Below are 57,671 nucleotides of genomic sequence, written 5' to 3' on the forward strand. Positions count from 1 at the left end.
GGCCGATCTGGGGGCCACGGTGATCAAGGTGGAAAACGCCGCAACAGGCGGGGACGTCTCCCGCGCCACGGGGCCGCATTTCCTGGGCGATGGCGACAGCCAGTTCTTCCAGACCTTTTCCAAGGGCAAGCAATCGGCCAGCATCGACCTGAAAAGCCCGGATGGCCGGGCCGCCTTTAACGCGTTGTTGGCTGGTTCGGACGCCCTGATCAACAATCTGCGCGGTGACCAGCCGAGAAAGCTGGGCCTGACCTATGACGCGGTGAAGGCGATCAATCCGCGTCTGGTCTGCGCGCACCTGTCGGCCTATGGCCGGGGTAACAGCCGGGAAACCTGGCCCGGCTATGATTACCTGATGCAGGCCGAAGCCGGGTTCATGGGACTGTCGGGGGAACCGGATGCGCCACCGACACGGCTGGGCGTGTCGATGGTCGATTTCATGACGGGCACCATGATGGCGTTCGGCACCGTGTCGGCCATTCTGGGCGCCAGGGCCACGGGTATCGGTTGCGACGTGGATGTCGCCTTGTTCGATACGGCCCTGCACCAGCTCTCCTATCCCGCCACCTGGTATCTGAATGCCGGTGACCAGGTGACACGCCTGCCACGCGGCGCGCATCCGTCCATCGCCCCCAGCCAGTCTTTCAAGACACGTGATGGCTGGGCCATGCTGATGTGCCAGACCCCGAAATTCTGGGAGGAATTCTGCCGCCGCGCGGGCCGCGCCGACCTGCTGGACCGTCCGGAATTCAAGGATATCCCGGCCCGCCGGGACAACCGGCAATTGCTGTCCGACACGCTGGACGCGTTGCTGTCCACAAGAACCACGGCGGAATGGTTGTCGATCCTGGGCGGGCATGTGCCGTTCGCCCCCATCACCAATCTGGATCAGGCACTGGATAATCCGTTTGTGGGGGAGATTGGCATGGTGGAAACGGTTGACCATCCGGACGCGGCCGGCGGCAGCCTGCGCCTGCTCTCATCCCCCATCCGCATCAATGGCGAAAGGCCCAGGGGCGTGCGTGCCCCCAAATTGGGGGAAATGGCCGAATGAAACTGCAAGGGATCAAGGTTCTGGACCTGTCGGCCTTCCTGCCAGGTCCGCATATGACCATGATGATGGCCGACCACGGCGCCGACGTGATCATGGTCGAACCCGCCAACGGCACGGGCGAACCGACGCGGGAGATCGGCCAGAAAACGGGGGACGGGATTACCGTCTGGTTTCGCAATATCGCACGTGGCAAGCGTTCGGTGGCGTTGAACCTGAAGGACCCGGCCGACCATGCCATCTTCATGGATCTGGCCAAGGACGCCGATGTGGTGGTGGAGGCGTTCCGCCCCGGCGTGGTCAAACGCCTTGGTGTGGATTACGACGCCGTGCGCGCCATCAATCCCGGCGTGGTCTATTGCTCCATCTCCGCCTTCGGGCAGACGGGCCGATACGCGCACAAACCTGCCCATGATATGACGGTGCAGGCGCTGGCCGGTCTTGTGGACCTGAATCGGGGTCTGAACGACACGCAACCGGCCAGCCCGAACATGCCCGTGGCGGACATGGCTGCCAGCCTGATGGCCCTTTCCGGCGTGCTGATGGCGCTGCTGCGTCGTGCCACAACGGGCAAGGGGGATTATCTGGACCTGTCCATGTTCGATGCCGCCCTGGCCTGGACACCCAATGTCACCGGTCCGGTTTTTGCCGAGGACCGCCACCCGCCCGTCAAGGACATGCGCAGCTTCGGCGGCTCGGCCCTGTATCACATCTATGAAACAGCCGACGCGCGTTTCCTGGTGCTGGGCGGATCGGAGATCAAGTTTGCCGAAAACCTGCTGACCGCACTCGGCCGGCCCGACCTGATCGCCATCGCCAAGAAGCCGCCGGGGCCGGATCAGGAACCGCTGCGGGCGTTTCTCAAAGCCACCTTTGCCAGCCAAACCCTGGCCGATTGGCAGGAATTCCTGCGCGCGGTTGATTGCTGCTGGGCGCCGGTACGCAGCCTGAAGGATGCGTTTGACGATCCCTTTGTGGTCGAACGCGGCATGATGCTGACCGATGCGGGCGGCTACCGCCATATCGGTGTGCCCATCCGCTTTGTCGATGAACCAGCACACCCACATTTCGATCTGCCGGCCTTTGGCGATAAATCGGCCCATTGGCGGCGGGGCGGTTAATCCCCCGACGCCATGGCGCGCCAGGCCCGATCCAGGATCGGTGCCGCCTTCAGCCAATACCAGGTTTCGGCCTGCAACCGCGCGGGGTCTGGCAGCAGCCCGTCGCCGGGCGCAAACAGATGGGCGTCCCGTGCCTGCTGCCAAGCCGCCAGCAGATGACCACCGCCTTCTACCGGGCGCAGGTCCGGTGGGGCCGTGGTGTGGCCGGGGTGCAGTGTCAGCCCGCTGACCTGTCCTGGATGCCGTTTGGCCAGGACCTGGGCCACCCGCCCCCCATAGCCCCAGCCTTCAACCGCGCCACCGGACCAGCCGCGCGCGGTCAGCAACCCCGCGACCGCATCGGCAACCGCCGTGAGATCACCGGGTTCCGCCGCCAGATCGCTGTCGCCCATGCCGGGCAGGTCGGGGGCCAGCCAAGCTCCCTGCGCCGGTGCGGGCAGCAGGGCGCCAGCGCCACCCAGATCATGCAGGCGTAACAAAGGTTCTCCCTGCCCGCCGGCCCGCCAGGCCATCCCGTTGGTCACACCACAAGCGTCACAGGCAGGGGCTGGCGGTGCTGCCACATCAGGCATGTGCTGGCGCAGAAAATCCGTGATCACCCCATAGGCGGCACTGCGGTCCGACGCCGTTGCCACCGCCACCCCGTCGGGCAAGGGCGGCACTTTGGACAAATAGCGGACCAGCGGATCATCCTGGGCGATGAACAGCAGGGCTGGCACCGACAGGGACGCCATATCCTCGGTTGGGCAGTAAGACAGGGCGGCCGCGTAACCGACACGGTAAGGGTCGCCCGCCCGCATCAACTCCATGACCTGTGCATGCATCCGGGCCAGATCGGGTTTGGGCCGTGCCAGCCGGGCCGAGGGTTCGCGCCGATACCACGGGAAAAAGATGCCCTGGTCACGAATACGGTGCCACGCCCAGGCCAGGTGCCCCCCGTCCCATTGCGGCTGAAAGGGCGGCAGGTAATGGGCCAGGAAATCCTCCCGCTCCTCCTGCCCCATCACCATGAACCCGTCCACCACCACCCCTGTCACCCGGTCGGGATACAGGGCCGCCACGCGGTTGGCGATACAGGCACCGGTATGGAAGCCATAGAAAGCCGCCTTCTCCAACCCCAGTGCCTGCAACAGGTCGACCATCGCCTGGGCAAACCGGTCAATGCAGGCCGGGCCATCGGGCAAGGGGTCCGAAAGGCCGAAGCCCGGATGATCCGGAGCGATGACGGTGGCGTAGGGCGCCAGCGCCCGCATCAGCGGCACCAGTTCGGCGCTGTCACGCGGGGACTGGTGCAGGGCCACCACCGCCGGCCCGTTTCCGGTGCGGCGGTAATGGACCAACCGTCCCTCCACCGTGATGAAATGCCGTTCGATCATCGCCGCCGCCCCGCCCTGCTTTGCTCTGCTTACCGGTGATCTTTGACCGCCCGAAAACCGTTGGTCCAGCCAAGCAGTTGGGAAACCGCACAAACATCAGTTGTGTCACAGGTCCGCACGAATGGGGTGTCGGGGGAACCGGCGGATGAGCAGCCACAAATCCGCGTAGTGGCGATTGACAACTGGATGTGAGGCCATAGGCCAGCCTTGGCCTTAAACTACGTATCAACGGGCCGAATAAACGCCCGCAACAGATGGAGGACAGGTGAGATGGACGGTTCAGGCAAACCCGTTCAGGACCGGGATGCGGCCCTTGTCGCCGCCTATGACGGCCCACCCGATTACCGGGTCGTCGGCCGTCACGGCGTCTTTCCGGACATGACGCATGACGAGATCGAACGTTTCAACTTCCTGGCCCATATGAACCGCCATCTGGCCGGGCGCGTCATGCCGGCGGTCAAGAACGCGTTTGAAACGCGGGTCGCCCCCGGTCAAGTTTTCACCGATCGCCATCAGGTACGCCGCGCCCTGGTCAAGGACCCCTACTGGCAGCTTTGGTCCGCGCTGCGCCGCAACACGATGGAAATGCGACAGCAGGCCGGGCGCTGGGTCACCCTGCGCCAGCAGGAGGAACTGGCGGCCCGCGTGGCGGCCCTGACCGATGGCGATCCACGTCTGGTGCTGGACCCCAACCTGGTTCTGCCCCGTTATGTGTCCTCCATCGACCATCACTGCATGCCCGGCAGCTATCACACCGAATATGGTCCGGGCGACGTGGCCAACGCCGCCAATTATGACAGCGGCCTGTTTGCCACCACCGGTGGCATGCTGGGCCGTTATTCCGACGGCGGCGGCCAGGCTGTCGCCCGCTGGGTTGCCCGAAACCTGCCCGACTTCAAGCCCAGGCGCATCCTGGATATGGGCTGCGGCCTTGGTCACAATGTACTGCCCATCGCCCAGGCTTTCCCCGATGCCGAGATTGTGGCGGTGGACGTGGGCGCACCCATGCTGCGCTACGGTCTGGCGCGGGCCAAGTCGCTGGGCGTGGAAAACGTGACCTTCGTTCAGGCCAATGTCGAAAGCCTGCCGCACTTCGCCGATGGCCGTTTCGACTGGGTGCAGACGACCATGTTCCTGCACGAAACCAGCTACAGTTCCATGCAGCGCATCTTCAAGGAGACGCATCGCCTGCTGGCACCGGGTGGCATCGTTCTGCATGTAGAACAACCGCAATACAGCCCGGCCATGCCCCTGTTTGAACAGGCGATGCGGGACTGGGACGCGTTTTACAACGCCGAACCGTTCTGGACCAAGATGCATGAGGCCGATCTTGACGCCTGGATGGTGCAGGCGGGCTTCACCAAGGAAAGCCTGATCCATGGCGGCGTCACCGCCGTGGTGGATAAATCCGTCTTCCCCGATGCCGCTGAGGATAGTGGCGAGGATTATGGCCGTAAGGCAGCCTGGCATGTCGTGGGCGCCCGTAAGGAGGGTGTGTGATGTCGATCCAAATGGCCCTGGCCGGCGCATCGGCCAAACCCACGGGCAAGCGCCCGCATTTCCTGGAAAGCTGGGAAGCAGAGCGGAGCATGGCGATCGCCCTGTCGCTGGCCGGCGAACTGGTGGTCACGCGCCAGCGTCTGGACACGCTGGAACGGTTGCTGGCTGCCAAGGGCATTGTCAGCCGCGACGAGATCGAAGGCTTTACGCCGACCAAGGCGGAAGCGGCCGAACGCGGCCTGTGGAACCAGGAATTCCTGGCCCGCGTGCTGCGCGTGGTACAACAGGAAGCCGAGGCCCTGACCGCCACCGATGACAGCAGCGAGACGATCGCTGAGGAGCTGGCCCGATGAAGCTTCTGCGTGCCGCCACCCTGACCGTCACCGACCCCGAGGCGAGTGCCGCCCGCTATGTCGCATGGCTGGATTACAGCCTCGTCGAGCGGGGAACCCTATCCAGCGACCTGGCCGCCGCCTGGGGCGCGCCGGCCAGCGAAGGCCGAGCCTTTGTCGTCTTGAAGCCCTCCAGCGGAGCGCCGGTCTATCTGCGGTTCGTGGCCGGTGACGCGGTGCGCGAATATCGCCCCTTGCGCACCTATGGCTGGGCCGCCATCGAGATCTGCGTGCAGGATGTGCTGAAAGTGAATGAGCGGATGCTGAACAGCCCGTTCGAGATCATCGGTCCCCCGCGCGAGATCGACGGGCTGCCCGCCATCTACCCGATGCAGGTGAAGGGACCGGACGGAGAGATCGTTTATTTGACGCAGATCCGGTCCGACCTGCCGGCCTTTGACCTGCCACGTGCCGAAAGCCTGATCGACAAACTGTTCATCCTGGTCATGGCCTGTTCGGACATGGACGCCAGCATCGACTGGTTTGAAAAGGTGGTCGGCCTCAGCCTGGGGCGTAAAATGGACATCGTCTATACGATGCTGGCCAATGCCTTCGATCTGCCGATGGAACAACTGCACACGATCAGCACCGTTGTGCATGACCGCGACGTGTTCCTAGAGCTGGATCAATATCCCGACGCCGCCACCCCGCGCCCGGCCCATGCCGGACAATTGCCGCCTGGCATCGCCATCTGCACCCTGTCCCACCCTGACCTGTCCAAGGTCAAAGGCGACTGGATCACGCCGCCGACCCGCCGCGACGGCGCGGTCTATGGCGGGCACCTGACCGGCACGCTCCGCGCACCCGACGGTACCTTGGTGGAACTGGTGCAGTTGGGGTAGAAGACAGGGGGCAGACCGCCACGGGTCCGCCCCCTCCAGGTGCTGCCAGCCTGCGCTGAGCCAAAAGGCGCGTTGAAGATCAGAGCCCCCACGCCCCGCTGAACCCCTTCGGCAGCCCAGCATCCGGCGTGAAACCGTACAGTTCTGTGTCCGGCAGGGCGGCCTTGACCACGTCCCGCACCGCCAGCAGCTTTTCCAGATCCACGCCCGTCTCATAGCCCATGGCGGCCAGCATGAAGGCGAGGTCTTCGGTGACGATATTGCCCGAGGCACCGGGCGCGAAGGGGCAACCGCCGATGCCGCCCAAGGACGCGTCCAGCGTCGTGATCCCTTCATCCAGCGCCGCCAGCGCATTGGCCAGACCCAGGCCGCGCGTATTATGCAGATGCACACCGGCACAGGCATGGTCGCCCACCACGCTGCGCACCGCGCGGATCAGACGCTTGACCTGGGCCGGGTTGGCGTAACCGGTCGTGTCGGACAGGCCGACCTCGTCACAGCCGGCCTTCATCAACGCCTCGGCAATCTCCAGCACCTTGGCTTCTGGTACCACCCCTTCCAGGGTGCAACCGAAGGCCGTGGACAGGCCGCCCTCAAACTTCGGTCGGCGGCCCTCGGGCTGCGCCTGGATCAAGGCGGCGATGGCGGCTGTCTCCTCCAGCATTTGCGCATGCGTGCGCCTTACATTGCGCAGGCTGTGGGTCTCGCTGACCGACAGGGGGATGGTGATCTTGTGGGCGCCCGCCGCCACGGCGGCCTCTGCCCCTTTCAGGTTGGGGACCAGCACCGCCACGGTCAGGCCAGGGATGGTACGGGCAAAGGCGACCAGTTCGGCCGTGTCGGCGAGTTGCGGCAGGATTTTGGCCGGTACGAAGGACCCGACCTCAATCTCCCGCACGCCAGCCGCCGCCTCTGCCGCGATCCAGGCCTTCTTCGCCTCGGTCGGCATAATTGGGGAGATGGATTGCAGACCGTCGCGGGGACCAACCTCGGAGATTTCGATAAAGCTGCCGGACATGGGTCATCCCTCCGCCTGCACGACCAGACCGCGCGCCAAAAGGTCGGCGATGCGGGACCGGTCATAGCCCAACTCGCTCAGCACATCGGTCGTATGCTGACCAGGCTTGGCCAGGTCATGCTGAAGCGCGGGACGGTGACCATCAATTTCAACCGGCAGGGCGGGCAGGCGGATCAGACGCTGATCGTCGGGCAGATGCAGGTCCAGCAAACCGCCCGACGCCGCCAGATGTGCATCGTCGAACAGGTCCTCCGGTCGGTTGATGGGGGCAAACGGTAGCCCGATTTCTTCCAGACGCGCCAGCAGCTCGGCCTTGGTGAAGGTTCTGAACAGCTCCTGCACGCGCGGAATGATGCGGTCGCGGGCCTGGACCCGCCCGTTATTCCTGGCCAGCGTCTCATCCGCAGCGAAATCGTCCAAACCGAAGGCTTTGCAGAAGCCAGCCCATTGCCCGTCGGTGACCACCCCGGCAAAGACCGTCTGTTCATCCTTGGTCTGGAACTGGTCATAGACGGCCCAGGCGGAAATGCGCACCGGCATGGGCCGTGCGGCCGTACCGGTGACCACATATTGGGCCATATGCTGTCCCACCAGGAACACGCAATTCTCGAACAGAGCCGACTTCACCGTCTGTCCCCGGCCCAGGGTGCCGCGCTGGATCAGGGCAGCCAGCACGCCGATGACCCCGAACAGACCGCCGATTACGTCGATGACCGAGGCACCGGCGCGCAAGGGGCGGCCCGGCGGTCCGGTCATATAGGCAAGCCCGCCCATCATCTGTGCCACCTCATCCAGGGCCGCACGATGTTCATAAGGGCCGGACAGAAAACCTTTGGCCGAACAATAAATCAGGCCGGGATTGCGCGCCTTCACCGCCTCTTCCCCGAACCCCAGGGCATCCATGGCACCGGGGCGGAAATTCTCGATCAGGACATCGGCCTTGTCGATCAGGTCCAAGGCAACCTGTTTTCCTTCCGGGGATTTCAGATCGACCGACAGGCTGCGCTTGTTGCGACCATACATGGGGAAGTAACCGGCACCCGACCCCAGCAGGCGGCGTGTATTGTCGCCGCCGACCGGTTCCACCTTCACGACATCGGCGCCCAGGTCGCCGAGCACCATGCCCACCGTCGGCCCCATGACCATGTGGGTGAATTCCACCACCTTCAATCCGGCCAAGGGTAATGCGGCGGCTTTGTCGTCCTGCGACATGAAGAACCTCGAACGCTGAAGGTCAGAAGAAAAGCCAGGGATAGCGGGCGCGGTATCCGCCCTCGAAATCCTGGATGGCGGGCAAGCGTTTCAGGGTGATGCCGATAGCATCCAACCCTTCCAGCAACATTTCCTTGTCGGCGGGTGCGATGGTGAATGGCAGTTCGGTCCCGTCCGGTACGCGCACAGTTTGCGCCGCCAGATCAATGGTCAGGGTCTGTGGCCGGTCGGCCGTGGCCAGGGCCGCCACCGCCGGTTCCGGCAGGACCAGCGGCAGAATGCCATTGCGCACACAGTTGCTCTGAAAGATGGCCCCGAAACTGGGCGCAATAACGCAGCGAATGCCATAATCCTGCAGTGCCCAGACGGCATGTTCGCGTGACGAGCCACAACCGAAATTGGGACCAGCCAGCAGGATTGGCGCCTTGCGGTAGCCAAGGCGGTTCAGCACAAAATCAGGGTTTTCCACCCGCGCCGCCACATCGCTGTAGCGCCAGTCGGCGAACATGCCCTCCCCCAGCCCTTCCTTCGACACACGCTTCATCTCGCGCGACGGAATGATGGCGTCGGTATCGACATTGGCGCGGAACAGGGGGGCGGCCACACCGGTCAGTCGGGTGAACTTATCCATGGGATCAAGCCTCCCCCAGCAGCGGACGCGGATCGGCGATATGGCCGGCAATGGCCGATGCCGCCACCGTCACCGGGCTGGCAAGGTGCGAACGGGTGCCCGGACCCTGGCGATTTTCAAAATTGCGGTTGGTGGAGGTCACAACCCGCTGTCCTTTGCCAAAATGCTCGCCCCCGGCAAAGAAACACATGGAACAGCCACTCTCCCGCCATTCAAATCCAGCCGCCTGGAAGATCAGGTGCAAGCCCTCGGCCTCTGCCGCCGCCTTCACCGGCGTGGAACCGGGCACACAGATGGCGCGAACGCCGGCTGCCACCTTGCGTCCCTTCAGCACTGCGGCGGCAGCGCGCAGGTCGGACAGGCGACTGTTGGTGCAACTGCCGATAAAGGCTCCGTTGATGGGCAGGCCGATCAGGGCGTCGCCCGGCAGAAGGCCCATATATTCCAGCGCCCGGCGCTGCGCCTGGGCTGCGTTGGCGTCCGCCGCACGCTCAGGATCGGGCACATGACCGGTCAGCGGTATGGCATGCTGCGGGCTGGTGCCCCAGGTGACGGTGGGGGCGATGCTGGGCGCATCCAGAACGATCTCCTTGTCGAAGACCGCCTCCGCATCGCTCACCAGTTCCTGCCAGTCGGCGACAGCCCGATCCCATAAATCGCCTTTGGGCGCAAAGGGACGACCCTGGACCCAGTCGATGGTCTTGGCATCCGGCGCCACCAGACCCGTCCAGGCGGCGAATTCGACCGCCATGTTGCACAGGGTCATGCGCCCCTCCACCGACAGGGCCGTGACAGCGGATCCGGCAAACTCAATGGCATAGCCGGCACCACCGCCAGCCCCATAAGCGGCGATCAGGTGCAAGACCATATCCTTCGCCCCCACACCGGGGGAGAGCGCTCCCTCGAACCGCACCCGCATCGTTCGGGGCCGCTTGACCACCAGTGTCTGGGTGGCCAGCGCATGCGCAGCCTCCGTCGATCCGATCCCCCAGGCCAGCGCGCCCAAGCCCCCTTGCGTACAGGTATGGCTGTCGGGGCACACGATCGTGGCCCCCGGCAGGGCAATGCCCTGTTCGGGCGACACGACATGCACAATCCCCTGACCGCGGTCACCAATATCAAAGACCCGAATGCCGGCCTCGACCGCTGCCGCGCGGGTTTCCTGGATAAAGGCAGTGCCACCGGGCATGACCGTCGCATCACCGCGCCCTGGCAGCGTGTCAACAATATGGTCCATGCAGACAAAGGCCCGGTCGGGACGGCGCACCGTGCGCCCCTGTTCCTTCAACCCCTTCAGCGCCATGGACCCGGTCCGCTCATGCAGCAGCACACGGTCGATGTAAAGCAGGTCCGTCCCGTCGCCCAGATCGGCGACACAGTGCCGTTCCCAGAGTTTTTCGACAAGTGATCGGGCCATCTTCCCCTACCCATGGCGGCGTCGATGCCCGCCGCAAAATGATCTATTGTTATATCTTTATCAGATTTTCACCGATGCGGAAGCCGCTATCAGCGTCATGTCTGGGTTTCGTCGCCGGGCAGGCTGTTGGGATCGGGGTAGCGCCCCATGGTCAGCAGCAGGGCTGCCCCCGCCAGCAAGGCGATGGCACCAGCCAGCAAGGCGCTATCGTAGGTGCCCGTGGTCACAAACAGTCGGCCGAAGGTGAAAGGGCCAAAGCCCGCCCCCAAGGCAAAGAAGCCATACATCATGCCGTAGATGGCCCCATAGGCCCGCATGCCGTAATAGCGGCTGACCATGAAGGCCAGAATGTCGTACTCCACCCCCGCGGCAAATCCGATCAGCAGGACCGCAGCAACAGCGGATGGTGTGGTCACCCCATCACCGGTCAGCAGCAGACAAGCCGATGCCGGCAGGGCGAGCAGCACAAAGGCCACCGCCGGCGCCCAGAACCGGTCGATCAGCCAGCCGCCAATCAGACGGCCGGCAATCACCGATGGACCGATCAGACTGGCAATCTGTACCGCCTGCTGCGGGTCCATGCCTTTCGACCCCAGGATTTTCTCCAGGTTGGGGATCGGGCCGCCCACGGCAAAGGCGATGGGCACAAAGGCGATGGCCAATATCCAGAACCGGTAGGTGCCCAAAGCCTGACGTAAGGTGAGGCCACGATGGGCGACCTGGACCGGTGCATCGACGGCGCCCTTGTCCGTCACATCGCGGAACAGGAAATAGGCCACGGGCAGCGACAGCAGCAGCGGCAGCAACGCCAGTCCGACATAGGCCATGCGCCAGCCAACGACGCCGATCAGGTAGTTGGCATAGAGTTTGGCCATCGCCCCGAACAGGCCCGTGCCCAACAAGGACAGGCCCAGGGCAAGACCCCGATGGGTGTTGAACCAGTTATTGACCGCCCGTGTCCAGGTGATCGGCAAGGTCCCCGCGCCCAGGGCCGACATCAGCATCCAGTTCACATAAAACAGGGTCAAAGACCCGTTCGACAGGGCAAAGCCTGCCAGCGTCACCCCAAAAAGCAGCACCGAGACCAGCACGACCCGGCGCACTCCGAACCGGTCCGCCGCCATGCCAGCCAGCGGCCCGACCAACATGGCCCCAAAGGTCATGATGACCAGCGAGAACATGATTTGATCCACGCCCCAGCCGAATTCCGCCGACAATGGCGCCACAAAGACGCCGGTCGTATAGAAAGGGATCGGCGACAGCCCCGTACCAATGCCCAGGGCGGAAGCGGCCACCACCTTCCAGCCTTGCCTGAATTCTGACCGATCGACAGACATGCAAGCCCCCAGGTCAATCTAATTGGTATAATGATGTATCATTATGATCAAGGCAGGGCGGCCTAGGCAATCGCAAACCAGTCTGCCGGCTAAAAGTTTCACTGCCCTTGTCCAGTGGCTGGACAGTCGATCCGGGTCTGACAAATGATCAGCCATGACCGCCATCGCCGGGCCCCTGGCGTGCGCCTGTCGAACGGATCGCCCATGGCCTGTTCAACTGACGGACAGTTGCAGCGAACAGGCAGGTCACAGACGTTCCAGTCGCGTATCGGGAAAGGCCGTTTTCTTTGCCAAAGGGGTCGCCAATCATGGCCATTGATCTGAATGCCGATTATGCCCAGGCCGGTTTTGGCAACCGCCTGGGTTGGGGCCAGCGCCCGGCCCTGTTGATCATTGATTTCGTCAATGCCTATCTGGACCCGGCCTGCCCGCTTTATGCCGGGGTGGAGGGGGCGCAGGCCGGCGCTGTCACGCTGCTGACGGCGGCACGGGCCGCTAGCGTCCCGGTATTTCACACCAATGTTGCCTACACGCCCGGTGGCGTGGATGGCGGGGTATTCTTCCGCAAGGTCAAGGCGCTTTCCTGCTTTGAACGCGGTCTGCATCCGCATTGGGCCTCTTTCGCAACGGGGTTGGAGCCGGCAGCGGGGGAACCCGTGATCACCAAACAATATGCCAGCGCCTTTTTCGGCACATCGCTGGCTTCCACCTTGACCGCCAGCGGCATCGACACGCTGCTGATTGCCGGCCTGTCCACGTCCGGCTGCGTCCGCGCCTCGGCCCTGGATGCCTGCCAGCACGGTTTTGTGCCGCTGGTGGTGCGCGAGGCTGTGGGCGACCGAGACGCACGGGTGCATGAGGCGAACCTGTTCGATCTGAACGCCAAATATGCCGATGTCATCGGGATTGAAGAGGCGATCACGCACCTGTCGGCGCGGTGAGAAAGAAAGGGCCGGCCAGAGGTTGCCGGCCCTTTCCGTCCCTCAGGGTTTCATCACCCGCTTGCTGATTTTGGCCGTACCGGTCAATGCGGCCTTCTCTGCCGTCGGGCCCACAGTGACCTCGTACGTGCCACCCGCGATGCGCCACTGGCGTCCAGCTTCGTCAAAGCTGGCCAGCAGGCGCGGATCGGCCTTCAGCGTCACGGTGCGCGTCTCACCCGGCTTCAGGTCAACCTTGTCAAAGCCGATCAGGCGCTGCAGCTTCACCCCGCCGGCCCCGGTCAGATAGACCTGGGGCGCATCCTTGCCCGCGACAGCGCCCGTATTGGTGACCCGGAAACTGACGGTCAGCGTGTCACCACCCTTCACCGACAGCTTGTCATAGGCAAAGGTCGTGTAGGAAAGGCCGTGGCCGAAGGGAAAGAGCGGCTTCATGCCCAGGGTGGCAAAGCGGCGATAGCCGACATCGGCCCCTTCCTCATAGACCACGTCGAACTGCTGCTTCTTGGGCAGGCCCCAGCCCGGCAGATCACGGCGCGGATACTGGTCCAGGCTGGCCGGGAAGGTGACTGGCAGGCGGCCCGACGGATTGACCCGGCCGGTCAGCACATCGGCGATGGACTCACCCCCCTTCTGTCCGCTGTACCAGGCGGCGACCACCGCCCCCACCTTGTCCAGCCAGGGCATCAGGACCGGGCCGCCCGTTTGCAGGACCACGATGCTGTTGGGATTGGCGGCGGCCACCGCCTGGATCATTTCGTCCTGGCCCTGGGGCAGCGACAGGTCGTAGGCATCCAGTGCCTCGGCCATCCACTGGTTGGCGAAGACGATGGCGATATCGGCGGCCTTGGCGGCGGCGGCGGCTTCCGCCGGATAGCGACCATCCGCGAAGCTGATGGTGGCATCGGGCAGGACCGCGCGCAGCGCCTTCAACGGGGAAGAGGGATGGAATATCTGTCGGCCCCACATGGCCATGGGTCCGTCCCCACCCACCGGCACGACGCGGGCATTACCGCCCGTGGCCGTCACCTGTGACGAACCGGCACCCGACAGCACACCGGCATCTGCATGGCCGCCGATGACCACGATCCTTTTCCCGGCCCCGCCCTTCAATGGCAGAAGGCCCTTGTTGGCCAGTAGAACAATACCTTCATCGGCCACTTTCTTGGCCACCGCAGCGTGGGCGGCCGGATCAATCTGCGGCTTCACCGGCTTACCATCGAACAAGCCGGCAGCAAACATAGAGCGCAGGATACGCCGGGACATGTCGGACAGACGCGTCTCTGGCACAGTGCCGGCCAACGCCGCCTGCTTCAGCGGTTCACCGAACCAGACTTGGCTGTCCAACTGTTCACCCGACTGCTGGTCCAGCCCCTTCAAGGCATAGTCGGTGGCGTGGACTGCTCCCCAGTCTGACATGACCCAGCCCTTGTAACCCCAATCCCCCTTCAGCACGCCATTCAGCAAATGGTCGTTGCCGCAGGAATAATCGCCATTCACAAGGTTATAGGCGCACATGACAGAGCCGGGCTGGCCCTTCTCGATGGCGATCTGGAAGGCCAGCAGATCGCTTTCGCGGTGGGCGGCTTCCTGGATGATGGAATTGGCGTAGAAGCGCCCCGTTTCCTGCCCGTTCAGGCTGAAATGCTTGACGGTAGAAATAATGTTCTGGTCTTGGATCGCCTTGATGCTTTCACCCGCAAGCGTGCCAGCCAGCCACGGATCTTCCCCCAAATATTCAAAATTGCGGCCATTGCGTGGATCGCGGGCCAAGTTGACGCCGCCGGCCAGCAGCACGTTGAACCCGCGCGCCGCAGCCTCTTTGGCGATGATGGCCCCACCTTCGTAGGCGAGTTTGGGATTGAAGCTGGCGGCCAGCGCCACACTGGCTGGCAGGGCCGTCGCCGTATCGCCCGGCCGCACCTCGCCCGGATTGGTGATGCCCAGGCTGGCGTCTGTTTCCGTCAGCGCCGGAATGCCGAGACGCGGCACACCAGGGATAAAGCCAGCGCCACCCACTGATCTCGCCGGAAGGGGCGGGCCGCCGGGAAAACTCAGTGCCATCGGCCCATGCAGCAGACCGATCCGTTCATCCAGCGTCAGTTCAGCATCCAGCAACCGGGCCCGTTCATCGGGCGACAGTGACGGGTTGCGCCAACCCTCTCCCGCCGCCAGGGCAACGGCGGAACAGGACAGGCTTGCCCCACAGATGGCGGTGGCCAGGAATGGCATCAATACCCGGTTTTTCGACATGGACTCCCCTCTTGCGGCAAAGCTGTCGACGCTCATGGTTCGTTGGTTGAAGTTTCTTCAGCCTGCCACGGAAAGAAACCCGCGCCAAAATGGCGGCGGCAGTTATCCGCCAGGTGGCCATACGACTAACCGGCAGTTGATGCACAAATTTGTCGCAGTGTTCAGGCAGAACAGACCAAAATTACATTTATCGCCACACAGCGGATAAAGATGATATCGCCGCTGCCACACTCCGTTTCCTTCCCCACAATTGTTTCCCAGAACAACAACGCCGGCCAAAGGCAGCACTGACGAAACTGGGAGTACGGGATATGCAGATCGAGAACATTGTGCCGGTACAGGAAACTGTCCGCGAATGGCTGAGGAAGCCCCGACATCAACTGCTGATCGGCGGGCAGTGGGTTGACCCGGTTGCCGGCGGCACCTTGGCCACCATCAATCCCGCGACAGGCGAGGTATTGGCCCAGATCGCCGCTGCCGATGCTGCGGATGTCGACCGTGCCGTGGCCGCCGCCCGCACGGCCTTCGATGATGGTGCCTGGCGATCGATGACACCAGCCCTGCGTGCGCGCCTGTTATGGCGTATCGCCGACCTGATTGATGCCCATATTGAAGAATTGTCGGAGTTGGAGACGCTGGACCAGGGCAAGGCGCTTTATGTCGGGCGCTGGGCCGAAATCCCGATGGCTGCCGAACAATTTCGGTTCTTCGCCGGCCTGTGTACCAAGGTGACGGGCGACACGATTCCATCCAGCATCAATTATCAGCCGGTGGGCAAGCGGGTCGCGGCCTTCACCACCAAGGAGCCGGTGGGTGTGGTGGCCGCCATCACGCCCTGGAATTCGCCCTTGATCATGCATGCCATGAAACTGGCACCGGCGCTGGCCGCCGGCTGCACGGTGGTCCTGAAACCGGCGGAGGAAACGTCGCTGACGGCCCTGCGCCTTGCGGAACTGTTGGTAGAAGCGGGCGTGCCGGCCGGCGTGGTCAATGTCGTGACCGGGCTGGGCCCGGTCGTGGGGGCAGCGCTGGCCGCCCATAAGGATGTCGATAAGGTGGCCTTCACCGGCTCCACCCAGACGGGCCGCGCCATCCTGGACGGGGCCAGGGGCAATCTGAAGAAGGTGACCCTGGAACTGGGTGGTAAGTCGCCGGTCGTGATCATGCCGGATGCGGATCTGGATGCCGCCATCCCTGGGGCTGCCAATGCCATCTTCTTTAATGGCGGACAGGTCTGTGTGGCGGGGTCGCGGCTTTATGCTCACCGGTCCATCTTTGACAAGGTGGTGGCCGGTGTGGCGGCGATTGCCCGCAGCACCCGCCTGGGTCACGGCCTCTCACCAGACACACAGATGGGGCCGCTGGTCAGCAAGCGCCAGGCCGACCGGGTGAAGGCCTATATCGATCAGGCGGTGGCCGATGGCGCCACCCTGGTGACGGGCGGCGGGCAGAAAGGCCCCGCTGGCACCTTCATCGAGCCGACCGTGATCACCAATGCTGATCCTGCATCGCGTATCATGTGCGAAGAAGTGTTTGGCCCCGTGGTGGTCGCCACCCCGTTCGACGATGTGGCAGAAGTGGTCGCCGCCGCCAATGACACCGAATTTGGTCTGGCTGCGAGCGTCTGGACCCAGGACCTGTCGGCGGCACACCGCCTTTCATCCGATATCCGCGCCGGTACGGTGTGGGTGAACTGTCACTCGTTCTGGGATGTGGCGCTGCCCATCGGTGGGTTCAAACAGTCAGGCTGGGGCCGCGAAAGCGGGGCCGGAGCCATCGAAAAATACTTGGAAATCAAAACCGTGTGCATGGTCCTGTGACCTGCCGGTAATGTGACCACTCGATCAAGGATCAATATCTGATGTTCGCCAATCGCAAGACCGGCCGTTCGCTGCTCCTGGCCACGACCATCGTTGCCACCGCTCCCCCAGCGCTCTCGCAGACCAACAATCTGGTGCTGGATGAGATTATCGTGACGGCCCAGCGTCGCGAAACCTCGCTCCAGACGACGCCCGTCGCCGTCACGGCCCTGAACGCCGACGCCCTGGCCACCCAGAATGTCAGTAGTGCAGAGGATCTGTCCGCCCTGGTTCCCAGCCTGACCATGCTGCCCGTCACGGCCAGCCGGTCCACCCTGCAGGTGGGCCTGCGCGGTGGTACGGAACAGTCAGGCGGTCTGGTCACGTCTGAATCCGCTGTCGCCTTCTATGTCGATGACGTCTATCGCGGCCGTCTGGCCGGGTCGAATATGGAACTGGCCGATATTCAGCGGGTCGAGGTGCTGCGCGGGCCGCAGGGCACGCTCTATGGCCGCAACTCCTTCTCCGGTGCCATCAAGATCGTCACCCGCACGCCGGGGGAGGATGAATGGGCAGAGGTTCAGGGCGGTATCGGGTCACAGGATCTGGTTTATGGTGCCGCCTCCTGGGGTGGTGACGTCATTGACAATGCGCTGGGCGCATCGCTTTCCGTGCTGTACCGCGACCAGGACGGCTATGTGTATAATCAGGCCCTGAACAAGGATGTGTTCGGGCAAGAGAATCTGGCCCTGCGCGGCAAGCTGCATTTCTATGGGCGTGAGGGGCTGAAGGCCACCCTGGCGGTCACCCACACCAAAGACCGCAATGACGGCCCGGCCAACCTGATCCCCGTCCGCTTTGCCGGCACCTTCCCCACCCTGGCGGCCAACGCGGTTTCCACCACCGACGCCATCCCCCGTGCCGGTTCCCGCTATGTCAGCCTGTCGACCGCCGAACCCGATGGCTATACCGACCAGACGGCAGTATCGCTGGATATCAGTGCCGAATGGGGCGAAGTGACGGTGCGGTCCATTTCTGCCTTTGTCGGTACGCAGGACGGTTTCGCGTTCGACCTGTCGGGCGGCATCCGCAACCCCGACGGCAGCTACCGTCCCAACGGTCTGGTGCGGGATGGCCGTGGCAGCACCGACCAATATAGCCAGGAACTCCAGTTCCAGGGTGATGGGCTGGACGGCACGCTGAACTGGATCACGGGACTGTATTACTTCCGCGAAGAAAGCCATCAGGTACTGAAGGACCAGTTGGTACTGGGCCAGTTCTTCACCATGCCCGTCCTGCCGCAGACCATCGACACCACCACCGACAGCTACGCCGCCTTTATCCAGGCGACTTATCAGGTGGATGACCGTCTGTCCGTGACCGGCGGCCTGCGCTATACCAAGGACAAGAAGAAGCTGGATGGCACCATCCAGAACTATCTGCCCTTTGGGCCCGGCCCGGCCATCGCGCTGGTCCCGGTCAAGCGCGAACCCAGTTTCAGCGCCTGGTCGCCGAAATTGGGGGTGGACTATAAGATCACAGACGACGTCTTTGCCTATGCCACGGTGTCGCGCGGGTTCAAAGCCGGTGGTTTCAATGGGCTGGCCGTGGCCAACCCCGTGGTATTCGGCACCGTCTATGATCCTCAGACCGTCTGGGCCTATGAGGGTGGGTTGAAGGTCACGGGCCTGGAGGGGCGGCTGCGGGCCAACCTCTCCGTCTATCGAAACGACCTGTATGATTTGCAGCAGACCGAACAGGTCGCCGCCGGTTCCTTCGCCGTTCGCAATATCGGCAATGCCCGTGTGGACGGTGTGGAACTGGAACTGACCCTGAAGGCGGCGGAAGGGCTGGATCTGTTCGCCAATCTGGGCCTGATGGACGACCAGTACAAATCCAAGAACCCCCTGTCCGACAGCGCCACCTCGGGCGCCAAGCATCTGCCCCTGCTCTCACCGTGGAGCATCCAGACCGGCTTCACCTATGAAACCCCTGCCTTCTGGCAGGATCAGGCACGGGTGCGGCTATCGGCCAGCTACCAGTATCAGGATGATTATTATTCCACCGTCGCCAACCTGATCCGGACAGAGACGGTGGGTCTGGTCAGTGGGTCCGTCGCCCTTGTGTCCGACAATGAGAGCTGGAGCCTGACCTTGGCCGGCAAGAACCTGACCAACGAAAGCTACTTCACCACGGCCCCCAGTAGCGCCGCCATCGCCGTAGCGGAGCCGCGCACCTGGACCCTGACGGCGGGGTACAAGTTCTGACAAGATGGGCGGGGCCGATCGCCGGCCCCGCCCCTTTGATGATCAGAAGCGTGCCTTCAACTCCACACCCACCGTGCGCGGCGGGGCCTTTGTGGTGAAGTTGAAGACGGTGGTGTTGGGCACGACCAGCACCACGCCATCGACATTGTAGCGCTTGTCAAACAGGTTGCGGGCATAGAGCGTGGCGCTCCATGTCTCGTTTTCCACACCAAGCCGGACATTGACCAGATCAATGGCCGGCCGTTCCGTACCGGGCGTGTTCAGCGTGTCATAGAACATCGGGCCAGTGCGGTTATATTCCACACGTGCCGACATATCGTAATCAGCAAAGACCGGTACCGTATACTGGGCGCCCAGGATCGCGTCATATTTGGCCGTGAACGGGAAGCGGTTGCCGACAGTCTGCGGCAATTCGGCATTCTTCTTGATCTCGCTGTCCAGATAGCCGTAGCCGAAGAACAGGTCCAACCCTTCGGCCACGCGTGCCTGACCGTCAAATTCGAAGCCCCGGATCTGGTTGCGATCGACAATGGAGATCACGCGCGACAGCGAGAAGGGGAAGAACTGGAAATATTGGGCGTTTTCCACCTTCGTGCTGAAGGCCGCGACATTCAGGGTCAGACGGCCATCCAGCAGGCGGCTTTTCACGCCCGCCTCATAAGAAGACGAGGTCTCCTTGCCGAACGCATCCTGAACGGTGGTGTTGCGCACACCGTCAGTGTTGATGATGTTGAAACGGCTGCCCAACGGGTTGAAACCGCCGGAGCGGAAGCCCTCGCCATAGGTGGCGTAGAGTGACACATCCTCCGTCGCCTTCCAGCGCAAGGACACCCGCGGCTGTGCGGCACTAAACTTGTCCGAACGGACCAGACCCGTCACATTGGGAAGCGGGGAGAAAGCAGCCGGCGTCAGGTTTTTGGTCTCACGATCTTCCTTGTCGTACCGCATGGCGGTCGAGATTTCGAGTTCGGGCGTGATGTCATAGGCCACCTGACCGAACACCGCCCAGGCCTCGTTGGTATTGTCAGTCCAGGTGACGGCGACGACCGGGTTTGCCGCACCACCCAGCGGATCAGGCACAATCACGCCCTGGCCCAAATCGTTACCGCGGTTCAACACGACCTCGCGGTTGAACTTGATATAATAGGCGCCGGCGATATAGCGCAGGCGGTTCTCACCGGGCGAGGTAAAGCGCAGTTCAAAGGACGTATCGTCCTGATTACGCTCCTGATACTGCGTACCATCGCGCAGGGTGGGCCCATAACCTTCGATCAAAGCCGGATTGGTGAAAAAGGCAGACGGGGCTGGACCACCGGGGAACGGCACCCCAAACAAGGCCAAGTCCACCGCACCTTCGCCGCCCATATTCTCCTTCAGGTCGTGATAGGCGGCGGTGAAAGTGAGGGTGCCCGCCTCACTGTTCCAATCCACCTTGCCCGACAGGTCAACACGTTCCTGATTGTTGAAGCTGCGCACATTGCCGGCATAGGGGATGGAGGTGTCCCGGATATCCACACCGGTGACAAAGCCGGGCGTGCCAGCCGTCTGGTTATTGAAGTTGAAGGCGTACCCGTCGATCTCGCCATAGCCCGCCGACAGGTCGATCTCAATATCTTCCGTCGCCTTATAGACCAGACGGCCCCGCACCAAGCTTTCGGTGAAGGGGTCTTCCTTTTCCTTCAGGGTGATATTGTCGTAAAAGCCCTTGCGATCCTTGTGGACGGCCGTGACGCGGGCGAACAGCTTGTTCTCCACCAGCGGGCCACCGACATAACCGCCGACCTTATATTCATTGCCGCGGAACTCGTATCCGGCCTGTACCTGGCCTTCCGGCGTATCGCCGGGCTTCTTGGTGCTGACCAGGATGGCACCACCGATGGCGTTACGGCCATAAATCGATCCCAACGGACCCTTGATCACCTCGATCTGCTCAATATCCACCATCTCCTGGTTAAAGGCGTTGGGGTTGGGCACCAGCACCCCGTCCAGGACATAGGCAAAAGGCGGCTCGGCATCACGCGGCTGAATGACGCCACGGATATGGACCTGGCTTTCACCGACATTGGTGGTCTGCAGGAAGCTGACATTGGGGGTGAGGGCCAGGAAGTCGGCCGGGCCGGAAATGCCCGCCTTCTCAATCGTCTCCGACGTGAACGCCGCCACCGCCACCGGCGTCTCGCGCGCGGTTTCGTTGCGCTGGCGCGCGATGACCACGATTTCCTCGATCATGGTGGCGCTGTTGGCCCCTGCCGGCGGCGCGCTCTGCGCCTGCGCTGGCATATTGGATACAATCATTGATGCACATATGGCCGTGCCGGTCAGCAGGCGGGCCGAGGAAATACCGTTTCGCATGATCACCTGTCTCCGCTGTTCCATGGATTTTATTGATTTTCCGGGGCTGGACCGGCGTGTCGCCGTCCCGCTCGCCTCAGCAAAAACTTATATGAGATTCCGCTTTCGGCAAGCGCGGATGCATGACATTGTATACTTTATCGATTGGATGTGACGCGAATGCCGCGGTGGCTGCCAAAGCTACGCGGCGCAGGATGTGGTTACCCGACGCACCGGCCCGACAGAACGGATGGGTGGTGCGATCACCCGTCCTTGCGCTAAGAACAAGTGTCACTCCGCCGGGTTGGAAGCCACCAGGACATGCAGCGATGAGCAATGCCGTCGAAAAGGCCTATGCCGAAATCCGCGACGCCATCCATGCCGGCCGATTCCCTCCCGGCGCGCACCTGAAGGAAGGGGAGCTGGCCGATCTGATCGGCGTCAGCCGCACCCCCATCCGCGAGGCGCTGCGCCGGTTGAATGCCGAAGGGGCGGTGAAGTTCATGCGCAACCACGGCGCCTTTGTCGCCGACTGGTCGCTGGATGAGATCAAGGAAATCTTTGATCTGCGCGCCATGCTGGAGGGCTACGCCGTCGAACGCGCCGCCGAACGCGCCACTCCGGAACAGGTGGCGCGGCTCCGGCAGTTGGCCGAAGAGATGCTGGCGCTGGAACCCAAGGCAACAGCCGCCGCGTTATCCCGGATTGCAGAGGCGAATGGCGAGTTCCACCGCCTGATTGTGCAAGCCGCCGGCACGCAGCGCCTGTCCCTGATGATGGCGCAGGTGGTCGAGGTGCCGCTGGTCCTGCGCACCTTCCACCGCTACAACGCCGAAGCGCTGCGCCGCAGCCTGCGCCACCATATGGAAATCGTCTCCGCCTTTGAGGTGCGCGACGGTGCCTGGGCCGGCTCCGTGATGCGCAGCCACATCGCCGCCGCCTGGCACGCGATTGAGGCAAGCCGGGCGGAAACGATGGCGGTCAGGGAAGCAGCGGAGTGATTGGCGGGGCACCGAGCCCCGCCAATCAACTTCTCACGCCGCCCGCACACTTTCCTGCATCGCCGGATCAACCGGGGCCGGAAGGCCGGTTTCCGCCACACAGCGTTCGCGCAGTTCTTCGATGTCACCGCCAAAGTTAAACAGGCCCGTCTCGCCCCGCGCCGTGCGAAGGCTGTCGCGCAGGCTGTCCGTGGCCGCCGCATCCACCGATCCGTCGGCGGCCAGCACCACGCCATAGCGCTTGGCGCCGTCTGCCGTGACCAGCCCACGCTTGACGTCCCCCGCCACCAGCGCCGGGTCGCGGGCCAGCGGGTCGCCCCAGCCGCCGCCGCCCCAGGTGTCGAAGATCAGCAGGTCGCCGGGGCGGACCTGGATATCGTCAATCTTGGCAGCCAGCACCTTTTCTGTGCCATCAGCCCGGATCAGGACGCGGCGGGAACGCCAGCCGGGTTCGCCACCATTCACACCCCAGGGATAGGTGAACCAGCGATCATCATGGATGGCGATGGCACCCGGTTCGAGGAAACGATAAGCGATGCGCACACCATTGCCGCCGCGATGCAGGCCGGGGCCGCCACTGTCGGGAATGGTCTCATACCGCTCGATGCGCAGCGGGAAATAGGCTTCCAGGAACTCGTTGGGCACATTGGTGAAATTGGGCCACAGTGAATGTCCGTCCGGCCCATCGCCAAAGGGGCGGCCCGGAATGCCACCAAAGCCGATCTGGAACAACTGGTAGTACTTTCCAGACCCGCGATAGGTGCCCGACAGCATCAAATGCGGGGAGGAGGAGAAACCGGCCGCGTTCAGGAATTCCGGCGTGCGCTGCCCCAACAAGGCCCCCAGCACGTCGAACACCCGCCCAATACCATGGGTACGGCAGGACAGCGCTGCCGGATATTTCGGCTTCAGCAGCGATCCTTCCGGGATGCGGGTTTCCACCAGATCATAGAAGCCGTCATTGAACAGGATCTGCGGGTCGAAGACCATGATCATGTAGATGCCGAAGAACATCTTCAGCATATTTTCATTGAGGTAGAAGTTGATCGAGCTTTCCGACTGGGGCGAGGTGCCTTCCCAGTCCAAGATCACCTTATCGCCCTCCCGCCACATGGTGGCCTTCAGCTTGTATGGACCATATCCGCGACCATCGTCACAGATGTAGTCCTCAAAGCTGACCTTTTCTTCACTAATGGAAGTGGCGATCAGTTGCGCCATGGCGCGTTTGTTCCGCTCCAGCAACTCTCCCGTTGCAGAAACGAATGTTTCGGTCCCGAAACGGCCACAGAGTTCCGTGATCCGTCGGGCAGCGATTCGACAGGACGCGATGATGGCATTCAGGTCCGACCGGCACCAGTCGCGCGTGCGGGTATTGTTCAGGACCAGTTCCAGCAGATCCTCGTTCAACACACCCTTACGATACAGCTTTACGGGCGGGATGCGGATGCCTTCCTGGAAAATGGAAGTCGCATCGGTGGGCAGGCTGCCCGGCACCTTGCCGCCGACATCGGTCTGATGGCCGAAATGGCAGGTCCAGGCGACCAGCTTGCCATCCTTGAAGACCGGCATGATCACCAGCCAGTCATTCAGATGGCTGATGGCCCCTTCTACCGAATAGGGGTCGGACAACCAGATGATGTCGCCTTCTTCGATCGTGCCCTTGTAGTTCTTCAGGAAGCCGCCCAGGAAGGAGCCGAACTGCCCCACCACCATCTTGCCTTCGTTATTGGCGATCAGGGGGAAGGCGTCGCCCTGTTCACGGATGCCGGGCGACATGGCCGTGCGGAACAGGGTGGCATCCATTTCCGCGCGCGCATTGCGCAGGGCGTTTTCAATGATGTCCAGCGTGATCGGGTCGATGGCGACCTTCTGGAACGGGGTGGGGTTGGTTTCAATGATCTTGGCAACCATGGGTCTGTCCCTCTGTCCAGAAGTGTCGTCAGGCGGTGGCGAGCGGGCGGATCAGGATCAGCCCGTAATCGTCAACCTCCGCCCCATGGTCGGGCAGCAGCACGGTGGTGCTGTCCATTTCACAAATGATGGCAGGACCGGTGATAAAGTCACCGGCCTTCAGCTTGGCCCGGTCGTAAATGACCGCCGGATGCTCCTTGCCATCAGCCCAGAGGACATGGTCGCGCACCTTGGCAGCCGCCGGGTTGCCATCGCCGCGCGGCAGCCTTTCCAGACGGATGGCTGAGGCCTTGCCCAGCGCCGTGGCACGGACCGTCACCAGCTCCCGGTCGCTGTCCAGGCAGAAGGTAAACAAGCGCTCGTGCTCCTTGTCAAAGGATGCTGCCAACGCTTCCAGCCCGCCTTCCGCAAACCCGTCGAGCGCCACGGGTAACGACACTTCGAACGCCTGCCCCGAATATCGCACCCCGGCCTCAAACGTGATTTCCTGATCCGCTTCCGCCACCCCCTCGGCCAGCAGTTCGCGGGCCACCGCGGCACGCAGGTCGGCCAGCAGCGCCGCAACATTGGCATTGCTCACTTCGGCAAAAATCTTGCCCACCGACTTGGCGCGTTCGGCGCGCAGGCGGGTGGTGGCATCGCCAAAGGCGCACAGCACGCCGGGACTGGGCGGCACAATGACCGGCCAGCTACCCAGCAGCTTGCCCAGGGCATTGGCATGCAGCGGCCCCGCCCCACCGAAGGCCACCAGCGCGAAATCGCGCGGGTCATACCCCTGCTGAACCGAGATCAGGCGCAGGGCCCCCATCATCGTCTCATTGGCGATCGAATAGATGCCGTTGGCGGCCGCCGCCAGATCAATGCCCAGCGTGTCGGCGATGTTCTGCACCGACGCCGACGCCGCGGGCCGGTCCAACCGCATGGTGCCGCCCAATAACTCTTCGGGCAGGTAACCCAGCACGACATTGGCGTCGGTCACGGTCGGCTTATCCCCGCCGCGGGAATAGCAGACGGGGCCGGGCACGGCCCCGGCCGACGCCGGGCCCACGCGCAGCGCCTTGGTGAGGTCCGGCACAAAGGCGATGGAGCCGCCGCCGGCCCCGACCGTGCGGATATCCAGCGATGTGGCACGCACCTTCAGATCACCGCATTCGGTTTCGCGCGCCAGACGCGGCTGACCATTTTCGATCAACGCCACGTCGGTCGACGTGCCGCCGACATCGACAGTCAGCAGATTCTTGAAGCCCGACTTGCCGCACACCCACAGCGCCCCGGCCACACCGCCGGCCGGTCCGCTCATCAGCAGATTAACGGGATGATCCTGGGCCTTTTCAAAGCTCATCAGACCGGCGTCGGAGCGCAGCAGGTTCATCTGCCCGTTCATGCCGGCCTTGTTCAGTTCGGCCTTCAGGTTGCGCACATAATTGGCCACACGCGGGCGGACATAGGAATTGGCAACGGTCGTCAGGGCGCGTTCATATTCCTGCATCTCCGGCAGCACCTCGGACGACAGCGACACGGGCAGATCGGGGAAGACCTCCCGCGCGATCTGGCCGGCCCGCACCTCATGCGCGTCATTGCGATAGGCATTGATGAAGGCGATGGTCAGGGCCTCGATCCCCTCCCCCTTCAGCTTTTCCAGGGCGACGCGCAGGGCAGCCTCGTCCAGGGGCGTGACGATCGACCCGTCCGCCCCGATACGCTCCGGCACTTCTACGGTGCATTCCAGGGGGGCCGTCAGCGGCGGCTTGTTCCAGACGATCCAGCCGGCCAGGCCGCCCGGCACGAAGCTGCGCGCAATGTGCAGCACCTGGCGGTAACCGTCTGTCGTCACCAGCCCCACCCGCGCCCCGGTGCTGGTCAGCACGGTATTGGTGGCGACCGTGGTGCCATGCATGAAAAGCTGCACATCCTTCGGATCAATGCCCGCCTTGGCGCAGATTTTCAGGGTGCCGGTAACAACAGCCACCGACGGGTCGTGCGGGGTGGACGGCACCTTGTCGCGAAAGGTTTCCCCCGTCTCATCCTCGATCAGCAGCAGGTCCGTGAAGGTTCCCCCCACGTCCACGCCGAGCCTGTAAGCCATTCTAAAACTCCTGTTCCCGAATGTTTTTCTGCTTTCGATGCGGCGTGGCTTGTCCCGCCGCTATTCCGCTGCTTGCGCTGGTGCCGGGAACATGCCTGCCCGCCCCAGCATCGCCGGATTCCGGCGTCCGATGATCCCTTCCAACCAACGGGCAGCCTCTATGGCCGCCGCAAGGTCGATACCGGAGGCGATCTTCATACGGTTCAGCATGTAGACCAGATCCTCGGTCGGGATGTTGCCCGTGGCCGCCGGCGCAAAGGGGCAGCCGCCGATGCCCCCCAGCGAACTGTCCAGGACAGCAACGCCGACAGTCGTCGCCGCATAGGCATTGGCGATGCCGGTATTGCGGGTGTTATGAAAATGGGCGCGCAGACGAATGCCGGGAAGGGCTTCGGCTACGGCCTGAAACCGTTCCACCACATCGGCAGGACTGGCCACACCGATCGTATCGGCCAGGGCAATCTCATCCACACCATGGTCGGCGGCACGCTTGGCCACTTCCACCACCCGCGCTACCGCAACCTCCCCCTCAAAAGGGCAACCGAAAGACGCGCCGATGGTCACGCTGGTCGGAATCTTGGCCGCACGGGCGGCGGCCGCCACTTCCGCCCAACCGGTCAGCGTTTCCATCGTCGGGGCACCATTATTGCGCTGGCTGAAGGTGTCGGACGCCACCAGCACATAGTTCACTTCGGTCACACCAGCGGCCAATGCCCGATCGAAACCACGGCCATTCATGGCCAGACCGATATAGGAGACGCCGTTGTCGCGGGGCAATGCTGCCAACACCGCTTCGGCATCCGCCATCTGTGGCACACGCTTGGGATTGACGAAACTGGTCACCTCAATCCGCTTTGCCCCGGCCGCGATGGCGCGGTTGATCAATTCCACCTTCTGTTCGGTGCTGACGGGCGTGGCCTCGTTCTGCAAGCCGTCGCGAGGGCTGACCTCGACGATTTCCACCTGGGAAGGCATCCGCTTCTTCCTTGCTGCGGACAGGCAGGCCAATGGCCCGACATGCCCTAATCGCTGTCAAATGTATACAACCATGCCCGACACAGCCCTGACAAGAGGGTTTGAGCACCGGATTTTCTCCGCACCACCCCTTGCCATGGCGCCTTATTATGTGCATCCTTTAGCGGAACTCCAGTCGGCAGGCCCTTCCCCGCCACCGACCGGGGCCGAAATTCCAAATGTATACATTGATTGGGAGACGACGGTGACGGACCAGGGCATCGACGCCAATGAAAGCACGGGTCAGGTGGCCAAGCGCCAAGGCCCCCTGACCGACCTGCGCGTGATCGAGATGGGGCAGCTTCTGGCCGGGCCCTTCTGCGGTCAGTTGCTGGCCGATTTCGGGGCGGAGGTGATCAAGCTGGAGCAGCCCGGCAGCGGTGACCCGATGCGCGAATGGGGTCGGGAAAAGCCGCATGGCAAGTCGCTGTGGTGGCCGGTCGTCGCCCGCAACAAAAAATCGGTGACCCTCAATCTGCGCGAAAAGGCAGCCCAACAGATCGTGCGTGATCTGGTGGCCAAGTCCGACATCCTGATTGAGAATTTCCGCCCCGGCACCATGGAACGCTGGGGCTTGGGTTATGATGTGCTGTCGCAGATCAATCCCAAACTGGTGATGGTGCGGGTCACGGGTTTTGGCCAGACGGGGCCCTATGCGTCACAGGCCGGCTATGGCTCCATCGGGGAGGCTATGGGCGGCCTGCGTTATGTGGTGGGTGACCCGTCCACGGCGCCCTCACGCATGGGCATTTCCATCGGCGACAGTCTGGCCGCCACCTATGCCGCGTTGGGCGCCCTGATGGCCGTCCATGCGCGTGAACGCACCGGCCGGGGGCAGGTCGTGGACAGCGCGATCTATGAGGCGGTGCTGGCCATGATGGAAAGTCTGGTCACCGAGTATGACCAGACCGGCTATGTGCGTGAACGCACCGGCCCCATCCTGCCCAATGTGGCGCCCAGCAACGTCTATCCGACCAGCGACGGCCAGATGATCCTGATCGCCGCCAACCAGGACACAGTGTTCAAGCGTCTTGCCGACGCCATGGAACAGCCCGAACTGGCCAGCAATCCGCGCTATGCTACCCATTCGGCGCGCGGTGCCGTGCAGCAGGAACTGGACGATCTGATTTCCCACTGGACCCGCACGGTGGAAGCCGGGCCGCTTCTGGACCTGATGGAAAAACACGGTGTGCCGGCCGGGCGTATCTACCGTGCGCCGGAGATGATGCAGGACCCGCATTTCCAGGCCCGTCAGAACATCATCAAAGTAGCTCATCCGATCTTTGGCAAACTGGCCATGCAGAACGTGGCCCCGCGCCTGTCCGATACGCCGGGCGGCGTGGTCCATCCTGGCCCCGAGCTGGGTGAACATACGGCTGAAGTGCTGGGCGGCATTCTGGGCCTGGACCAGGACCGTCTGTCAGCGTTGAAGGCGGCGGGGATCATCTGAACATGGCACAGGACCTGGATGCCGATTATGCGCAGGCGGGGTTCGGGCACCGGTTGGGCTGGGGCAAACGCCCGGCTCTGCTGATCATTGATTTCGTCAATGCCTACCTCGACCCTGCCTGCCCGCTTTATGCCGGCGTGGAGAACGTCCGCGATCAGGCGGCAACCTTGTTGTTGGCCGCCCGCGCCGCCGGCATCCCGGTCTTTCATACCAATGTCGCCTACACACCGGGCGGTGTGGATGGAGGGGTGTTTTTCCGTAAGGTGAAGGCCTTGTCCTGTTTTGAACGCGGTCTGCATCCGCATTGGGCCGCCTTTGCCGACGGGCTGGAACCGGCGGCCGGGGAGCCGGTGATCACCAAACAATATGCCAGCGCCTTTTTCGGCACATCACTGGCCTCCACCCTGGCGTCCAGTGGCATCGACACGCTGCTGATCGCCGGCCTGTCGACCTCTGGCTGTGTGCGGGCCTCGGCGCTGGATGCCTGCCAGCATGGTTTCATACCGCTGGTCGTGCAGGATGCAGTGGGGGACAGAGACCCACGGGTGCATAAGGCGAACCTGTTCGACCTGAACGCCAAATATGCCGATGTGGTGGGGCTGGAAGAGGTTGTCACCCATCTGGCGACCATCGTTCGGTAAGGTCAGCCCGCCCGCAGCCTCAGGGCGACAGAACGGCGCTACCGTCGGACTTCAGGGTCTGGCGGCACCAGTCCGCTGCCTCTGACAGCAGGGGTTCTACCGCCGGTGTCACCCCGGTCATATGGATGAAGGCGTGGATCATCGACGGGCAATGGCGGTGTGTGACCGACACGCCGTCGGCCAAAAGCCGGTCTGCAAGGGCTTCACCTTCTTCGCCCAGCGGATCAAAACCGGCGGTCAGCAGCATAACGGGCGCGCAATGGCCCATAGGGCCCCGTTCCAGGAAATTGTAGCGGGCATCACCGCGGCCCACCGGGTCAGGCAGGGCCAGGGCCGTGAAAGTCTGCATTGACCGTTCCGTCAGCAGATAATCACGGCCCAGCCGTGCGCGGCCCGGAAACTGTCGCACGAAGGAGACGACCGGATAGAACATCAGGATACCGGCGACGCGGGGACCGTCGGGGGGCGCATCCAATGCCGTCGCCAACGCCAGGTTGGCCCCGGCGGAATCCCCGGCGATGATCACCTGGTCCGGGGCCAGACCCCAGGTTGGGCCTTGCTGCCCGATCTGGGCCAAGATGGCTAAGGCATCATCATGGGCGGCCGGCAAGGGATGTTCCGGCGCCAGACGGTATGTGGCGGCCAATACCGGCATGCCCGACAGGGTGGCCAGACGGCGGCAGGCCATCTCGTGGCTGTCCAGCCCCCCCGCCACGAACCCGCCGCCATGGAAATAGAGGATGGCCGTGGCCGGCCCCTCTCCCCCGCCTGCCGACCGATAAAGCCGCCCTTCCAGCGGGCCGGTGGCCCCGGTCAGCGACACTGTCTGCACCGTCAGGGGTTCGCTGGGGGGTGGGGCTTCCATCCTGCGGCAATTTTCCGTCATGACGGCCCGGATCACGTCAACCGGCAGGTCAGCCATGTCCGGCTGCCCCAGGCCATTGATATGCGCCAGCATGCCGGCGATCGCCGGGTCAAGGTTGGTCATGGTGTTCCCCTGTTACAAGGCCGGTATCGGCGTGCCGGGCATCAGGATGATCGGCTTGATCACCTGTCCGCGTTCAGAGGCTTCCACAGCCTCATTGATCTCGGCCAGCGGATAGAACTGCACCAGCCGGTCAAAGGGCAGGCGGCCTTCGCGGTACAGATCCACCAGCCAGGGGATGAAGGTTTCGGGATCGGCATCCCCCTCCACCACCCCGCGCAGGCGACGCCCGCCGCTGAGCAGATGACCGCCATCAACGGCGATGTCCTGCCCATGGGCGATGGCACCGACCACGGCGCATTCACCCATGGGGGCCAGCATCAGGATGCCGCTGCGGATGACATCGGCCCGTGCGGTCGTGTCGATGCTGTAATCGACGCCCACCCCCTGGGTCAGGGCCAGGATGGAAGCCACGGTATCGGTGCCAATGGGATCAATCACATCGGTGGCGCCCAGCGACAGGGCCATGTCGCGGCGGGCCGGCTGCGGGTCGATGGCAATAATGCGCCCGGCCCCCAGCATCCGGGCCGCCATGATGGCCGACAGGCCCACGGTACCAGCGCCCATAACCACCACGCTTTGCCCGGCCCGTATCTTCAGGGCATTGGTGACGGTGCCCACCCCCGTCATCACGCCGCAGGCCAGCGGCCCCAGCAGGGCCGTGGGCACATCGTCCGCCACCTTCACGACATTGCGTTCATGGGCCAGGGCATGGGTGGCAAAGCTGGACTGGCCGAAAATATTGCCATGGATGGGTTCGCCATCCTTGGACAGGCCGCTGCTGCCATCCAGGCGGGACCCAAAGAAATTGCGGGGGAAAAACTCCCGGCAATAGGAGGGAGCGGAACCGGCACAGGCCGGGCAGGTGCCGCAGGTATTGAAACTGATCACCACCGCATCGCCGGGCCGTACCTTGGCGACACCGGCGCCCACCGCCTCCACAATGCCGGCCCCTTCATGGCCCAGCACCACCGGCTGTGGCACCGGCAGCAGCCGGTCGCGCATCACCATGTCGGTATGGCAGATGCCGGTGGCCAGGATGCGGACCCGCACCTCCCCCGGCAACGGATCTTCGATATCAAGCTGTTCCAGGATAAAGGGGCCGCCCGTCTCGCGGGTCACCGCCGCCGTGATCTTCATGATGGGCACCCTTTTCAGAATGGATAGGCGGGCGGGCGGGTCTTCACCGTGGACCAGCGCCAGGTGGAGAATTCATCCCAATTGGCGGGGCCACTGATGCGGCCGCCATTGCCGGACTGGCCGAAGCCGCCGAACGGGGCCGCAGGGTCGGCCAGCACTGTCTGGTCATTCACATGCAGATGCCCGACCCGGATTTGTGCGGCCACCGCCCTGGCCCGTGTCAGGTCGGTACCGATAACGGCACCGGCCAGACCATAGGCGGTGGCATTGGCCAGCCGCACCGCCTCTGTATCGTCCTGGAAGGTCGTGATCACCGCGACGGGGCCGAACAGTTCCTCATTAAAGGCCGGCATGCCGGGGCGCACATCGGCCAGGACGGTGGGTGCATAGAAACGCTCATTGATGCGCCCGCCGGCCAGCAGCCTTGCCCCCGCCTTGACACTGTCCTGCACAATCGTATCGAGGCGCTGTACCTGCTGCGGCGTGATCAGGGGGCCCAGCGCCACGTCGGGGTTCAGGTGCGGGTCGCCCACGGGCAGCCGTTTGGCCCTTTCCACCAGCCGGTCTGTCACCGCGTCTGCGATCTTCTGCTGCAACAGGATGCGGCCCGTGGCCATGCAGATCTGGCCCTGATGCAGCCACGCACCCCAGGCGGCATTAGCGGCGGCCAGGTCGGGATCGGCATCGTCCAGCACGATCAGCGGGTTCTTGCCGCCCAGTTCCAACTGCACCTTCTTCAGGTTCTCCCCACACAGCGCGCCCACGCGTCGCCCTGCACGGGGAGAGCCGGTGAAGGACACCATGGCGATGGCCGGATTGGTGCACAGTTCCTCCCCCGCCTCAGCATGGCCGGGCAGGACATGCAGCAGGCCGGGCGGCAACCCTGCGGCTTCAAACAGTTTGGCGATGATCAGGCCGCCCGACACGGGTGTGCGCGGATCGGGCTTCAGCAGGACCGCATTGCCGGCGGCTAGCGCCGGGGCCACGGCCCGCAGCGACAGGACCAAGGGGAAATTGAAGGGCGAGATCACGCCAACAACGCCCAGCGGCACCCGCTCGGCCAGACTGTCCGTGCCGGGATCGGCGGGCAGGACATGGCCGCGCGGTTCCAGGGCCTGGGCCGCCGCATGCTCGATAAACCCGACGGCATGGTCGGGTTCCAACCGCGCCTTGGCCTGGATTGAGCCACCTTCGCGCACCAACCAGCCCGCCACCTCGTCTTGGTGCTGACGCAGAAGGTCGGCGGCCCGGCGCAGGATGGTGGCCCGTGCGCCGGGATGCAGTGCGGCCCAGGCGGGCTGCGCCAAGGCCGCCCGCTCCGCCGCCGCCGCCACCTGTGCGGCACCGGCCAGACCGACGCTGACCAGAATCTGGCCTGTGGCCGGTTCCAACACGGTCAAGGGCCCGGCGCCGGGGCGCCAACCGCTGCTGTAGAGCAGGCCCTGCCAGTCCTGTCCCATCAGGGATGTCTTCTCCGCCATCGTCATGTCCCCCCGATCAACCGCGCACACGCAGGGTCAGGAACCATTCGCGCGGCCGCGAATAGGTGCCCGTGGTGTTGCCGATGCTGCTGTTGGTCAGGCCCGTGACCAGAAAGCGCTTGTCGGTAGCGTTGCGCACGCCGGTCAGGATTTGCCAGTTGCTGTCGGCGGGCCGGTATTCCGCCGCCATATTGACGACACCATAGCCACTCTGGATAAGGGCGGGGCTGTTGATAGCGTCTTTGGCCTGGGCGCTTTTGTAGACATAATCAGCGCGCAACGTGCCGGTGCCGGCATCACCCAGCCCGACCTCATAAGCGCCGCCGACATTGAAGGTCCAGTCCGGCGTGTTGACGAATTTGTCATCCAGACTGATCGTCGATCCGGCTTCCAGCTTGCGGTATGCGGCATCCAGATAACCCAGGGCCGCGTTCAGGGTGAAGGCGTTGGTCACAGCCGCCTCGGCCTCCAGCTCGAACCCCTTGATGCGGCCGGTGCCGGCATTCTCAAAGGTGGGGGAGATGCCGCGCTGTACCACCACCTGGATGTTCTTATAATCGGTCCAGAACACGGCCCCGTTCAGGCGCAGGCGCCGGTCAAACAGTTCCGATTTGATACCCGCCTCATAGGTGTCAGCCGTTTCGGGTTCGAAATCAGGGGCGATGCCGGTCGGTTCCGGCGCCGTCAGGCGGGTGGTCCAGCCGCCGGACTTGAAGCCTTGCGCATAGGATGCATAAGCCAGGACATCATCGGTCAGCTTGTATTCGGCCCCGAGCCGGACAGAGCTGTCGGTGAATTTCTTGTGGTTCACGCCCAACGGATAAACACGAGTCAGGTCGGTCTGGTCTGGATAGAAGGCGGCGGGGAAGCCCATTTTCAGGGCGAAGCTGTTCAGGTCGCGCTGCTTGCCCTCGAACCGCTTTTTCTCCTCGGTATAACGCGCGCCGAAGGTCAGGCCGATCCGGTCGGTCAGTTGATAATTATTGTGGGTGAACAAGGCCCAGGCGACATTGCGGAAATCATTGGGGCCATAGACCTGCACCAGACCTTCCACGAAGGGAACCGTGTCGAGAAGGCTACCCGTTTCCTTGAAATAATAGGCGCCAACCACCGATTTCAGCCGGTCATCAAAGCCGGAATAGGTGAATTGCAGCTCCTGCGACACCTGCTCCTGCTGCATGTTGAAGGAGGTATCGGAGACGACAAAGGGCGCGCCGCCATTTTCCACCCCGAAGGCACTGTCCAGGTTGCGATAGGCGGTGATCGACTTGAAGCCCAGGCTTTCAGACAAGGACCAATCCAGCGTGGCCGACAGACCGTAGGTATTCACGATGGAATAGTTGCTGCCCCGCGCATAGGAGGTGTCGATATCGCCGGTGACAAAGCGATTATCATAGGGCAGGCGGTTATTGGACGGATCGGCATCGACATTCACCCCGGCCAGGCCCGTGCCTACGGTGCCGCGCGGCCCGCAGGCAGCCCCCAAGCCGATGCCGGCCAGAACGGCGGGCGGCAGGCTGATACAGGCATTGTAGACGGACGCGATGGACTGGCTGGCGGGATCGGTGATGGTGCCCAGCAAGGTACTGGGGGCCGCCTGTTCATTGGCCCAGGAGGCATCGCCGGCCAGGACCAGCTTCACATCCTGGTTCGGGGTGAAGGCCAGCTTACCGCGCAGCGTGCGGACATTCTCATTGCCCTGCCGGTCACCGCCCGGCGGGCGCGAGGTGATGAAACGGCCCGTGTCCGTGACAAACCGTTCCGCACCGGGAAACGGGATACGCTTTTGATAGCCATCCCGTTCCTTCGACGAGAAGGAGACAGAGGCTGCAAGCTTTTCCGCGACCAGCGGCACATTGATGGTGCCGCGCGCATCCAACCGATGGAAGCTGCCGGTCGTCATTTCCGCCTTGTATTTGAATTCATCGGTCGGGTCGGCAGTGACCACCGACAAGGCACCGCCGATGGTATTGCGCCCGAACAGGGTGCCTTGCGGCCCCTTCAGCACCTCCACCCGCTCAATATCCAGCAGATCGACGGCGGCGCCCACAGTGCGGGCGAAATAGACGCCGTCAACATACAGGCCAACGCCCGGTTCCATATTGAAGGCAAAGTCGTTCTGCCCGATGCCGCGCACGAAGGCCGAAACGATGGTGGAGGAACCCGCGAAGGGCGAGGCCTGATCGATCTGGATATTGGGGGCGAAGTCGGTGACCTGGGTGACATTGGTCAGGCCCTTGGCCTCCAACGCATCGGCACTCAGCGCCGTGATGGCGATGGGCACTTCTTGAAGATTTTCGGCCCGCTTCTGGGCCGTCACGATAATCTCTTCCAGCGTGGCGACACCGGCATTATCCTGTGCCTGCGCGGCACCTGCCAGCCCCAGAAACGATACGGTAAACGGCAAAGCGGAAACGCATGCCTTTAACAGCGCGGAAACCGCGCGCTTGCTGCCCTTCATGATGTACCTCCCAGTACGAGGCGCCATTGTTATTGGCGTTAATTGTACTGTGATATAATCATTTTCCAGGCAGGACTGCTTGACCGGGGCGGCAGGGAAACTTGGTCAGAACGGCAATCACACCAGCGGCATGAAATCTTGACCTTTGGTCAAACGTTCCTGCTCCTCAATCGCCGGCGCCAGCATCCGCTGGCTCGGGCACGCCGCCTGTGCGGCGCGGCGGCGGTCGCCGCCGTACCAGCGGTCATAAGTTATGACCGTTGGTATCAGACCACCGAAAACGGGTCCTGCCGGTAATCGCGGGGTGTGCGGCCGAACCGGGCCTTGAAGGCGCGGGAGAAATGGCTGGCATCATTGAAGCCGCAGGCAAAGGCCAGTTCCGTCACGCTGCGCCTGGCATGGCGCGGATCACGAAGCTGCCGCGCGCATTCCTCCAACCGGCGGCGCAGGATATAGGCGGTCAGACCCTCTCCATCGCCGGCCAGCAGCAGGCGCAGATATCGTGGCGACAGGCCCAGGGCCGCGGCAACGGCGGCGGGGCCCAGTTCCGGGTCGAACAGATGCGCCTCCACATGGCGGCGGATGCGGGCACGGTGGCCATCGGCCAATGCCCCTTCCTCTGCCCCGGCGCCGAACTGCATGTGACAGGCCGTGGCAAACAGGTCCAGGATGGTGGCACCCAGCCGTTCACCCACCGGCTGTGACAGCTCATCCCCACCATCAGCCTGTTCCCAGACCTCCGTCACCAGGGTCCGGACCATCCGCATGGGGCCCGCCGCACCCTGCAATCGCCGTCCCAGCAGGCCGTGCGGCGCCACGACCCGCCGGCGCAGTTCAGAGGCCGGAATCCCCAGGATCAGGGTCCGCGATGTGCCTGACAGGCCCAGATCATAGGGGGCGGCCGCATCGCACAGGACCATATCGCCCGGTTCCAGCCAGCCTTCGCGCCCATCCTGCACCGCATGCATGCGCCCTTCCAACTGTGTGTGCAGAAAATAAAGATGTTCGCCTGCTGCGGTGACACCATGGCGACGGATGATGCGGGCTGGCGTAGAGGTCGCGTGCGTGATCGACAGGCCGCCCAATCCGGTACTGCGGAGATGATTATCGAAATCCCCCGGCACATCCGGTTCCACATCCAGATCCGTAAAGACGGAGGACAGGATCTGCTTCAGATAATCGATCTTAGCGCGCGGCGACGGAAGGCCGCTGGTGGAGAAACGTTGCATGGGCTCTCCTTGACCAACGGCGCGACTCTAACACAGGGCGCAACATTGTTCATCGACGTAATCATCCCGGCCAAAACGCACATCATCCTGGTGCCGACGGGCACCAGGATGATGGCGTTCCACCGGCACTGGTCAGCCGGCGGTGGTCGTCACCACCCGATGGCCAAACCGACCCCGCAGGCGACCTAAACGCCGCTTGCCGTCTTCCACCAGCATCAGCAGTGCCGGCATCAGGAGAAGGACCAGAACCGTGGCCGTCCCGATGCCGAACACGAAGGTGATGGCCATCGGCACCAGGAACGCCGCCTGGAACGCTGTCTCGGTCAACAACGGCAGCAGGCCGAAAATGGTGGTCAACGAGGTCAGCAGCACCTGACGCAGCCTTTCTGCGGCGCCATGCACCACAGCACTGTCCACAGCCTCCCCTTCCTTGATGCGATCATCAATGCTGCTGACCACCTGGATACTGTCATTCACCAGCACACCGGCCATGCCCATGATGGCGATGTAAGACCAGATGGTCATATCCGCCCCCATCACCCAATGGCCGAAGATGGTGCCGGCGATGGAGAAGGGAATGATCATCAGCACCGCGAGCGGCCGGGCAAAACTGCCCATGATCCAGGCCAGCACCAGATAGATGGCCCCCAGCGACACCAGCATGCCGATCATGAAATCAGCCCAGAATTCCGCTTCCTGACGTGAACCGTCATTCTGGTCCTGCTTGACGCCATATTTCTCCATGATGCCGGGCAGATGGTTCTCTTCGATATCCTTGCGAATCTCACCGCCATTGGCCTTCAGGTGGTCGACCTCAGCAAAGATGGACACGGTGCGCTGGCCCTTGTTACGCACGATCCGTGACAGGCCCGGCCGTTCGGACAGTTCGACCACATCCGCCAGCGGCACCTGCATGCCCGTGGGCGACCGCAGTTTCAGATTGGTCAGCAGCGCCTCGGTCTGATCGGCCTCCGGCAACCGGACACGCACCGTCACCTCTTCATCGCCACGGGCAAAGCGCATGGCGATGGCCCCATCCATGGCGTCACGCAACTGGCGGCCGACATTCTCGGTGGTGAAGCCCAGAGCCTCGCCGCGCGGCGTGACCTTGACCACCAGTTCCGGTTTGCCCGCCGGCAGGTTGTCACGGGCCCCGCTGACCCCGCCATAGGTCATGATGATCTTCTTCAGTTCCTCTGACGCGGCCTTCAGCACATAGGGGTCATTGTGGACCAGCCGGAAACCGAACCCATCGCCGCCGAAACCATCCTGCTCGGTGGAGAAGATCACCTGGTCGATACCGGGCAGCAGCTTGGTCTCCGCCTCCCACTTCTTCATTATGTCGGGCAGGCGCTGGTCGCGGTCATCGGCAACCGAGAACTCGACATTCATCGAGCCGATATAGTCGCCGACCTGTTCAGGCAGGTTGTCACCGGTGGTCACGCCCAGCTTGCCGAACGTCATCTTCACGATCTCACCCCGGGGCAGACCATAAGCGGCTTCCACGCGGTAAAGGGCGGCTTCGGCCTCGTCGATCTGTTTGGCCACCACTTCACGCGGCGTGCCCGGACTGAACAGCAGGTTCAACTGCGCCTGATTGCCCTCCGGTTGCGGAAAGAAGGCGAACTTCACATGCCCACCCGCCTGCAACCCGATCGCCAGCGCCATGATGGTCAAGGCCGACGCCACGGTGATGCCGCGATTATGGGTGGCCCAGGCAATGGCCTGTGTGAACGGCCCGTCGCGGAAGCTGATGAATTTCGCATCGAACGCCACACGCAGCTTTGACGGCGGCGCGTTGCGACCCTTCTCCAGCGCGTGGCGCATGTGGGAGGGCAGCATCAAGAAGCAGCCCAACAGTGACGCGATGATCACCGCGATGGAGATGGCGGGCAGCGGCATCACATATTGCCCTGTCGTCCCACTCATCATCAGCATGGGGCCAAAGGCGGCAACGGTCGTGATGGCGGCCGCCGTGACGGGCCAGAACATCCGCTGGGCGGCGCGCTCCACGGCCTTGGCGGGCTCCAAGCCTCTGTCCATCAACGTCTGGCCATGTTCGGCGACCACGATGGCATCGTCACAGATGATGCCCGTCATCATGATCAGGGCGAACAGGCTCATCACATTGATGCTTTGCCCGATCATGACCATGATGGCAAAGGTGACCAGGAAACTGACCAGGATGTCCACGGCGATCCAGAATGTCACCCAGGGGCGCAGGAACACAACCAGCACCGCCATGACCAGCACCATGCCGCCGACAGCATTGTCCATCAGCATGCCGATCCGGTCTTCCAGCGCATCGGAATTGCGGTCATAGCTTTCGACCGTCACACCGGGCGGCAGCGTGGGGCGCAGCTTTTCCAGATACGCATCCACCCGTTCGGTGATGGCGATCAGATTGCCGTTCTTGGAAGTCTGAAGCGACAGGTTGATGGCCGGGTGGCCATTGCGGCGGCCCGTGACACCCCGGTCATAGAACGTATCGCTGACCGTTGCCACCTGGCCCAGACTGACGCGTTGCCCCTGTTCATCGGTCCGCAGGGTCAGTCCGGCAACACCGGCCGCATCATCCTGCCGCCCCATTGAACGCATCTGCTTCTCGATCGTGCCGGACAAGGTACCCGATGGCACATCGGCCGACGCCTGGGCCAGACGTTGGGCAACTGTGCCCAGCGTCGTATCCAGGCGCTGCAGCTCCGCCGCCGGCACCTCGACCCAGATCTCAGCGGCACGCAGACCGGTCATGTAAACACGGTCCACGCCCTGCGCCGTCACCCCGTCACGCACCTGTTTGGCCAATGCACGCAAGGCAGGTTCCGGCAGCGGACCGGAGATGGCCAGTTCCATCAGCTCGTCCGTGATGGTGAAACGGTTGATGACGGGACGTTCGGCGCTCTGCGGCAGGGTGGTGATGTTATTGATGGCACTTTCGACTTCCGACAGGGCCTTGGCCATGTCGGTGCCATGCTTGAAATTGATGAACAGTTCGCCGATGCCTTCACGCGACCGGCCCGTTACCTGATCAACGCCCTCCAGGAAACGCACTTCACGTTCCATGGCCTCGATGATGGAACGGTCAATATCGTCGGCGGATGCACCCTGCCAGACGGTCCCGACATAGATACCCGGCACGTCAAAGTCCGGTTCCATCTGTCGTTCGAGTTTGGCCAGCGCCCAGAAGCCGGCGATCATCATCATGATCATCAGAATATTGGCCGCCACCTTGTGGCGGATAAAGGTGCGGATCAAGCCGGCGCTGCTCATTCGCTCTTCTCCCCGGCCCCGGCCTTGTCCTGAGTGTCCTTGTCCTGGGTTTCCTTGGGTGGATTGGTGGCGACCTGAGCGCCGGTGGCCGACGCCTCCCGAACCGCCACTTTCAGGCCGGGGCCGATCTCCTGGAACCGGGTGGTGACCACCTTGGCACCATCGTTGAGCCCTTTATCGACGAACACCGCATCACTGGTACGGGCCACGACATGTACGGTCGCGCTTTCCAGCCGCCCGTCGGCAGTGGCGACATAGACGGTGTTATTGCCATGCACTGCCGTGACGGGCAGACGATGGACCGCAACATAGGCACGGTCGGGCAACGCCACCTCTACAAAGGCGCCGGGGCGCAACGGCTGGTCCAGGCTTTGGGGTTCCAGTCGTACAAAAATGGTGACGCCACCGGTGGCGGTATCAATCCGGTCAATCACCCGTTCCACCGTCGCCGGATAGGTCAGGCGCTGTTCCCCCAGCTTCCAGGTCACCTCGGCCCGGCGACCCACCACACCTTCCCCATCCGCCGCCAGTCGGCCATAGGCTTCGGTCGACAGGGTGACACGGGCCTCCAGCCCCTCTGCTCCGGACAGCACAGCCACCCGATCGCCCGGCGACACACGCATGCCCACCTCGGCCTTGGTCTGGCCAACAAAGGCATCGAAGGGCGCTGTCAGTTTCGTACGCGCCAGATCGGTTTCCGCCCGGTCCAAGGCCGCCTTCAGCCGGTCGATGCTGGCTTCCTGCTGACGCACGCGCGCAGCCCCGGCCTGCGCCCCATTTTCCATGGCGGCCAGGGTCTGGCGTTCGGCCGCCAGGGCGCCCTGCGCCTGTTCCAGACGCGCGATGGAGATGGTGCCCTTTTCAAACAGGGCCTGGGCGCGTTCCTGCTCCCGCTCCTTGAGGCCCAATTGCTGTCGGGCCAATTCAGCCCGCGCCTTTTCCGCGGCGGCGGTGGCGCGCAACTCATCCAGACGGGCTTTCGCTTCGGCCAATTGTGCCCGCGTCTCCCGCACAGTCAGCTCATAATCCCAGGGGTCGATCTCCAACAGGGTTTCCCCGGCCTTGACCAGACCGCCGTCGCGCAGGGCCGGCGACACCGACCGGACGGTGCCGGCCACCAGGGGCCGTAGTTCCGCCGACCGACCGGCGACCAGGGTCCCCATCAGGCTCATGTCCGGGCGGTGATCGGCGCGGGCCACTGTGACCGCATCGACGGACCAGACCCGTTCCGGCCGGTCTTCCCGTGCCACTTCCGGCTTGCTGGCCACCATCAGGGTGAAGCCGCTGACGCCCAGCAGCAACACACCGCCAATAGCCACAACCCGCTTCGACCGCGGGCTCAAGGACGCCCATTGAGGCCGGCGCAGCCGGTCCCCCCACCCCCGCAACGCCCAATGGCGTCCGGACTGCATCACGGCATCCTTTTCCATACCAACCCCCATATGCCCTGGCTTTCGCCTTCAACGGTTGGGCCGGTCCGCCGCTTCCCCGGTACGAACCGCCCCGTTGGGCACTGTTGATTGCAGACACCGTGCCAAAGGGGGAAATGGCGGAAATGCGGGGTCGGTCGCCTGAGCCACGCCAAAGTCGATGGCTGGCACCACCACATTTTCGCCTGATCGGCAACTGGTGGTGATTCTCACCGCCACTCGGGGCGGGCGACGACGGCCTTGAAAAAGGCCAGTGTTTCATCCTCAAGAGGCTTTACCCAGGCGGTGGGCCAGTGGGACAGTTTCACAATCACAGTCTGGCTGGCCGGATCAATCCAGATAAACTGACCATGGACACCTTTGGCCATGTAGGCGTCGCTGTCGGGCAAGGTCCACCATTGATACTGGTATCCCTGCACCCGGTCGGCGGCGGCCGGTTCCGTTCCCTGCGGCAGGGTCGATGCCGCTACCCACGACGCAGGCACCACCTGACGGCCATTGGCCCGGCCATTGTTCAACATCATCAGTCCCAGACGGCCATAGTCGCGCAGGCGGGCGTTGAAGCCGGCCCCGGCCCACGCACGGCCCACCCCCGGCGGTCCATCCATCAGCCAATATCCCGGCGCCTCCATGCCCGCTGGTTGCCACAGCCTTTCGGCCATATAATCGGCCAGCGGCTGTTTGACGGCGCGTTCCAGGACCCAGCCCAGGACACCGGTCTCCAGCGTGGAATAATTAAAGAAATCACCGGGCGGATGCGCCCGTTCGATAGACAAGGCCAAATCGGTAAATCGCTGCCGCCCGGTGACCAGACTGTTTTCGTAGAGTTCCTCCATCTGGCTCTTCTGTCCGAAACCATAGGTCTCACGGAACCCGACGCCTGACCGCATCAGCAGCGCCTGTCGGATGGTCACCCCCTCATAGGCGCCACCGGCCAGTTCCGGTACATAGCGGGTAACCGGGTCATCCACTCCGCCGATAAGCCCATCGGCGATGGCCTGCCCGATCAGCACCGAAATAATTGATTTTGCTATCGAGAATGAGATGAACCGGCTCTCCGGCCCGCTCTTGTTGCGGTAAATCTCATGCACGATGCGCCCGTCCCGGATGACCAGTAAGGCATTGGTGCGTGTACGTTCCAGGAAATCAGCGGTCGTCCGCTGCTGTCCGTCGACCCTGTACAGAATGTCAAGCGCCTGGATCTGTTCGGGCAAACGCCATACCCGCTGGCCAGACGACACCGGAACAGTGTCGAAAATCTCGTCCATATGGCGGAAGGTCAGGCTGTTCAGCTTCTCCCCATACAGCGCGCGCCGCGCTTCCTGCTGACTGGGTGTCACCTGCGCCAGGACCGGAGGGACGAGCAACCCCAGCGCCAGAAGCAAGGCGGTGATGGGGCGGGTCCTGCGGCGGGACATCACTTTCTCCCGAAAATAGGGGCGACCGGTGGCGGCTGTCACCGGCCGCCCTTGTGCAGCAGGGCCCAGACCTGGCCCATACGCGCCTCATCGCTGCCCGCCGGCAGGCCCGCCAGGGTCTGGGCCGCCGCCTGACTTTGCCCCGCGCGATATTGCAGCATGGCCAAACGCAGACGGACGGCGGCTGGCGACATCAGCTTGCCCTTCAACGCCTGTTGCAGCAGGGCAATCCCCTGATCCACCTGTCCCAGAGAGGCGCGGATCATGCCCAGCTTGGCGATGGCATTGGCATCCTTGCCAGCCAGAACCTGACGCTGCCGTTCGTCCAACTCCTGCCGCTGGGTCTGCAACTGCCGGGCGGCATAGTCGCGCAGACGCTGTTGGCGTTCCAGCTTGGGGCCGGGCTTCCCCAGAATGCCCAGCGCCCAGCCCTTGGCCAGCACCGCCTCGGCCTCGGCTGGCAACTCCTCGACCATGGCGCGTTGCGCCATCTCGGTATAGCTGTCGGGATTTTCATAGGCACCGGCGGCGAGGCGCAACCGCGCCCAGTCCAGATCCAGCCGGTCGGGGATGGGCTTCTCCCGCTGCATGGCGTCGAACAGGCGCAACCAGGTCAGCTTGCTGTTATCGCCATTCTGGATCTGCTCGCGCAGGGTCTTGATATAGCCAGCACTGTTGCCGCTGTCGAATTCCGATGCCGCCAGAAGCTGGAGAATATCCTGCGACGGGGCGCGGCCGGCCTTACGCTGATCCTCGACCAGGGCCTTGGCCAGCTTGGCAGCCGGCTGCGGCTGTTTGCTGCGGTAATAGGCTTCAGCCACCATCTGGCGGAACGCATCGCTGCGCCGGCCGGCCGCCATGGCCTTTTCCCCAAAATCGGCGGATTTGGCATAATCGCCGGCCCGGTACCAAAGCTGGGACAGGGTTTCCAACGCGCCGCCCTGATCTTCCGCCGACATCGGCACCAGGGTCAATGCCGCCTCGAACGCATTGGCCGCCAGATCGAAGCGCGACTGCGCTTTGTAAATGGCGGCCCGCGTCAGTTCGATGGCCCATTTTTCCGAGGCTGTGGCCGTGGTGACGGCGCGGGCCTTTTCAATCTCCACCAGCGCCTGATCATACCGTTTGGCCGCAAGGGCCGCCTTCGCTGCCTGCAACGGTACACCGACAGCGGGGCTCACCGTGATTTCAGGGCCCGCCGCACGCGCCGGTGGCGCCATCAGCACCGGCGACCCGATCAATGCAGCCGCCAGGACGGCCAGCGGCAGCAGGCGGCGGCATGGGGAAAGGGTACTGGCCTTCAACATCTGTCCTCCGGCGGCACGGCTACACCAAACACCCCGCGGTTTTGCGTGAAGCCGCGCCCCGGTTCAAGACCCCGGGCGCCTGATGCCCGTACTTTTGTCGCCAGACCCGCCGTTACTCCCGCACCACATAAGTATAGAAGCGGGTCCGGCCATCGGCATCCTGCTTGCGATAGACCCCCTGAATTTCATTATCGAAGCCAGGGAACAGGTTCGCCCCCTTCTCGAACACTTTCAGATAATCGATCATGGGACGGGCGGCCTCTGTCAGCCGCTCCCCCGGCAGGACCGTGGCGATACCGGGCGGGTAGACCAGCATCAAGGTGGTGGCAATCCGGCCCGGCAGCTCGTCCAGGGTGACAAAATCCACTTTGTTGCGAACAAGCTGCTTGGCGGCCTTATGCGGCAGCATGGCCATTTCCGGCAGATGTTCGGGCCGGAACTGGGCGCGCTGCAACGCGCTGATATTATGTTCGCGGTAGAAGGCATGGATGTCACGGCACAGGTCGCCCAGCCGGACACCATTATAGCGCGGCGCCCGCCGGCGCACGAAATCGGGCATGATCTCATCCAGCAGGGCATTATCGTCATGCAGCCGCTTGAAGAAGATCAGCGCACTCATCAACCCGCCGGCCTTGCTGCTTTCCACACCGGGCGTCAGCAGGAACAGCAGTGAGTTCAAGTCGTTCTTTTCCGGCACGATCTGGTTCTCACGCAGATATTCAGCCACCACCGGGGCCGGTATCCCCTGATCCAGATAGGCGCCTGTACGCCGGTCAAAACCCGGCGTCAGGATGGTCAGCTTGTTGGGGTCGGTCATGGCATAATTGGGGCCCAGATGGCTGAACCCATGCCAGCCGCGCCCCGGTTCCAGCATCCAATGCGCGGGATCGCGGGCCAGATCGTCCGTGGGCACATCTTCCCACCGCATATCGCGGCCCTCAAACCGGGTGACATCGGGCACGAACGGATCGAAGAACCATTGCCGGGTGGGATCGCTTTCCTTGTCGATGAATTCCCGCGCGATGGCGCGCAGCTTCTTGCGCGTCTCGATACCCAGGCGGATCGTATCGTCCCACAGGACCTCACCCGACTTACCCTTCATCATCTGGGCACCGACATCCAGTGACGCGAAGATGGGGTAGAAGGGACTGGTGGAGGCGTGCTGAAGGAAGCTCTCATTGAACCGGCGATGTTCGACACGGCGTTCGATATCGCCGATATGCTTGTCCTTCACATGGATCTGGGACGCCTGGCTGAAACTGGCCAACTGCTTGTGCGTGGACTGGGTCGTGATGATGCCGGGGCTGTCGGGGCCCAGGTTTTTCACGCCCATGCCATAGCGGCCCTGGAACAGTGGGTGGAACTTCATGAAGCCGGCCCAGGCCTCGTCAAACATGATGTAATCACACAGCGGGCCCAGCTTTTCGACCAGCAGATCGGCATTGTTGATGGTGCCGTCATATGAGCATTGCTGGATCACCGCGACGCGGAAAGGCCGCGGTTTCTTCCAGGCGTCGGGGTCCTTCACCCAGGGGCTGGTACGGATCTTCTCTCTGATCTTATCCTCGTCCAGCGCCTCATAATCGATGGGACCGATCAGGCCAAAGGCGTTGCGGTCAGTCTCCAGGAAAATAGGCGTACCCTGGCCCAACAGCAGGGCGCCATGATGGGCGGCCTTGTGGTTATTGCGGTCGAACAGGACAAGGTCGTCCTCGGCCACCAGGGCGCCCAGAACGACCTTGTTCGACGCCGAGGTCCCGTTCAGCACAAAATAAGTGCGCTCTGCCCCGAAAATCTTGGCGGCCTCCTTCTGGGCGCGCAGGGCCGGCCCCTCATGCACCAGCAGATCGCCCAGATCGACGACGGAATTATCCAGATCGTCGCGGAAGATCGCCTCGCCCAGATGTTCCACAAAAATGCGGCCAATGGGGCTGCGGCTATAGAAAATGCCACCATTGTGGCCTGGGCAGGTCCACATCTGGTTGCCTTCCTCGGCATAATCGACCAGCGCGCCGAAAAAGGGGGTCTTCAGGGATTCCGCATATTGGCGCAGGCGGCTGATCAGGTTCTTGGCGATGAATTGCGGCGTCTCCTCGGCCAGGAAGACATAGCCGTCAATCTCCCGCATCACCTCAACCGGGATATCCTCCAGCCGCTTGCGCCGGACCAGCAGTACGATGGGCATTTCCAGTCCGCGGGCGCGGACCAGAGAGATCAGGGCCGCCGCCTTGCCCTCTGACCAGCGCTTGCCCCAGTCCAAGACCATGCAGCCGATGGCAGCGTCGGTGCGGATGGCCAGTTCGGCATCCTCGATCCGCCTGGCCTTGGTGACCTCAAATCCCAGCCTCTCCACCTCCCCAATGATATCCTGCAGCCGCGACCCTTCCAGTTCATCGGCCTCAAAGGCCGGCGCGCAGACCAGGAAATTGAAACGGCGGAAGAAATCCATCGGGTAGGCTCCACGGGACAAAAGGCCTGACATTGGCCAGGCCGGGTCCGGGAGCATGACGCGTTCACCGCCGCAAATGAAGTTACAAAGCAGTGTCAGCGCCAGACACCATGCAAACTCACGGATTATGCAGGTAACTGGAAATGGCGTCCGTCAGGCTTTCGGCGCGGGCGACATTGTCGCGGTTGGACAGCATCATGGCCGTTACCAGCGTTTCCACCATCAACACCGCCGCCGTCAGACTGCTGGACAGGACCGGATGGGCGCTTTCCGCCAACAGGACAGTATCCGCCCGCTGTGCCAGCGGGGAGACCGGGCTGTCGGTGATGGCCACCACATGCGCCCTGCGCGATTTGGCAAAACCTGCCAGATGCAGCGCTGCCTGGGCGTAGCGGGGAAAGGCGATGGCGATCAGCACATCCCCCTCACCCAGATTCATCAGTCGGCCCGCCGCCACCTCCGTGCCGCCAAATTCAACGACATTGACCAGGTTGCCACAAAAGGGCTGCAAGCCGAGGGCCAGCAACCCTGCGACATGCGCCGACAGGCCGAAACCCATGACATAGATCGAGCGTGCGGCGTTCAGTCGGGCGACCAGTTCTGATAGCTGCGTGCCCCCCGCCAACTGATCCGCCACCCGCGACAGGTGCGCCAGTGTGGTTTCCAGCCCCTCGCTGATCGCGGCCTGGGTCGGGTCGGCACGGTCGAAACTGCTGCGCAGTTTTTCAACAGGCCGCAGCACCGTCTGCAACGTCTCCGCCATGCCGGCCCGCAGGTCGGGGTAGCCTGAATATCCCACGGCGCGGGCAAACCGGCTTAAGGTGGCATTCGACACACCGATGGCGCCCGCCAGATCCTCGATGCTCCACGCCGTGATGCGCACGGGATTACGCAGCAGATGTTCAGCAATCGTCCGGTTCGATGCCGTCCCATCCGCCATCACCGCCAGCAGCCGTCGGCCCAGGTCGGTATCGGCAAAAGCCACCTCGGTTGAGGGGGCGGATTGGCTTTGCGCGTCGCCCTGGCCCGGGGCGTGAAAATCAGCCTGAGAGGATTTTTTCATGGATTGATCTTATGAAAATTCCGTGTCATTGTCCATGTCATCGAGCCGATCATTGCGAAACGTGCCGGAAGCCAGTTGCCATGATGCGCCTTATGTCCCTGACGGCGGGGTTCGCCGCAAGTCTCTTGCTTCTGACCGTCGCTGCCGATGCGCAGAACGCCCGCATGCGGGTGGGGGTGGAAGGCAATTATCCGCCCTTCTCGGTGATTGGGCCGGACGGGAAACTGTCTGGCTTTGATATCGACATCGCCAACGCGCTGTGTGCGGAAATGAAGGTCGATTGCACCCTGGTGCAGCAGGAATGGGACGGGATGATCCCGGCGCTGAACACCCGCAAGTTCGACATGATCGTCGCCTCCATGACGATCACCGCCGACCGGGCGAAAATCGTCGATTTCTCCGACGTCTATTATGATGTCCCCTCCCGGTGGGTCGCCAAGCAGGGCGCCTTTACGGAGCCTACGCCGGATGCGCTGAAGGGCAAGACGATTATCGTCCTGCGTAACAGTCCGCGCGCCAAACATGCCAAGGAAAAATATCCCGACAGCCGCCTGCTGCTGGTCGCCAAAGAGACGGATGTCTATCTGGAACTGCGGGCAGGACGCGGGGATATCGCGCTGGGCTCATCGGTGATTGCAGAAGGCCTGTTCCTGAAGCGGCCGGAAGGGGCAGGGTTCGCTACTGTGGGCGAGCCCTTGCGCCTGAAGGGTGACAGTGATGTCGGCATTGCCGTGCGCAAGGGCGACACCGCGCTCCGCGACAAGATCAACACCGCGTTGCGCGCCATCAAGGCCGATGGCCGCTATCAGCAGATCGCCCAACGTTATTTCACGTTCGATGTTTCGGGCGGGAACTCCTGAGGGATAGGGCGGCACCGCCGCCCTGATCCCACCCCGCCCCTTTTACCACCGCCCTTCCCTCCCCATCCCCGGCCCTGCCGGGGGTGAACGCCGGTTGCATGCCCATGCTGATCGAGTATCTGCCCATATTGCTTGACGGATTGCTGACAACCCTATCGGTGTCGCTGGTGTCGCTCGCCATCGCGTCGCTGTTCGGTCTGGCCGGCGCCTTGGCCAAGCTGTCGTCGGGTCGCGGGGCCCGGGCTGTCGCTGGCACCTACACCACGCTGATCCGTTCCATCCCCGATCTGGTGCTGATGCTCGCCCTGTTCTATGGCGGTCAGGCCCTGGTCAATGATATCGGCCTGCGTCTGGGCTGGGATTATATCGATGTCGATCCGTTTCTGGCCGGCAGCCTGACCCTGGGTTTCATTTATGGCGCCTATCTGACGGAAACCTTCCGGGGCGCCTTCCTGTCCATCCCCAAGGGGCAGGCCGAAGCCGGTCTGGCCTATGGGATGAGTGGGGTGCAGGTTCTCTGCCATATCACCCTGCCGCAGATGATCCGCCATGCCATTCCCGGCTTTGCCAATAACTGGCTGGTCATGGTCAAGGCCTCGGCCCTGGTATCGATCATCGGTCTGGACGACATGGTCCACCGCGCCAGCCTGGCGACCGCCGCCACGGCCCAGCCTTTCACCTTCTATGCCGCCGTCGCGGCCATTTATCTGGTGGTGACGACGGTCTCTATCCTGGCGCTTGGCCAGGTTGAAAAGCGCTTCTCGCTGGGCGTGCGCAAGGCGGTGCTGTGATGGTCGATCTTCAGATTATCCAGGACAATCTGCCCGCCTTCCTGGACGGCGCGCGCGTTACCCTCCTGCTGCTGCTGGCCTCGGCCGCTGCCGGCCTGTCCTTGTCGCTGCCGCTGGCGGTGGCGCGGGTGTCGGCCAACCCGTTCCTGTCGAAGCCCGTTTTTTTGTTCACCTATGTGCTGCGCGGCACACCGCTGCTGGTGCAGCTTTTTATGGTCTATTTCGGACTGGCACAGTTTGATCTGGTCCGCGAAAGCAGCCTCTGGCCGCTGCTGCGGGAGCCCTGGTTCTGCGCCTGGATCGCTTTCACCCTGAACACCGCCGCCTACACGACCGAAATGCTGGCCGGCGCCTTGCGCGCCACACCGTCAGGTGAAGTGGAAGCGGCGCGCAGCCTGGGCATGACGGGTTTTGACATTTACACCCGCATCCTGATCCCCGGCGCCATCCGCCGCGCCCTGCCGCAATATGGCAATGAGCTGGTGATGCTGATGCATGCCACTTCCATCGCCAGTGCGGTGACCCTGGTGGAGATCACCCGCGTGGCCCGTGACGTCCATGCCAACACCCTGTTGGCGGTGGAAGCGTTTGGAACGGCGGCCCTGTTCTATCTCGCCCTGACCCTGTGCATCACCGGCCTGTTCCGGCTGCTGGAGCGCCGCCTGCTGCGGCATCTGGCGCATCCGGCCGGTGCCTCTTGAGGAGCGGCACCATCGTGCGATCTGAAACCCTGTCCCTGCCCGGCACGACGCAAGGCACCCACCGTACCGTGACGGTGCAGCGCTTCGGCCCCCCCGGCGGGCGGCCCCGCATCCATATCCAGGCCAGCCTGCATGCCGATGAAATCCCCGCCATGTTGGTGGCCGACAAGCTGCGCCGTCACCTGACGCGGCTGGAAGCGGAAGGCAAGCTGCTGGGCGAGGTGGTGCTGGTTCCCATCGCCAACCCGATCGGCCTGTCACAGGCGGTGCTGGGCGACATGCTGGGCCGGTTCGACCTGACCGATGGTCGCAATTTCAACCGCGACTTCCCCTGGCTGGCCCCGGCCGCTGCCGCCCGCGTACAGGGCAAGCTGGGCGACAATGCCGAGGCCAACACGGCCCTGATCCGGGCGGCCCTGGCCGATGCGCTGTCGGAAATGCGGCCGCAATCGCCGGCCCAGCATTTGAAAGTGCTGCTGATGTCGCTGGCCGTGGGGGCCGACTGGGTGCTGGACCTGCATTGCGACCATGAGGCCGTGATGCATCTCTATACCCTGACCCCCCTGGCAGCAGAGATGGAACCCCTGACGCGCCTGTTGGGGGGCCAGGCCCTGCTGACCGCCGATGAGAGCGGCGACAACCCGTTCGACGAGGCCGTGAGCCGTCCATGGAAGGCCCTGCGCGACCGTTTCCCCCATCTTCCCATTCCGCTGGCCTGTCGTTCGGTCACGGTGGAACTGCGCGGGCAGGCGGATGTCGACCATGATCTGGCGGATCGCGACGCCCGTGCGCTGGTGGATTTTCTGACCCATGCCGGGGCTGCCAAAGGCCCTGCCCCCACCCTGCCCCTGCCGCTCTGTGCCCCCACCCCGCTGGAAGCGGTTGAACCGCTGATCGCCCCGGCGGCCGGTGTCCTGGTCTATCGCCGGCCCTTGGGCGCGGCGGTAGAGGCCGGGGAGATTATCGCCGACATCATCGACCCCGTTACCGGTCAGTCCGTCCCGGTTGCCAGCCAGGGCGGCGGCCTGCTGTTCGCCCGCATCGCCACCCGCATGGCCTTCCCCGGCAACCGCCTGGGCAAGCTGGCCGGCACCCGCCTGCGCCGTTCCGGCAATCTGTTGAGCCCGTGAGACACCCCATGGAAATCAAGCTGCAAGCCGACAATATCGCCAAACGTTATGGCAGCATCGACGTCCTCCACGATGTTTCTTTGCAGGCCCGCGCCGGGGATGTGATCGCCCTGATCGGTGCATCCGGATCAGGAAAAAGCACCCTGTTGCGTTGTCTGAACCTGCTGGAACGCCCGAATGCCGGCTGCTTGACGGTGGCGGGGGAGCGTCTGGCCCTGACGCCCGACCGGGCAGGAGAGCTGACCGCCGCCGATCCCGCCCAGTTGCGCCGCCTGCGCGCGCGCCTGTCGATGGTGTTCCAGCAGTTCAATCTGTGGGGCCACATGACGGTCCTGCGCAATGTCATCGAGGCACCGATCCGGGTCAATGGCCTGTCCAAGGCGGAAGCGATTGAACGGGCCGATCATTACCTGGCCCGCGTTGGTGTCTTGCACCGCCGCGATGCCTATCCCGCCCATCTGTCGGGCGGGGAACAGCAGCGCGTGGCCATCGCCCGTGCGCTGGCCATGGAACCCGACGTGATGCTGTTCGATGAACCGACCAGCGCGCTTGATCCCGAACTGGTGGGCGAGGTGCTGCGTGTCATGCGGGGTCTGGCGGAGGAAGGGCGGACCATGGTGGTCGTGACCCATGAAATGGCCTTCGCCCGCGATGTCGGCAGCCAGCTTGTCTTTCTGCACAAGGGCCGGATCGAGGAACAGGGTACGCCATCCGACCTGATGACCAATCCGCAGAGCGACCGCCTGCGCACCTTCCTAGCCAGCAGCCTGCACCGCGCCGGCCACGCCTGAGCCAAACCGAAACGCCACCCAACCATTATGGGCGCCAGACCCGGCAAACGGGCAGCCCCATCCAGAAACTCGGGAGACTTCAGTTGAGGGACATGACCATGAAAACCAAACATCTGCTGGTGACCACCACCGCGCTGGCCCTCCTGGCCAGCCCCGCCATCGCGCAGGAAGGCGGGCTGCTGGAAGAAATTGTCGTGACCGGTTCGCGCATCGCGCGCCCGGCCGAACAGAGCCCCGTGCCTGTCACGGCGCTGGGCGAGGCGGAACTGTCGGCGCGTGGCATCACCAGCATCTCCGATGCGTTGAACCGCCTGCCCGCCCTGCAGAACACCCGCTCGTCGGACCAACTCTCCTCTGCTGCCCCTGTCCCCACCGCCAATCTGCGCGGCCTGGGGGCGGCGCGCACCCTGGTGCTGGTCAATGGCCGCCGCCATGTTGCCGGTATCGCCGGTGAGGCATCGGTGGACATTTCCACCATTCCGTCGGCCCTGGTCGAACGCGTCGATGTGCTGACCGGCGGTGCGTCGGCCGTCTACGGTTCCGACGCCGTGACCGGTGTGGTCAACTTTGTCCTGAAGAAGGATTTCGAAGGTCAGGATCTGACGGCGCAATACGGCCTGTCGGAAAAGGGCGATGCCGACCGCCGTTATGTCGCCGCCACCATTGGCCGCAATTTCGATGACGGCAAGGGCAATATCACCCTGTCCCTGTCCTCAGTGGATCAGAAGCCACTGGAATTCGGCGACCGCAAATGGTCGCGCGGCAATGGCATCGCCGATGACACGGCCAACCCGGAACTGTTCATCCAAGAAACGGACCTGACCCCGGCCCTGCGTGCGGCCGGCGTCACCGCTGGCACCCGCATCCTGTCCCTGTCCACGGCCAATCAGGCCATTGCCGGCCAGACCCTGATCGCCCGCGCCCAGAATGCCAAGGCCCGCGCCTTCGGCACGAACCAGCGTTTCGGCCTATCCTCCATCTACGGCATCATCGGCTTTGACCCACGCGGCACGGGTTTCCCCGTGTCCGGCACCAACAGCCGCGCACCCAATATCGACCTGGACAATAACGGCACCCGCGACTGCCTGCAGAATTATCCGGGCCGCCGTGGCTATGGCTGCTTGGTCATTGATCCCAGCACGGGTCGCATCCGCCCATTCCAGGACGGTATCTTCGCCAATAATGACCAGCTTGGTGGGGATGGCACACCCGATTATCTGGACCGCGCCACCCTGGTCGGTGACCTCTCCACGCAAACGGCCAACCTGAATGCCCGCTACGAGGTCAGCCCCTACTTCAAACCGTTCGTGGAAGCCAAGTACGTCCGCAACACCAGCCGTCAGGTCGAAAGTGTCCGCACTTTTGACGACAGCATCCGCATCAAGCTGGACAATCCCTTCATTCCGCAGCAGTTGCGTGACATCGCCAATGCCCAGATCGCGGCGGAACCGGCCCTGGCCAATACCTACCAGTTCATCATCACCCGCGACCATTCAGACGTGGTCGACCCGGTCGTCCGCAACAATCGCGACACCTATCGCGGCGTGCTGGGCTTCGAGGGTGAGTTGGACAATGGCTGGGCCTATGAAGCCTCCTACAACTACGGTCGCACCGATGCCACCGACAAGCGCCCGACCCGCCTGAACGACCGGTTCTTCGCCGCCATCGACGCCGTGCGCGCCCCCAACGGCCAGATTGTCTGCCGGTCCGACCTGAACCCCACCTCGGTTCCGTCTGTGTCGGACTTCCCGGTCTTCTCCTGGTCCGGGTACAACACGTTCAAGGCCGGCGACGGTTCGTGCAAGCCCTTGAACCTGTTCGGTCTGGGAGCCCCGTCAGAAGCCGCACAGGATTTTGTCACCTACGACAATCCCATCAAGTCCACCATCAAGCAGCAGGTCTGGAACGCCAGCATCACCGGCGACCTGGGCGAAACCCTGGCCCTGCCGGGCGGTCCCATCGGCTTTGCCGCCGGTCTGGAACACCGCAAGGAAGACAGCCGTTTCGAGGTCACGGAGTTTGAGCGTCTCAACTACACCGACCGTGGCGGCCGCCAGAATGTGGTCGGTGGCTTTGACGTCACCGAAGGCTTTGTCGAATTGAACGCCCCGCTGCTGGCCGACCTGCCGGGCGTGGAGTTGCTGTCGCTGGATGGCGCCTATCGTTATGGCGATTACAGCACGGTGGGCGGTGTGAATACCTGGAAGGTGGGCGGTGTCTATGCCCCGGTAGCGGATATCCGTGCGCGTGGCGGTTATTCCCGCACCATCCGCGCCCCCAACATCCAGGAACTGTTTGCCCCGCGTTCGTCCACCCTGTTCTCTGTCGTTGATCCCTGCGATGCCGGTCAGATCGGCACTGGCCCCAACCCGGCCAACCGCCGCGCCAACTGCGCCGCTGACGGCATCCCCAATGGCTGGCTGGACACCCGCACCGCCCGCGTACCGGGCTTTACCGGCGGCAACCCGGACCTGGACCCGGAAACCTCCACCAGCTATACGGCCGGTGTGGTGCTGACGCCGTCCTTCCTGCCCCGCTTCTCGCTGGCGGTCGATTACTGGAACATCAAGATCGAGGATGCGATCAGCCAAGTGACGGGCCAGAACATCCTGAATGCCTGTTATGATGCGCCCAGCCGGGACAATCCCTTCTGTTCGCAGGTGGGTCGTAACCGCACCAGCACCTCGCCCACCTTCCTGGCCGTCAATTCGCTGAACCAGACGACGATCAATTTCGCCCGGTTCGAAGCCAGCGGCATCGATTTCGATCTGGTCTACCCCGTGGATCTGGAAGAAATCGGCTTGGGTGAGAATGGCCGCGTCACGCTGGGCCTGACGGGCACCTGGAACGAGAAGAACCGCACGTTCCAGAGCCCCAGCAACGCCGCCGCTGCCAACAACGCTCTGGGTGAACGTCTGTTCCCCGAATGGAACCTGAACCCGTCCGTGTCGTGGAGCGACGATGTCTGGAGTGTCGCCTGGTACGGCTTCTACCAGTCGCGGCAGACCCTGACCGGCGTTGAAACAGAAACGGCCAGCACCTTTGTTCAGGCCTACGCGCCTGCTGCCTGGGTGCATGATGCGACCGTGTCCTATCAGGTGACGGACGAGATGCGGGTGACCGCCGGCGTCAATAACCTGACCAACAAGGGCCAGTTCTTTGGCGATATCGGCCGTCCGGCCTCCGCCATCGGCCGGTCCTACTATCTGCGCACCCGTCTGGTCTTCTGATCTGCCGGTCGAGCGTTGTCGCGGTCTTGCGGGAGGGGCACATTTCCCGCAAGACCGCCTTTTCTTTTCGCCACCCACGCCCGGATGTCCCCATGCGCCGCTTTGTCCTGTGTCTGCTTGCTGTCATCGCAACGGCCCTGCCGGCATGGTCGGAACCGGTGAAAGGATCGCTGCTTATTGCAGGGGGGGATTTTAAACTGGAGAATCCCGGTTGGTCCCGGCTGGTGGATCTGGCCGGCGGCAAGGGGGCCATGATCCTGGTCCTGCCGACCGCCAGCGGCGATCCCGTCGGCAGCGGTGGGCGCATCGTGGAACATCTGCGCAGCCTTGGTGCCAATGCCATGCTGCTGCCGCTGGCCGAAAAGGGCTTTGATCGTCCCCCGGCGGCGATTGTCAGCGATCCCCTGTGGGTCGACCGCGCCCGCCATGCCGGCGGCTTCTTCCTGGTGGGCGGCGATCAGTCACGCTATACGGCAGCCCTTCTTCGTGCCGACGGGTCTGACACGCCGCTGCTGGCCGCCATCCGCGCCGCCCACGCGGCGGGCGCCGTGATTGGCGGTTCTTCCGCCGGGGCCGCCATCATGTCCGCCACCATGATCAAGGACGCGCCCGAAACGCTGGACCTGCTGGACGCCGGCCCCATCGCGGGCCGTACCCTGGGTCCGGGCCTGGGCTTCATCGGCCCCGACTGGTTTGTGGATCAGCATTTCCTGGCCCGCGGTCGTTTCGCCCGCACCCTGGTGGCCATGGATGCCGCTGGCTATACGCGCGGCTTGGGTGTGGATGAGAATACCGCCATCATCATCCGCAAGCGCCAGGAGGCGGAGGTGGTGGGGGCCAGCGGGGTTGTGCTGCTCGATACCCGCACCGCCACCCGCCGCCCCGGTTGGCCCTTCGCGCAGACGGGTACGGTAGTATCTTTGCTGCGGGATGGTGACCGGCTCGACCTTGTCAGCGGTACCGTGACACCCGGCCCGACCCGGGCCGCAGCACCGATCGCACCGTCCAGCCCCGGTTTCGCCCCTGATCCGGAATTGCCATCCATCCTGGCAACGGGGGACATTCTGGCGCCCTGGCAGTTCGGGCGGCTGATGGCACAGGTACTGGAAAGCCGCCAGGGTCAGGCGACAGGACTGGCCTTCGATGCCGCCGATCCCGCCCGCCGCCCCGCCTTCCGCATGCTTCTGTCCCGCCGCTCCGACAGCCAGGGCTGGGCTGGAAATGGCGTCACGGCCTTGAACCTGTCCTTGGATGTCGAACCGGTACGGATGGCCGATCCCCTGTTCAGCCCCGCGCAGCCCTGACCCGGTCCAGCCTCTTCTGTCGGCATCGGGGCTGGCATCTGCGCCGCGATACCCCATGTCCATCATGGTGTATTTTCCGGACAGGGGGAGAGACAGGGTGCCGGATGCGTACTGGGCTCTGCGGCAGCATAAACAGCCTGTCGCCATCATTGGCGCCGGTGTCGCGGGACTAACCGCTGCGCGCCTGCTGTCGCCACGCATCCCCACCGTGCTGTACGACGCAGCGGCCAGTGTGGGGGGGCGGCTGGCCACACGGCGATGCGACGGGCACGCTTTCGACCATGGCGCCCAGTTCTTCAAACCCCGCCATCCCCGGTTTGCAGCAGAGGTGCGCCGCCTGGTCGACCAGGGGGTGGTCGCACCCTGGATCGCACGGTTTGCGGAATTCCGGGGCGGCACCATCGCGTCGCGTCGACAATGGACCTCAGAGAGCGCGCATTATGTGGGGATCGGTGGCATGGGGGCCCTTGCCGCCTCCTGGGCGACCGGTCTGGATCTGCGCCTGTCGCGCCGGGTGACCGGCCTGCGCTCCGCCCTGGATGGCACATGGCTGACCCTCGACAGCGATGGTGAACAGGGACCATTTGGTCTGGTCATCCTGGCGCTGCCGGCCCCAGGGGCGCATGCGCTGCTGCCGGCTGATTGCCCGCTGCGGTCTGTCACCGCCCGCGCGCGGATGAAGTCCTGCTACGCCCTGATGCTGGGTCTGGACGGCGACCTTGATCTTGGTTTCGATGCCGCCCTGGTGAAGGACGCCCCACTTAGCTGGATCTCGGTTACCGGGTCGCGACCGGGGCACCAGGGGCCATCCGGTATCGTCGCCCTTGCCGCCAATGCCTGGGCCGATGCCAACCGCGACCGCCCCCCGGCCGACATTCAGGCGGCGTTGCTAGCGGCTCTTTCCGACCTGTGTGAACGTCCGTTTCACGCCAGCGTAACAACCCTTCATCACTGGCCGTCCGCCAATAGCGACCCTGTCCGCGCGGACGGCCCGCAGATCGATCCCGACCATCGGATCGCCTTGTGCGGTGACTGGCTGC

Annotated in this window: 41 protein-coding genes (2 of these 41 running past the window's edge); 19 read left to right on the forward strand and 22 right to left on the reverse strand. The window is 63.6% G+C overall.

The genetic code is table 11. From position 1 onward, the window contains the following. On the forward strand, positions 1–1,054 hold the 3' portion of the coding sequence (locus tag CHU95_RS21110) for a CaiB/BaiF CoA transferase family protein (RefSeq protein ID WP_094458322.1). The gene continues 77 nt to the left of window position 1, outside the view; the window shows 1,054 of its 1,131 coding nt (coding positions 78–1,131); its start codon lies beyond the left edge, outside the window; it ends in the stop codon at positions 1,052–1,054. After that, positions 1,051–2,172, forward strand: coding sequence for a CaiB/BaiF CoA transferase family protein (locus tag CHU95_RS21115; protein WP_094458323.1), 1,122 nt, complete (start codon positions 1,051–1,053; stop codon positions 2,170–2,172). Before CHU95_RS21110 ends, CHU95_RS21115 begins: the two co-directional genes overlap by 4 nt. Here CHU95_RS21115 and CHU95_RS21120 read toward each other — a convergent pair. After that, positions 2,169–3,548: an alpha/beta fold hydrolase gene (locus tag CHU95_RS21120; RefSeq protein WP_094458324.1), complete on the reverse strand. Its 1,380-nt coding sequence runs from the start codon at positions 3,546–3,548 to the stop codon at positions 2,169–2,171. The genes CHU95_RS21115 and CHU95_RS21120 overlap by 4 nt on opposite strands. A gap of 270 nt (positions 3,549–3,818) precedes the next feature. Here CHU95_RS21120 and CHU95_RS21125 point away from each other — a divergent pair, with 270 nt between their 5' ends. From CHU95_RS21125 to CHU95_RS21135, 3 genes are read left to right on the forward strand one after another with little or no spacing between them, the layout of a single operon-like run. After that, complete coding sequence (locus CHU95_RS21125; protein WP_094458325.1) at positions 3,819–5,048, forward strand: class I SAM-dependent methyltransferase; 1,230 nt, start codon at positions 3,819–3,821, stop codon at positions 5,046–5,048. Then, on the forward strand, positions 5,048–5,401 hold the full coding sequence (locus tag CHU95_RS21130; protein ID WP_094458326.1) for a hypothetical protein: 354 nt from the start codon (positions 5,048–5,050) through the stop codon (positions 5,399–5,401). Before CHU95_RS21125 ends, CHU95_RS21130 begins: the two co-directional genes overlap by 1 nt. Then, positions 5,398–6,282: a VOC family protein gene (locus CHU95_RS21135; protein WP_094458327.1), complete on the forward strand. Its 885-nt coding sequence runs from the start codon at positions 5,398–5,400 to the stop codon at positions 6,280–6,282. Before CHU95_RS21130 ends, CHU95_RS21135 begins: the two co-directional genes overlap by 4 nt. A gap of 79 nt (positions 6,283–6,361) precedes the next feature. On the opposite strand, the gene CHU95_RS21140 is transcribed toward CHU95_RS21135, so the two are convergent. The 5 genes from CHU95_RS21140 to CHU95_RS21160 form a co-directional block, all read right to left on the reverse strand. Beyond that, positions 6,362–7,300, reverse strand: a complete 939-nt coding sequence (locus tag CHU95_RS21140; protein ID WP_094458328.1) for a hydroxymethylglutaryl-CoA lyase — start codon at positions 7,298–7,300, stop codon at positions 6,362–6,364. Positions 7,301–7,303: 3 nt separating this feature from the next. After that, positions 7,304–8,512: a CaiB/BaiF CoA transferase family protein gene (locus CHU95_RS21145; RefSeq protein ID WP_094458329.1), complete on the reverse strand. Its 1,209-nt coding sequence runs from the start codon at positions 8,510–8,512 to the stop codon at positions 7,304–7,306. Between the two features lie 22 nt (positions 8,513–8,534). Continuing rightward, positions 8,535–9,143, reverse strand: coding sequence for a 3-isopropylmalate dehydratase small subunit (gene leuD, locus CHU95_RS21150; RefSeq protein WP_094458330.1), 609 nt, complete (start codon positions 9,141–9,143; stop codon positions 8,535–8,537). A 4-nt stretch (positions 9,144–9,147) separates the two neighbouring features. Continuing rightward, positions 9,148–10,560, reverse strand: coding sequence for a 3-isopropylmalate dehydratase large subunit (gene leuC / locus CHU95_RS21155; protein ID WP_094458331.1), 1,413 nt, complete (start codon positions 10,558–10,560; stop codon positions 9,148–9,150). Positions 10,561–10,655: 95 nt separating this feature from the next. Further along, the gene (locus tag CHU95_RS21160) at positions 10,656–11,897 is read right to left on the reverse strand and encodes an MFS transporter (protein ID WP_094458332.1); all 1,242 of its coding nucleotides are present in this window, start codon (positions 11,895–11,897) and stop codon (positions 10,656–10,658) included. Positions 11,898–12,205: 308 nt separating this feature from the next. Here CHU95_RS21160 and CHU95_RS21165 point away from each other — a divergent pair, with 308 nt between their 5' ends. Then, entirely contained in the window at positions 12,206–12,838 is a 633-nt protein-coding gene (locus CHU95_RS21165; RefSeq protein ID WP_094458333.1) for an isochorismatase family protein, read from the forward strand. Positions 12,839–12,880: 42 nt separating this feature from the next. Here the strand turns inward: CHU95_RS21165 and CHU95_RS21170 are convergent, their stop codons facing one another. After that, positions 12,881–15,091 (reverse strand): beta-glucosidase, encoded by a 2,211-nt coding sequence (locus tag CHU95_RS21170; RefSeq protein ID WP_245838437.1) that lies wholly within the window; start codon positions 15,089–15,091, stop codon positions 12,881–12,883. 311 nt (positions 15,092–15,402) lie between these two features. On the opposite strand from CHU95_RS21170, the gene CHU95_RS21175 reads away from it, so the two are divergent. After that, positions 15,403–16,911, forward strand: a complete 1,509-nt coding sequence (locus CHU95_RS21175; RefSeq protein WP_094458334.1) for an aldehyde dehydrogenase family protein — start codon at positions 15,403–15,405, stop codon at positions 16,909–16,911. Positions 16,912–16,952: 41 nt separating this feature from the next. Then, positions 16,953–19,157, forward strand: coding sequence for a TonB-dependent receptor (locus CHU95_RS21180; RefSeq protein ID WP_094458335.1), 2,205 nt, complete (start codon positions 16,953–16,955; stop codon positions 19,155–19,157). Positions 19,158–19,199: 42 nt separating this feature from the next. On the opposite strand, the gene CHU95_RS21185 is transcribed toward CHU95_RS21180, so the two are convergent. Continuing rightward, positions 19,200–21,509 (reverse strand): TonB-dependent receptor, encoded by a 2,310-nt coding sequence (locus tag CHU95_RS21185; protein ID WP_165772294.1) that lies wholly within the window; start codon positions 21,507–21,509, stop codon positions 19,200–19,202. 308 nt (positions 21,510–21,817) lie between these two features. Here CHU95_RS21185 and CHU95_RS21190 point away from each other — a divergent pair, with 308 nt between their 5' ends. After that, entirely contained in the window at positions 21,818–22,489 is a 672-nt protein-coding gene (locus CHU95_RS21190) for a GntR family transcriptional regulator (protein WP_094458337.1), read from the forward strand. A 33-nt stretch (positions 22,490–22,522) separates the two neighbouring features. Here the strand turns inward: CHU95_RS21190 and CHU95_RS21195 are convergent, their stop codons facing one another. The 3 genes from CHU95_RS21195 to CHU95_RS21205 are packed head-to-tail and all read right to left on the reverse strand — an operon-like array spanning position 22,523 to position 27,461. Next, positions 22,523–24,400 carry a hydantoinase B/oxoprolinase family protein gene (locus tag CHU95_RS21195; RefSeq protein ID WP_094458338.1) on the reverse strand — a complete coding sequence of 626 codons (1,878 nt, stop codon included), beginning with the start codon at positions 24,398–24,400 and terminating at the stop codon, positions 22,523–22,525. Positions 24,401–24,428: 28 nt separating this feature from the next. Continuing rightward, positions 24,429–26,486: a hydantoinase/oxoprolinase family protein gene (locus CHU95_RS21200; RefSeq protein WP_094458339.1), complete on the reverse strand. Its 2,058-nt coding sequence runs from the start codon at positions 26,484–26,486 to the stop codon at positions 24,429–24,431. Between the two features lie 60 nt (positions 26,487–26,546). Beyond that, a complete protein-coding gene (locus tag CHU95_RS21205; protein ID WP_094458340.1) occupies positions 26,547–27,461 on the reverse strand; it encodes a hydroxymethylglutaryl-CoA lyase in 915 nt (304 codons plus the stop codon). Positions 27,462–27,705: 244 nt separating this feature from the next. On the opposite strand from CHU95_RS21205, the gene CHU95_RS21210 reads away from it, so the two are divergent. Further along, positions 27,706–28,950: a CaiB/BaiF CoA transferase family protein gene (locus tag CHU95_RS21210; RefSeq protein ID WP_207762576.1), complete on the forward strand. Its 1,245-nt coding sequence runs from the start codon at positions 27,706–27,708 to the stop codon at positions 28,948–28,950. A gap of 2 nt (positions 28,951–28,952) precedes the next feature. Beyond that, positions 28,953–29,591 carry an isochorismatase family protein gene (locus CHU95_RS21215; protein ID WP_094458342.1) on the forward strand — a complete coding sequence of 213 codons (639 nt, stop codon included), beginning with the start codon at positions 28,953–28,955 and terminating at the stop codon, positions 29,589–29,591. A gap of 19 nt (positions 29,592–29,610) precedes the next feature. Here CHU95_RS21215 and CHU95_RS21220 read toward each other — a convergent pair whose 3' ends face one another. The 11 genes from CHU95_RS21220 to CHU95_RS21270 form a co-directional block, all read right to left on the reverse strand. Continuing rightward, positions 29,611–30,579: an alpha/beta hydrolase gene (locus CHU95_RS21220; protein ID WP_094458343.1), complete on the reverse strand. Its 969-nt coding sequence runs from the start codon at positions 30,577–30,579 to the stop codon at positions 29,611–29,613. A gap of 12 nt (positions 30,580–30,591) precedes the next feature. Continuing rightward, a complete protein-coding gene (locus CHU95_RS21225; protein ID WP_094458344.1) occupies positions 30,592–31,716 on the reverse strand; it encodes an NAD(P)-dependent alcohol dehydrogenase in 1,125 nt (374 codons plus the stop codon). 14 nt (positions 31,717–31,730) lie between these two features. Then, the gene (locus tag CHU95_RS21230; RefSeq protein ID WP_245838438.1) at positions 31,731–33,197 is read right to left on the reverse strand and encodes an aldehyde dehydrogenase family protein; all 1,467 of its coding nucleotides are present in this window, start codon (positions 33,195–33,197) and stop codon (positions 31,731–31,733) included. Positions 33,198–33,213: 16 nt separating this feature from the next. Continuing rightward, positions 33,214–35,658: a TonB-dependent receptor gene (locus tag CHU95_RS21235; protein ID WP_165772295.1), complete on the reverse strand. Its 2,445-nt coding sequence runs from the start codon at positions 35,656–35,658 to the stop codon at positions 33,214–33,216. A 266-nt stretch (positions 35,659–35,924) separates the two neighbouring features. Continuing rightward, positions 35,925–36,887 carry an AraC-like ligand-binding domain-containing protein gene (locus CHU95_RS21240; protein WP_094458347.1) on the reverse strand — a complete coding sequence of 321 codons (963 nt, stop codon included), beginning with the start codon at positions 36,885–36,887 and terminating at the stop codon, positions 35,925–35,927. 132 nt (positions 36,888–37,019) lie between these two features. Continuing rightward, positions 37,020–40,157, reverse strand: coding sequence for an efflux RND transporter permease subunit (locus CHU95_RS21245; protein ID WP_094458348.1), 3,138 nt, complete (start codon positions 40,155–40,157; stop codon positions 37,020–37,022). Further along, positions 40,154–41,569 carry an efflux RND transporter periplasmic adaptor subunit gene (locus CHU95_RS21250; RefSeq protein ID WP_165772296.1) on the reverse strand — a complete coding sequence of 472 codons (1,416 nt, stop codon included), beginning with the start codon at positions 41,567–41,569 and terminating at the stop codon, positions 40,154–40,156. Before CHU95_RS21250 ends, CHU95_RS21245 begins: the two co-directional genes overlap by 4 nt. A gap of 227 nt (positions 41,570–41,796) precedes the next feature. After that, positions 41,797–43,005 (reverse strand): serine hydrolase domain-containing protein, encoded by a 1,209-nt coding sequence (locus CHU95_RS21255; RefSeq protein ID WP_094458350.1) that lies wholly within the window; start codon positions 43,003–43,005, stop codon positions 41,797–41,799. Between the two features lie 38 nt (positions 43,006–43,043). Beyond that, the gene (locus CHU95_RS21260) at positions 43,044–44,312 is read right to left on the reverse strand and encodes a hypothetical protein (protein ID WP_094458351.1); all 1,269 of its coding nucleotides are present in this window, start codon (positions 44,310–44,312) and stop codon (positions 43,044–43,046) included. A gap of 112 nt (positions 44,313–44,424) precedes the next feature. After that, positions 44,425–46,761, reverse strand: coding sequence for an Orn/Lys/Arg family decarboxylase (locus tag CHU95_RS21265; RefSeq protein ID WP_094458610.1), 2,337 nt, complete (start codon positions 46,759–46,761; stop codon positions 44,425–44,427). Between the two features lie 118 nt (positions 46,762–46,879). Further along, positions 46,880–47,824, reverse strand: a complete 945-nt coding sequence (locus CHU95_RS21270) for a MurR/RpiR family transcriptional regulator (protein WP_094458352.1) — start codon at positions 47,822–47,824, stop codon at positions 46,880–46,882. Between the two features lie 80 nt (positions 47,825–47,904). On the opposite strand from CHU95_RS21270, the gene CHU95_RS21275 reads away from it, so the two are divergent. From CHU95_RS21275 to CHU95_RS21310, 8 genes are all read left to right on the forward strand, one after another. Further along, a complete protein-coding gene (locus tag CHU95_RS21275; protein ID WP_165772297.1) occupies positions 47,905–48,684 on the forward strand; it encodes a transporter substrate-binding domain-containing protein in 780 nt (259 codons plus the stop codon). Positions 48,685–48,782: 98 nt separating this feature from the next. Then, on the forward strand, positions 48,783–49,475 hold the full coding sequence (locus CHU95_RS21280; RefSeq protein WP_207762577.1) for an ABC transporter permease: 693 nt from the start codon (positions 48,783–48,785) through the stop codon (positions 49,473–49,475). Beyond that, positions 49,475–50,176, forward strand: a complete 702-nt coding sequence (locus tag CHU95_RS21285) for an ABC transporter permease (RefSeq protein WP_207762578.1) — start codon at positions 49,475–49,477, stop codon at positions 50,174–50,176. Before CHU95_RS21280 ends, CHU95_RS21285 begins: the two co-directional genes overlap by 1 nt. 14 nt (positions 50,177–50,190) lie before the next feature. Further along, a complete protein-coding gene (locus tag CHU95_RS21290; RefSeq protein WP_094458354.1) occupies positions 50,191–51,306 on the forward strand; it encodes a succinylglutamate desuccinylase/aspartoacylase family protein in 1,116 nt (371 codons plus the stop codon). A gap of 8 nt (positions 51,307–51,314) precedes the next feature. After that, positions 51,315–52,097, forward strand: coding sequence for an ABC transporter ATP-binding protein (locus CHU95_RS21295; protein ID WP_094458355.1), 783 nt, complete (start codon positions 51,315–51,317; stop codon positions 52,095–52,097). 98 nt (positions 52,098–52,195) lie between these two features. Beyond that, entirely contained in the window at positions 52,196–55,327 is a 3,132-nt protein-coding gene (locus CHU95_RS21300; protein WP_165772298.1) for a TonB-dependent receptor domain-containing protein, read from the forward strand. 92 nt (positions 55,328–55,419) lie between these two features. Further along, positions 55,420–56,631 (forward strand): cyanophycinase, encoded by a 1,212-nt coding sequence (locus CHU95_RS21305; RefSeq protein WP_094458357.1) that lies wholly within the window; start codon positions 55,420–55,422, stop codon positions 56,629–56,631. 97 nt (positions 56,632–56,728) lie between these two features. After that, a protein-coding gene (locus CHU95_RS21310; RefSeq protein WP_165772299.1) for an NAD(P)/FAD-dependent oxidoreductase crosses the window boundary here: on the forward strand, positions 56,729–57,671 show its 5' portion. It continues 83 nt past the right edge of the window; the window shows 943 of its 1,026 coding nt (coding positions 1–943); its start codon is at positions 56,729–56,731; its stop codon lies off the right edge, out of view.

The sequence above is a fragment of the Niveispirillum lacus genome, assembly GCF_002251795.1.
Classification (GTDB): Bacteria; Pseudomonadota; Alphaproteobacteria; order Azospirillales; family Azospirillaceae; genus Niveispirillum; species Niveispirillum lacus.

Excerpts from the sequence above, each read along its gene's own strand:
- CHU95_RS21115 (WP_094458323.1), top strand. The coding sequence starts at position 1,051 with ATGAAACTGCAAGGGATCAAGGTTCTGGACCTGTCGGCCTTCCTGCCA.
- CHU95_RS21120 (WP_094458324.1), bottom strand. The coding sequence starts at position 3,548 with ATGATCGAACGGCATTTCATCACGGTGGAGGGACGGTTGGTCCATTAC.
- CHU95_RS21125 (WP_094458325.1), top strand. The coding sequence starts at position 3,819 with ATGGACGGTTCAGGCAAACCCGTTCAGGACCGGGATGCGGCCCTTGTC.
- CHU95_RS21130 (WP_094458326.1), top strand. The coding sequence starts at position 5,048 with ATGTCGATCCAAATGGCCCTGGCCGGCGCATCGGCCAAACCCACGGGC.
- CHU95_RS21135 (WP_094458327.1), top strand. The coding sequence starts at position 5,398 with ATGAAGCTTCTGCGTGCCGCCACCCTGACCGTCACCGACCCCGAGGCG.
- CHU95_RS21140 (WP_094458328.1), bottom strand. The coding sequence starts at position 7,300 with ATGTCCGGCAGCTTTATCGAAATCTCCGAGGTTGGTCCCCGCGACGGT.
- CHU95_RS21145 (WP_094458329.1), bottom strand. The coding sequence starts at position 8,512 with ATGTCGCAGGACGACAAAGCCGCCGCATTACCCTTGGCCGGATTGAAG.
- leuD (WP_094458330.1), bottom strand. The coding sequence starts at position 9,143 with ATGGATAAGTTCACCCGACTGACCGGTGTGGCCGCCCCCCTGTTCCGC.
- leuC (WP_094458331.1), bottom strand. The coding sequence starts at position 10,560 with ATGGCCCGATCACTTGTCGAAAAACTCTGGGAACGGCACTGTGTCGCC.
- CHU95_RS21160 (WP_094458332.1), bottom strand. The coding sequence starts at position 11,897 with ATGTCTGTCGATCGGTCAGAATTCAGGCAAGGCTGGAAGGTGGTGGCC.
- CHU95_RS21165 (WP_094458333.1), top strand. The coding sequence starts at position 12,206 with ATGGCCATTGATCTGAATGCCGATTATGCCCAGGCCGGTTTTGGCAAC.
- CHU95_RS21170 (WP_245838437.1), bottom strand. The coding sequence starts at position 15,091 with ATGTCGAAAAACCGGGTATTGATGCCATTCCTGGCCACCGCCATCTGT.
- CHU95_RS21175 (WP_094458334.1), top strand. The coding sequence starts at position 15,403 with ATGCAGATCGAGAACATTGTGCCGGTACAGGAAACTGTCCGCGAATGG.
- CHU95_RS21180 (WP_094458335.1), top strand. The coding sequence starts at position 16,953 with ATGTTCGCCAATCGCAAGACCGGCCGTTCGCTGCTCCTGGCCACGACC.
- CHU95_RS21185 (WP_165772294.1), bottom strand. The coding sequence starts at position 21,509 with ATGCGAAACGGTATTTCCTCGGCCCGCCTGCTGACCGGCACGGCCATA.
- CHU95_RS21190 (WP_094458337.1), top strand. The coding sequence starts at position 21,818 with ATGAGCAATGCCGTCGAAAAGGCCTATGCCGAAATCCGCGACGCCATC.
- CHU95_RS21195 (WP_094458338.1), bottom strand. The coding sequence starts at position 24,400 with ATGGTTGCCAAGATCATTGAAACCAACCCCACCCCGTTCCAGAAGGTC.
- CHU95_RS21200 (WP_094458339.1), bottom strand. The coding sequence starts at position 26,486 with ATGGCTTACAGGCTCGGCGTGGACGTGGGGGGAACCTTCACGGACCTG.
- CHU95_RS21205 (WP_094458340.1), bottom strand. The coding sequence starts at position 27,461 with ATGCCTTCCCAGGTGGAAATCGTCGAGGTCAGCCCTCGCGACGGCTTG.
- CHU95_RS21215 (WP_094458342.1), top strand. The coding sequence starts at position 28,953 with ATGGCACAGGACCTGGATGCCGATTATGCGCAGGCGGGGTTCGGGCAC.
- CHU95_RS21220 (WP_094458343.1), bottom strand. The coding sequence starts at position 30,579 with ATGACCAACCTTGACCCGGCGATCGCCGGCATGCTGGCGCATATCAAT.
- CHU95_RS21225 (WP_094458344.1), bottom strand. The coding sequence starts at position 31,716 with ATGAAGATCACGGCGGCGGTGACCCGCGAGACGGGCGGCCCCTTTATC.
- CHU95_RS21230 (WP_245838438.1), bottom strand. The coding sequence starts at position 33,197 with ATGGCGGAGAAGACATCCCTGATGGGACAGGACTGGCAGGGCCTGCTC.
- CHU95_RS21235 (WP_165772295.1), bottom strand. The coding sequence starts at position 35,658 with ATGAAGGGCAGCAAGCGCGCGGTTTCCGCGCTGTTAAAGGCATGCGTT.
- CHU95_RS21240 (WP_094458347.1), bottom strand. The coding sequence starts at position 36,887 with ATGCAACGTTTCTCCACCAGCGGCCTTCCGTCGCCGCGCGCTAAGATC.
- CHU95_RS21245 (WP_094458348.1), bottom strand. The coding sequence starts at position 40,157 with ATGAGCAGCGCCGGCTTGATCCGCACCTTTATCCGCCACAAGGTGGCG.
- CHU95_RS21250 (WP_165772296.1), bottom strand. The coding sequence starts at position 41,569 with ATGCAGTCCGGACGCCATTGGGCGTTGCGGGGGTGGGGGGACCGGCTG.
- CHU95_RS21255 (WP_094458350.1), bottom strand. The coding sequence starts at position 43,005 with ATGTCCCGCCGCAGGACCCGCCCCATCACCGCCTTGCTTCTGGCGCTG.
- CHU95_RS21260 (WP_094458351.1), bottom strand. The coding sequence starts at position 44,312 with ATGTTGAAGGCCAGTACCCTTTCCCCATGCCGCCGCCTGCTGCCGCTG.
- CHU95_RS21265 (WP_094458610.1), bottom strand. The coding sequence starts at position 46,761 with ATGGATTTCTTCCGCCGTTTCAATTTCCTGGTCTGCGCGCCGGCCTTT.
- CHU95_RS21270 (WP_094458352.1), bottom strand. The coding sequence starts at position 47,824 with ATGAAAAAATCCTCTCAGGCTGATTTTCACGCCCCGGGCCAGGGCGAC.
- CHU95_RS21275 (WP_165772297.1), top strand. The coding sequence starts at position 47,905 with ATGATGCGCCTTATGTCCCTGACGGCGGGGTTCGCCGCAAGTCTCTTG.
- CHU95_RS21280 (WP_207762577.1), top strand. The coding sequence starts at position 48,783 with ATGCCCATGCTGATCGAGTATCTGCCCATATTGCTTGACGGATTGCTG.
- CHU95_RS21285 (WP_207762578.1), top strand. The coding sequence starts at position 49,475 with ATGGTCGATCTTCAGATTATCCAGGACAATCTGCCCGCCTTCCTGGAC.
- CHU95_RS21295 (WP_094458355.1), top strand. The coding sequence starts at position 51,315 with ATGGAAATCAAGCTGCAAGCCGACAATATCGCCAAACGTTATGGCAGC.
- CHU95_RS21300 (WP_165772298.1), top strand. The coding sequence starts at position 52,196 with ATGAAAACCAAACATCTGCTGGTGACCACCACCGCGCTGGCCCTCCTG.
- CHU95_RS21305 (WP_094458357.1), top strand. The coding sequence starts at position 55,420 with ATGCGCCGCTTTGTCCTGTGTCTGCTTGCTGTCATCGCAACGGCCCTG.